This window comes from Ramlibacter sp. P4_H7 (genome assembly GCF_056400765.1).
Window position 1 is genome coordinate 218,704 of sequence record NZ_JBFUKP010000005.1, and the last position, 54,520, is coordinate 273,223.

At 70.4% G+C, this 54,520-nt stretch carries 57 protein-coding genes and 1 pseudogene (2 of these 58 running past the window's edge); 37 read left to right on the forward strand and 21 right to left on the reverse strand.

The window, feature by feature from the left end:
• On the forward strand, window positions 1-316 hold the 3' portion of the coding sequence (locus AC1DSA_RS09660) for a TMEM175 family protein (RefSeq protein WP_477888456.1). The gene continues 290 nt to the left of window position 1, outside the view; the window shows 316 of its 606 coding nt (coding positions 291-606); its start codon lies beyond the left edge, outside the window; its stop codon occupies window positions 314-316.
• Window positions 317-339: 23 nt separating this feature from the next.
• On the opposite strand, the gene AC1DSA_RS09665 is transcribed toward AC1DSA_RS09660, so the two are convergent.
• Window positions 340-753 (reverse strand): cupin domain-containing protein, encoded by a 414-nt coding sequence (locus AC1DSA_RS09665; RefSeq protein WP_477888458.1) that lies wholly within the window; start codon window positions 751-753, stop codon window positions 340-342.
• 101 nt (window positions 754-854) lie between these two features.
• On the opposite strand from AC1DSA_RS09665, the gene AC1DSA_RS09670 reads away from it, so the two are divergent.
• Complete coding sequence (locus AC1DSA_RS09670; RefSeq protein ID WP_477888460.1) at window positions 855-1,748, forward strand: LysR family transcriptional regulator; 894 nt, start codon at window positions 855-857, stop codon at window positions 1,746-1,748.
• 69 nt (window positions 1,749-1,817) lie between these two features.
• On the forward strand, window positions 1,818-2,699 hold the full coding sequence (locus tag AC1DSA_RS09675) for a DMT family transporter (RefSeq protein WP_477888462.1): 882 nt from the start codon (window positions 1,818-1,820) through the stop codon (window positions 2,697-2,699).
• Here AC1DSA_RS09675 and ydiK read toward each other — a convergent pair.
• The 5 genes from ydiK to AC1DSA_RS09700 all read right to left on the reverse strand — a co-directional run bounded on the left by ydiK (window position 2,655) and on the right by AC1DSA_RS09700 (window position 6,058).
• Window positions 2,655-3,815 (reverse strand): AI-2E family transporter YdiK, encoded by a 1,161-nt coding sequence (gene ydiK, locus AC1DSA_RS09680; protein WP_477888464.1) that lies wholly within the window; start codon window positions 3,813-3,815, stop codon window positions 2,655-2,657. The two genes, AC1DSA_RS09675 and ydiK, sit on opposite strands and share 45 nt — an antisense overlap.
• Window positions 3,816-3,888: 73 nt before the next feature.
• Complete coding sequence (locus tag AC1DSA_RS09685) at window positions 3,889-4,122, reverse strand: DUF3820 family protein (protein ID WP_477888466.1); 234 nt, start codon at window positions 4,120-4,122, stop codon at window positions 3,889-3,891.
• A gap of 26 nt (window positions 4,123-4,148) precedes the next feature.
• A complete protein-coding gene (locus AC1DSA_RS09690; RefSeq protein ID WP_477888468.1) occupies window positions 4,149-4,916 on the reverse strand; it encodes a PIG-L deacetylase family protein in 768 nt (255 codons plus the stop codon).
• A 122-nt stretch (window positions 4,917-5,038) separates the two neighbouring features.
• Window positions 5,039-5,635 (reverse strand): DUF937 domain-containing protein, encoded by a 597-nt coding sequence (locus AC1DSA_RS09695; RefSeq protein ID WP_477888470.1) that lies wholly within the window; start codon window positions 5,633-5,635, stop codon window positions 5,039-5,041.
• A 9-nt stretch (window positions 5,636-5,644) separates the two neighbouring features.
• On the reverse strand, window positions 5,645-6,058 hold the full coding sequence (locus tag AC1DSA_RS09700) for a DUF3597 domain-containing protein (protein WP_477888472.1): 414 nt from the start codon (window positions 6,056-6,058) through the stop codon (window positions 5,645-5,647).
• A 172-nt stretch (window positions 6,059-6,230) separates the two neighbouring features.
• Here AC1DSA_RS09700 and AC1DSA_RS09705 point away from each other — a divergent pair, with 172 nt between their 5' ends.
• Complete coding sequence (locus AC1DSA_RS09705) at window positions 6,231-6,542, forward strand: GNAT family N-acetyltransferase (protein ID WP_477888474.1); 312 nt, start codon at window positions 6,231-6,233, stop codon at window positions 6,540-6,542.
• Between the two features lie 77 nt (window positions 6,543-6,619).
• Here AC1DSA_RS09705 and AC1DSA_RS09710 read toward each other — a convergent pair whose 3' ends face one another.
• Entirely contained in the window at window positions 6,620-6,976 is a 357-nt protein-coding gene (locus AC1DSA_RS09710; RefSeq protein ID WP_477888476.1) for a DUF1304 domain-containing protein, read from the reverse strand.
• A gap of 113 nt (window positions 6,977-7,089) precedes the next feature.
• Here AC1DSA_RS09710 and AC1DSA_RS09715 point away from each other — a divergent pair, with 113 nt between their 5' ends.
• The 8 genes from AC1DSA_RS09715 (at window position 7,090) to AC1DSA_RS09750 (ending at window position 14,346) form a co-directional block, all read left to right on the forward strand.
• Window positions 7,090-7,773 (forward strand): aspartate/glutamate racemase family protein, encoded by a 684-nt coding sequence (locus AC1DSA_RS09715; RefSeq protein WP_477888478.1) that lies wholly within the window; start codon window positions 7,090-7,092, stop codon window positions 7,771-7,773.
• A 73-nt stretch (window positions 7,774-7,846) separates the two neighbouring features.
• Window positions 7,847-9,028, forward strand: a complete 1,182-nt coding sequence (locus AC1DSA_RS09720) for a CaiB/BaiF CoA transferase family protein (protein WP_477888480.1) — start codon at window positions 7,847-7,849, stop codon at window positions 9,026-9,028.
• Between the two features lie 51 nt (window positions 9,029-9,079).
• Window positions 9,080-10,096 (forward strand): AraC family transcriptional regulator, encoded by a 1,017-nt coding sequence (locus AC1DSA_RS09725; RefSeq protein ID WP_477888482.1) that lies wholly within the window; start codon window positions 9,080-9,082, stop codon window positions 10,094-10,096.
• 96 nt (window positions 10,097-10,192) lie between these two features.
• Window positions 10,193-11,695, forward strand: a complete 1,503-nt coding sequence (locus AC1DSA_RS09730; protein WP_477888484.1) for a class I adenylate-forming enzyme family protein — start codon at window positions 10,193-10,195, stop codon at window positions 11,693-11,695.
• Window positions 11,692-12,135 (forward strand): PaaI family thioesterase, encoded by a 444-nt coding sequence (locus tag AC1DSA_RS09735; protein WP_477888486.1) that lies wholly within the window; start codon window positions 11,692-11,694, stop codon window positions 12,133-12,135. Before AC1DSA_RS09730 ends, AC1DSA_RS09735 begins: the two co-directional genes overlap by 4 nt.
• A complete protein-coding gene (locus AC1DSA_RS09740; protein ID WP_477888488.1) occupies window positions 12,132-13,094 on the forward strand; it encodes a tripartite tricarboxylate transporter substrate binding protein in 963 nt (320 codons plus the stop codon). Before AC1DSA_RS09735 ends, AC1DSA_RS09740 begins: the two co-directional genes overlap by 4 nt.
• A 5-nt stretch (window positions 13,095-13,099) precedes the next feature.
• The gene (locus tag AC1DSA_RS09745; RefSeq protein ID WP_477888490.1) at window positions 13,100-13,915 is read left to right on the forward strand and encodes an SDR family oxidoreductase; all 816 of its coding nucleotides are present in this window, start codon (window positions 13,100-13,102) and stop codon (window positions 13,913-13,915) included.
• Window positions 13,912-14,346 (forward strand): PaaI family thioesterase, encoded by a 435-nt coding sequence (locus AC1DSA_RS09750; protein ID WP_477888492.1) that lies wholly within the window; start codon window positions 13,912-13,914, stop codon window positions 14,344-14,346. Before AC1DSA_RS09745 ends, AC1DSA_RS09750 begins: the two co-directional genes overlap by 4 nt.
• Before the next feature lie 4 nt (window positions 14,347-14,350).
• Here the strand turns inward: AC1DSA_RS09750 and AC1DSA_RS09755 are convergent, their stop codons facing one another.
• From AC1DSA_RS09755 to AC1DSA_RS09775, 5 genes are read right to left on the reverse strand one after another with little or no spacing between them, the layout of a single operon-like run.
• Window positions 14,351-15,235, reverse strand: a complete 885-nt coding sequence (locus AC1DSA_RS09755) for a phosphatidylglycerol lysyltransferase domain-containing protein (RefSeq protein WP_477888494.1) — start codon at window positions 15,233-15,235, stop codon at window positions 14,351-14,353.
• The gene (locus tag AC1DSA_RS09760; RefSeq protein WP_477888496.1) at window positions 15,217-16,032 is read right to left on the reverse strand and encodes a TIGR03084 family metal-binding protein; all 816 of its coding nucleotides are present in this window, start codon (window positions 16,030-16,032) and stop codon (window positions 15,217-15,219) included. Before AC1DSA_RS09760 ends, AC1DSA_RS09755 begins: the two co-directional genes overlap by 19 nt.
• Window positions 16,033-16,042: 10 nt before the next feature.
• The gene (locus AC1DSA_RS09765) at window positions 16,043-17,224 is read right to left on the reverse strand and encodes a CaiB/BaiF CoA transferase family protein (RefSeq protein WP_477888498.1); all 1,182 of its coding nucleotides are present in this window, start codon (window positions 17,222-17,224) and stop codon (window positions 16,043-16,045) included.
• A 35-nt stretch (window positions 17,225-17,259) separates the two neighbouring features.
• Window positions 17,260-18,384 (reverse strand): acyl-CoA dehydrogenase family protein, encoded by a 1,125-nt coding sequence (locus tag AC1DSA_RS09770; RefSeq protein ID WP_477888500.1) that lies wholly within the window; start codon window positions 18,382-18,384, stop codon window positions 17,260-17,262.
• A 6-nt stretch (window positions 18,385-18,390) separates the two neighbouring features.
• Window positions 18,391-19,383 carry a Bug family tripartite tricarboxylate transporter substrate binding protein gene (locus AC1DSA_RS09775; RefSeq protein WP_477888502.1) on the reverse strand — a complete coding sequence of 331 codons (993 nt, stop codon included), beginning with the start codon at window positions 19,381-19,383 and terminating at the stop codon, window positions 18,391-18,393.
• A gap of 183 nt (window positions 19,384-19,566) precedes the next feature.
• On the opposite strand from AC1DSA_RS09775, the gene AC1DSA_RS09780 reads away from it, so the two are divergent.
• The 17 genes from AC1DSA_RS09780 to AC1DSA_RS09860 all read left to right on the forward strand — a co-directional run bounded on the left by AC1DSA_RS09780 (window position 19,567) and on the right by AC1DSA_RS09860 (window position 36,382).
• Window positions 19,567-20,547, forward strand: a complete 981-nt coding sequence (locus tag AC1DSA_RS09780; protein ID WP_477888504.1) for an NAD(P)H-dependent flavin oxidoreductase — start codon at window positions 19,567-19,569, stop codon at window positions 20,545-20,547.
• Window positions 20,548-20,716: 169 nt separating this feature from the next.
• A complete protein-coding gene (locus tag AC1DSA_RS09785) occupies window positions 20,717-21,901 on the forward strand; it encodes a lipid-transfer protein (protein WP_477888715.1) in 1,185 nt (394 codons plus the stop codon).
• Between the two features lie 7 nt (window positions 21,902-21,908).
• Window positions 21,909-22,352, forward strand: coding sequence for a MaoC family dehydratase N-terminal domain-containing protein (locus AC1DSA_RS09790; RefSeq protein ID WP_477888506.1), 444 nt, complete (start codon window positions 21,909-21,911; stop codon window positions 22,350-22,352).
• A gap of 10 nt (window positions 22,353-22,362) precedes the next feature.
• The gene (locus AC1DSA_RS09795) at window positions 22,363-22,791 is read left to right on the forward strand and encodes a MaoC family dehydratase (RefSeq protein WP_477888508.1); all 429 of its coding nucleotides are present in this window, start codon (window positions 22,363-22,365) and stop codon (window positions 22,789-22,791) included.
• Window positions 22,792-22,811: 20 nt separating this feature from the next.
• The gene (locus tag AC1DSA_RS09800; RefSeq protein WP_477888510.1) at window positions 22,812-23,639 is read left to right on the forward strand and encodes an SDR family NAD(P)-dependent oxidoreductase; all 828 of its coding nucleotides are present in this window, start codon (window positions 22,812-22,814) and stop codon (window positions 23,637-23,639) included.
• A 52-nt stretch (window positions 23,640-23,691) separates the two neighbouring features.
• Window positions 23,692-24,840: an acyl-CoA dehydrogenase family protein gene (locus AC1DSA_RS09805; RefSeq protein WP_477888512.1), complete on the forward strand. Its 1,149-nt coding sequence runs from the start codon at window positions 23,692-23,694 to the stop codon at window positions 24,838-24,840.
• Window positions 24,840-26,510, forward strand: a complete 1,671-nt coding sequence (locus AC1DSA_RS09810) for a long-chain-fatty-acid--CoA ligase (RefSeq protein ID WP_477888514.1) — start codon at window positions 24,840-24,842, stop codon at window positions 26,508-26,510. Before AC1DSA_RS09805 ends, AC1DSA_RS09810 begins: the two co-directional genes overlap by 1 nt.
• Complete coding sequence (locus AC1DSA_RS09815; protein WP_477888516.1) at window positions 26,507-27,307, forward strand: enoyl-CoA hydratase/isomerase family protein; 801 nt, start codon at window positions 26,507-26,509, stop codon at window positions 27,305-27,307. Before AC1DSA_RS09810 ends, AC1DSA_RS09815 begins: the two co-directional genes overlap by 4 nt.
• A 19-nt stretch (window positions 27,308-27,326) precedes the next feature.
• Window positions 27,327-28,232, forward strand: a complete 906-nt coding sequence (locus AC1DSA_RS09820) for an SDR family NAD(P)-dependent oxidoreductase (RefSeq protein ID WP_477888717.1) — start codon at window positions 27,327-27,329, stop codon at window positions 28,230-28,232.
• Window positions 28,233-28,341: 109 nt separating this feature from the next.
• Window positions 28,342-28,722: a Zn-ribbon domain-containing OB-fold protein gene (locus AC1DSA_RS09825; protein WP_477888518.1), complete on the forward strand. Its 381-nt coding sequence runs from the start codon at window positions 28,342-28,344 to the stop codon at window positions 28,720-28,722.
• A 2-nt stretch (window positions 28,723-28,724) separates the two neighbouring features.
• The gene (locus tag AC1DSA_RS09830; protein WP_477888520.1) at window positions 28,725-29,903 is read left to right on the forward strand and encodes a thiolase; all 1,179 of its coding nucleotides are present in this window, start codon (window positions 28,725-28,727) and stop codon (window positions 29,901-29,903) included.
• 10 nt (window positions 29,904-29,913) lie between these two features.
• Window positions 29,914-31,068, forward strand: coding sequence for an acyl-CoA dehydrogenase family protein (locus AC1DSA_RS09835; RefSeq protein WP_477888522.1), 1,155 nt, complete (start codon window positions 29,914-29,916; stop codon window positions 31,066-31,068).
• Between the two features lie 35 nt (window positions 31,069-31,103).
• Window positions 31,104-32,078: a Bug family tripartite tricarboxylate transporter substrate binding protein gene (locus AC1DSA_RS09840; protein ID WP_477888524.1), complete on the forward strand. Its 975-nt coding sequence runs from the start codon at window positions 31,104-31,106 to the stop codon at window positions 32,076-32,078.
• Between the two features lie 18 nt (window positions 32,079-32,096).
• Complete coding sequence (locus tag AC1DSA_RS09845) at window positions 32,097-33,446, forward strand: MmgE/PrpD family protein (protein WP_477888526.1); 1,350 nt, start codon at window positions 32,097-32,099, stop codon at window positions 33,444-33,446.
• Window positions 33,447-33,511: 65 nt separating this feature from the next.
• Complete coding sequence (locus AC1DSA_RS09850; RefSeq protein ID WP_477888528.1) at window positions 33,512-34,480, forward strand: Bug family tripartite tricarboxylate transporter substrate binding protein; 969 nt, start codon at window positions 33,512-33,514, stop codon at window positions 34,478-34,480.
• Window positions 34,481-34,482: 2 nt separating this feature from the next.
• Window positions 34,483-36,006 (forward strand): class I adenylate-forming enzyme family protein, encoded by a 1,524-nt coding sequence (locus AC1DSA_RS09855; RefSeq protein WP_477888530.1) that lies wholly within the window; start codon window positions 34,483-34,485, stop codon window positions 36,004-36,006.
• 7 nt (window positions 36,007-36,013) lie between these two features.
• Window positions 36,014-36,382, forward strand: coding sequence for a hypothetical protein (locus AC1DSA_RS09860; protein ID WP_477888532.1), 369 nt, complete (start codon window positions 36,014-36,016; stop codon window positions 36,380-36,382).
• Between the two features lie 31 nt (window positions 36,383-36,413).
• Here the strand turns inward: AC1DSA_RS09860 and AC1DSA_RS09865 are convergent, their stop codons facing one another.
• Both AC1DSA_RS09865 and AC1DSA_RS09870 read right to left on the reverse strand, forming a co-directional pair.
• The gene (locus tag AC1DSA_RS09865; protein WP_477888534.1) at window positions 36,414-37,154 is read right to left on the reverse strand and encodes a hypothetical protein; all 741 of its coding nucleotides are present in this window, start codon (window positions 37,152-37,154) and stop codon (window positions 36,414-36,416) included.
• 149 nt (window positions 37,155-37,303) lie between these two features.
• Window positions 37,304-38,293 (reverse strand): VTT domain-containing protein, encoded by a 990-nt coding sequence (locus tag AC1DSA_RS09870; protein ID WP_477888536.1) that lies wholly within the window; start codon window positions 38,291-38,293, stop codon window positions 37,304-37,306.
• Between the two features lie 233 nt (window positions 38,294-38,526).
• Here AC1DSA_RS09870 and AC1DSA_RS09875 point away from each other — a divergent pair, with 233 nt between their 5' ends.
• Window positions 38,527-39,462: a glutathione S-transferase family protein gene (locus AC1DSA_RS09875; RefSeq protein ID WP_477888538.1), complete on the forward strand. Its 936-nt coding sequence runs from the start codon at window positions 38,527-38,529 to the stop codon at window positions 39,460-39,462.
• A gap of 5 nt (window positions 39,463-39,467) precedes the next feature.
• On the opposite strand, the gene AC1DSA_RS09880 is transcribed toward AC1DSA_RS09875, so the two are convergent.
• Window positions 39,468-40,169, reverse strand: a complete 702-nt coding sequence (locus AC1DSA_RS09880) for a pirin family protein (RefSeq protein ID WP_477888540.1) — start codon at window positions 40,167-40,169, stop codon at window positions 39,468-39,470.
• 314 nt (window positions 40,170-40,483) lie between these two features.
• Here AC1DSA_RS09880 and AC1DSA_RS09885 point away from each other — a divergent pair, with 314 nt between their 5' ends.
• Window positions 40,484-42,598: an alpha/beta hydrolase domain-containing protein gene (locus AC1DSA_RS09885; RefSeq protein WP_477888542.1), complete on the forward strand. Its 2,115-nt coding sequence runs from the start codon at window positions 40,484-40,486 to the stop codon at window positions 42,596-42,598.
• Between the two features lie 64 nt (window positions 42,599-42,662).
• Window positions 42,663-44,177, forward strand: a pseudogene (locus AC1DSA_RS09890) (MDR family MFS transporter); the annotation flags it as partial.
• A 526-nt stretch (window positions 44,178-44,703) separates the two neighbouring features.
• Here the strand turns inward: AC1DSA_RS09890 and AC1DSA_RS09895 are convergent.
• Window positions 44,704-45,684 carry a helix-turn-helix transcriptional regulator gene (locus AC1DSA_RS09895; protein WP_477888543.1) on the reverse strand — a complete coding sequence of 327 codons (981 nt, stop codon included), beginning with the start codon at window positions 45,682-45,684 and terminating at the stop codon, window positions 44,704-44,706.
• A 129-nt stretch (window positions 45,685-45,813) separates the two neighbouring features.
• Complete coding sequence (locus AC1DSA_RS09900; protein ID WP_477888545.1) at window positions 45,814-47,922, reverse strand: hypothetical protein; 2,109 nt, start codon at window positions 47,920-47,922, stop codon at window positions 45,814-45,816.
• 268 nt (window positions 47,923-48,190) lie between these two features.
• Between AC1DSA_RS09900 and AC1DSA_RS09905 the strand changes: the two genes are divergently transcribed.
• Window positions 48,191-49,162 (forward strand): Bug family tripartite tricarboxylate transporter substrate binding protein, encoded by a 972-nt coding sequence (locus tag AC1DSA_RS09905; RefSeq protein WP_477888547.1) that lies wholly within the window; start codon window positions 48,191-48,193, stop codon window positions 49,160-49,162.
• A gap of 105 nt (window positions 49,163-49,267) precedes the next feature.
• On the opposite strand, the gene AC1DSA_RS09910 is transcribed toward AC1DSA_RS09905, so the two are convergent.
• Complete coding sequence (locus AC1DSA_RS09910) at window positions 49,268-49,837, reverse strand: lipid-binding SYLF domain-containing protein (RefSeq protein ID WP_477888549.1); 570 nt, start codon at window positions 49,835-49,837, stop codon at window positions 49,268-49,270.
• Window positions 49,838-50,029: 192 nt separating this feature from the next.
• Here AC1DSA_RS09910 and AC1DSA_RS09915 point away from each other — a divergent pair, with 192 nt between their 5' ends.
• The 3 genes from AC1DSA_RS09915 (at window position 50,030) to AC1DSA_RS09925 (ending at window position 52,120) form a co-directional block, all read left to right on the forward strand.
• Window positions 50,030-50,986: a glycosyltransferase gene (locus tag AC1DSA_RS09915; RefSeq protein WP_477888551.1), complete on the forward strand. Its 957-nt coding sequence runs from the start codon at window positions 50,030-50,032 to the stop codon at window positions 50,984-50,986.
• Window positions 50,987-51,244: 258 nt separating this feature from the next.
• A complete protein-coding gene (locus tag AC1DSA_RS09920; protein WP_477888552.1) occupies window positions 51,245-51,829 on the forward strand; it encodes a hypothetical protein in 585 nt (194 codons plus the stop codon).
• Between the two features lie 9 nt (window positions 51,830-51,838).
• Window positions 51,839-52,120 (forward strand): GIY-YIG nuclease family protein, encoded by a 282-nt coding sequence (locus tag AC1DSA_RS09925; protein ID WP_477888553.1) that lies wholly within the window; start codon window positions 51,839-51,841, stop codon window positions 52,118-52,120.
• Window positions 52,121-52,287: 167 nt separating this feature from the next.
• Here AC1DSA_RS09925 and AC1DSA_RS09930 read toward each other — a convergent pair whose 3' ends face one another.
• Window positions 52,288-52,743, reverse strand: coding sequence for a hypothetical protein (locus AC1DSA_RS09930; RefSeq protein ID WP_477888554.1), 456 nt, complete (start codon window positions 52,741-52,743; stop codon window positions 52,288-52,290).
• A 183-nt stretch (window positions 52,744-52,926) separates the two neighbouring features.
• Between AC1DSA_RS09930 and AC1DSA_RS09935 the strand changes: the two genes are divergently transcribed.
• Window positions 52,927-53,703: a YdcF family protein gene (locus tag AC1DSA_RS09935; protein WP_477888556.1), complete on the forward strand. Its 777-nt coding sequence runs from the start codon at window positions 52,927-52,929 to the stop codon at window positions 53,701-53,703.
• 45 nt (window positions 53,704-53,748) lie between these two features.
• Here AC1DSA_RS09935 and AC1DSA_RS09940 read toward each other — a convergent pair whose 3' ends face one another.
• Window positions 53,749-54,129 carry a glyoxalase superfamily protein gene (locus AC1DSA_RS09940; RefSeq protein ID WP_477888558.1) on the reverse strand — a complete coding sequence of 127 codons (381 nt, stop codon included), beginning with the start codon at window positions 54,127-54,129 and terminating at the stop codon, window positions 53,749-53,751.
• Between the two features lie 51 nt (window positions 54,130-54,180).
• A protein-coding gene (locus AC1DSA_RS09945; RefSeq protein WP_477888559.1) for a CaiB/BaiF CoA transferase family protein crosses the window boundary here: on the reverse strand, window positions 54,181-54,520 show its 3' portion. Its footprint extends 842 nt past the window's final position; the window shows 340 of its 1,182 coding nt (coding positions 843-1,182); the start codon falls outside the window, past its right edge; the stop codon is at window positions 54,181-54,183.

Below are 54,520 nucleotides of genomic sequence, written 5' to 3' on the forward strand. Positions count from 1 at the left end.
CATGGGCGAGAACCACCTGGCGCCGCTGGCGGTGGCGCTGTACGGGCTGGTGCTGGCCCTCTGCGGCGTCGCCTTCGACCTGCTGCGCCGCGAGATCGCGCGCCAGCAGCTGGACGACGCGGCGCTGTCCGCGGTCCACCGCCGCTCCAACCGGCGCAACGCCCTGAGCGTCCTGCTCTACCTGGCGGCGGTGCCGCTGGCCTGGGTGTCGGTGTGGCTGTCGGTGGCCATCTACGTGCTGGTGCCGCTGGTGTATTTCATGCCCGGCCGCACCATCGAGCGGCTCGCGACCGAGCAGGCGCCGGCGGCGGGCTGAGGGTGCGGGCCCCTGGCGAGAGGCTACTTCGCTTCGTCCAGGAAGGGCGTTCCCGGTTCGCTCACGTAGAAGATCACCACGCGCAACGGCTGCGTCGTGCTGCGGTTGTAGCCGGTCATGCGCACCTGCGGCGGTTCCACGTACGACTGTCCGGCGGCGACGGTCACCGGCGCGCGTCCTTCCAGCTCGAGCGTGAACTGGCCTTCCAGCACGTACACGGTCACCGGGGAACGGTGCGTGTGGAACACCGTGCGGTCGCCCGGCTGGAAGGTGGCGGCGAGCACCCGCACCTCCTGGGTCTCGCCGCGCGGCATGCCCTGCACCGCTTCGCGCAACAGCATCTGCGGACGGGCCAGGCCTCCCTCGTGCGCTGCGGCCGGGAAGGCGGCGGACAGCGAAAGCACGGCGAGTGCGGCGGCGATCAGGTGGCTTTGCATGGGCAACTCCGGTGCGGGGATGCAGCGGACTCTACGCAGCATGCAGTCCGGCGAACAGCCGCCGCTTTGCATAATGGGGCCGCAGGAATGCGGGAGGTGCGATGTTCGAATGGGACGATTTGAAGCCCTTCCTGGCGGTCGCCCGGCAGGGCAGCACCACTGCCGCCGCGCGACTGCTGCAGGTGGACCAGTCCACGGTACAGCGGCGCGTCGCCGAGCTGGAGCGCCGCATCGGCCAGGCGCTGGTCGAGCGGCACCCCGCGGGCTACCGTCTCACGGCGTACGGGCGGGAGTTGCTGCCCCTGGCCGAGGCGGTGGAGCGGGAAGTGGCGGCGCTGGAGCTGCACATCCGCGGCTCGGCGCGTGAGCTCAATGGGGTGGTGCGCCTCACCTGCCCGGAGCCGCTGGTGCAGCGCATCACCCGGTCGCCTTTGCTGGAACGCCTGAAGCTCGCGCATCCGCGCCTGCGGGTGGAGTTCGTGATCAGCGACCGCTGCATGGACCTCGGCCGGGGTGATGCGGACGTCGCGCTACGCTCCGGCGACACCGTGGACGCCAACCTGGTGGGGCGCAAGGTGGCCGATTCGCTCTGGGCCGTCTATGCCTCGCGCGACTACGTGGCGCAGCACGGCGCTCCCCGTTCGCTGGAGGAAGCCATCGCCCATCCCTGGGTCGCCTTCGATGCCTCCATGGCCGACCACAGACTGAGCGCATGGCTGCGGCAGTCGCTGCCCTCGGCGACCGTGGCGGCCACCAGCAGCAGCGTGCTGGGACTGGTGCAGTCGGTGAAGGCGGGTGTCGCCATCGGCGCGCTGCCCACGGCGCTCGGGGACGCGGAGTCCGACCTGCAGCGGCTGTTCGGGCCGGTGCCCGAACTCACGCGCGTCTGGCGCATCCTCACCACGCCCGCGTTGCGCAAGACGCCGCGGGTCGCCGCCTTCTTCACCTTCATGGAGCAGGAAGCGGCCACGCTGCGGCCCATCCTGGGCGGCTGATGGCGCGGGGCGCGCGCCGCCGCATGCGGGCCGCGAAGGCCCGGGCCCGCGTGCACAATCGCGCAGCCCATGCGAGCCCGCCACTTCGCCCAACTGGTCTTCCTGTCCGCCGTCTGGGGCGCGTCCTTCCCGCTGATCCGCATCGCCGCGCCGGCCTTCGGGCCGCTGCCCATGGCGTGCCTGCGCTGCGTGCTGGCGGCCATGGTGCTTTCGGTGCTGATGCGCTTCACGCGCCAGCACTGGCCGGCGCGCGCGCACTGGCGCGCCATCGCGCTGCTGAGTCTGCTCACGGTGGCCGCGCCCTTCGTGCTGTTCAACGGCGCCGGGCTGGTGCTGCCTGCCGGCTATTCCGCGGTGCTCAATGCGACCGCACCACTGTTCGGCGTGCTGGCGGGCGCGCTGTTCGGCGAGGAGCGCCTGACTGGCCGCAAGCTGGCCGGCTGCGCTGCGGGACTGGCGGGGGTCGCGCTGCTGGTGCGGCTCGGGCCGGTGGCGGTGGCACCGCCAGTGGTGCTGGCCGTGCTGGCCTGCGTGCTGGCCTCGGGCTGCTACGGCTTCGGCGCCGTGCTGATGAAGCGGGCGACGCTGGCGCACGACCCGCTGCCGGCATCGGCGGCGGTGCACGTGGCGGCCGCGCTGCTGCTCCTGCTGCCGGCCGCGGCGACGGCGCCGGCGATCCAGCTGCGCACCGATGCCGTGATCGCGCTGGCGGTGCTCGGGGGGATCACTTCCGGCTTCATGTACTGGATCAGCATGCGGCTGATGCGCGAGATCCCGGCGAGCGCGGCGACCTCGTCGGCCTTCATGATCCCGCTGTTCGGCGTCACCTGGGGCGGCCTGTTCCTGGGCGAGCCCTTCACGCCGGGCATGGTGCCGGGCGTGGCGCTGGTGCTGGTGGCCTGCGCGCTAGTGACCGGCTTCAATCCCCTGCGGCTGGTCTTCCAGCGCTAGCGGGCTGGCCGCGACCCGGGGCGGCGCGCCCGCGACGGGCACGGCAGCGGTCAGCGCCCCGCGCTCGTCGGCGCGGTTGACCCAGGCGTCCAGCAGCGTGTGCGTCACGGCCAGCACCACGGGGCCGATGAAGATGCCGATGAGGCCGAAGGAGATCAGGCCGCCGATCACGCCGACGAAGATCAGCACCAGCGGCAGGTCGGCGGCGCCCTTCTTGATCAGCACGGGCCGCAGCACGTTGTCCATGGTGGCGACGAAGATGCCCACCACCAGCAGGAACGTGCCCATGCCGGGCGAGCCGGTCCAGTACATCCAGAAGGCGGGCACCAGGATCACCAGGGCGGCCCCCACCTGCGCCACCGCCGCCAGGAACATCAGCAGGGTCAGCACCGCGGTGAAGGGCACGCGCGCGATCGCCAGCCCGAGTGCGCCGACGATCGTCTGCGCGATCGCGGTCACGACCACACCCAGCGCGACGCCGCGGATGGCCTGGCCCGAGAGCCGGATCACGTGTTCGCCCTGCGCGCCGCCCAGGCGGGCACCGAAGCGCAAGGCCCAGTCGGCCATGCCTTCGCCGCGCGCATAGAGCGCCGCGCAGGTGATCACGGTCAGCACGAACTGCAGCATCAGGGAGCCGAGGCCGCCGGCCTGAGAGACCAGCCACTTGGTGACGACGCCGAGGTAAGGCGTCACCAGCACCACGATGGCCTGGACCCCGCCAGTGGCCAGGTTCTGCCAGAAGGCGGCAAGGCGCTCGCCCACCAGCGGCAGGCCCTGCAGCCATGCAGGAGGCGGCGGCAGCTGCACGTCCTTCAGGTGGCGGGCACCGTCGGCGATCTCGTCGGCGTGCGAGAACAGCGTGGCAACCGCGGCCGACAAGGGCCCGATCAGCACCAGCAGCAGCAGCAGCGACATCACCGTGACGGCCACCCAGCGCCGGCCGCCGGCCCAGCGCTCCAGCGCCAGCATCGCCGGCCAGGTAGCGACCACGATCATGATCGCCCAGACCAGCGCGCCCAGGAAGGGCCGCAGGATCCAGAAGGACGACGCCATCAGCCCACCGATGAACAGCACGGTGAGGACGATGCGCGTGAGGTCGTTGCGTGGTTGGGTCAAGGCGCGACCATGGTGGCAAGGGCGGGGCGGCCGCGCCATTGGACCTTGGTCCATCCGCCGTTCCGCGGGCGGCTCAATCCTGGCGCGGACCGCCCCGCGCCTGGGCGCGCAGCGGCGCCAGCAGGTGCTTCAACCCGTTGTGGTCGATCTCGTGCATCAGGGCCAGCAGGCGCCCGATCTCGCCGGGCGGGAAGCCCTCGCGCGCGAACCAGTTGAGGTAGTTTCCCGGCAGGTCGGCGATCAGCGTGCCCTTGTGCTTGCCATAGGGCATCTCGGTCCGCAGCAGGCGCAACAAGGCTTCCGACATGCCGGCATTGTGCGTCGGGCGCGCCTTCACCGCGGCCCGAGCCGCGCCAGCTCGAACGCCTCGACATAGGGCAGCGGCGTTGCCAGCGCGGCGGCCGCCTGCCGGTTCACCTCCAGCACCCGTGCATCGAAGCCGCTGCCGCGCGTGCGCAGGTTGCGTGCCTGCTGGGAACGATGCAGGCGCAACAGTTCGGCCTTCCACTGCGCATCGTCCTCGCCGAAGTCCAGGAACACGTCCACGCGCATCTGCAGCGTCTTGGCGTCCTGGTTCAGCAGCGCCCAGGCTTCCCGGCCCAGGGCCGCAAGGGAGGCGCGCACCGCCTCGTAGGTGCGACGGTGCGTGCGGTTGCTGTCGTTGCCGTGCGGCAGGAACAGCAGGTCGGCCGGACGTTGCGCCAGCCAGTCCTGCAATCGCGCCGCGTCGGCGGCATCGTCCGCGGCGCCTTCCCACAGCCGCAGGAACTGCAGGCGCTGCGGCGCCAGGCCGAAGAAGGCGCAGCTCGCGCGCTGTTCTTCTTCGCGCAGCGAGGCCTTGGCCCGGGCGTCGGCCGCCCCGGCGAATCCGTCGTCCACGCCGCTGGCGCCGCCGGTGAGCACGGCGACGTGGACCTCGTGCTGCTGCCGGTGCAGGTGGCGCAGCGCCAGGCCGATCGCGTCGAAGTCGTCCGGATGCGGCGCCAGCACCAGGACCTGCATGCGCGCGGGGAAGTCCAGGTCGCGCAGCGAGCGCGGCGCGCGCCCGGGCTGCAGCAAAGCGTCCAGGGCGGCCTGGTGGGAGCCCACGGGAACGCTCACGGGCCCAGGTGCCGCAGGCACAGCAGGGCCGCGTCCAGCTCGCTCAGCTCGCCACTGCGCACCAGGTCTTCCAGCTCCTCGCGCGTGGCCAGCGTCACCTGCATCAGTTCGTGCGGTTCGCGCTAGCCCCTGGCCTTGCCGGCCATGCGCAGGATGTCGTCGAGCGCGTTGCCGTCGCCGTTGGCATCCAGCATGCCCACCAGCCCGCCCAGCCCGCCGCCTGTGCCGGCAGCCTGGCCGCCGCCGAGCACGCTGCCGAGCATGCCGCCCAGGCCACCGAGTTCGCCTGACGGCGTTTCGCCGGCGCTGCGCTTGGCCATGAAGCCGGTCACCAGCATGGCCAGCATCGGCAGCATCTTCTTGAGCAGCGCGGGATCCAGTCCCGACTGGGCCGAGGCATTCTGCGCGACGGTCCGGCTGACATCCCGGGAACCGAAGATCTCGCCCAGCACCGCATCGCCCTTGCTGGTGTCGGTCGGCTCCGGTGCCAGCACTTCGTCCATCAGTCCGCCGCCGCCGAGCTTGCCCAGCAGGTCGCCCAAACCCCCAAGTCCGCCCGATGCGCCCGATCCACCTGCCTGGGCCTGTTTCTGGAAGCCGCCCAGGATGGCCGGCAGCAAGGCTGCCGCGCCGCTGGAAGCCTGCTCCGGCTCGATGTTCAGTTCGCGGGCGATGGATTCCAGCCCGCCCGCCTGGGCGAGCATGTCGGTGAGGTTCATGGCATCTCCTCAGTCCAGCAGTTCGGCGGGCACCTTGCCGCCATTGGCCGCGAGCTTCTGCATCACGGCCTTGTGCAGCCACATGTTCATCTGCGCGGAGTCGGCCATCAGGTTGGCCGGACAGCCCAGTTCGGTGGCCAGCTCCTTGCGCGCCTGCAGGCTGCTGTCGATGTCCAGCAGCTTGAGCAGGTCGACGATCGAGGTGCGCCAATTGAGCTTCTGCGCATTGGCCGCCGCCTTCTGTTCGAGCTGCGCCGCGACGTCGACCGTCGCCATCGGGGCGGCCTTCGCGGGTGCGGCGCCGGCGCCGGCCGTGGCGGTGCCGGGCTGGGCCGGCGGCACCGGCGTGCGCAGCATGTCTTCCACCTTGCTGGCGCCGGCGTCGAAGCCGAGTTTGTCCAGGATCTTGCTGAAAAAGCCCATGGGGAATTCCTCCGGTGGATGGCAATGCGCGCGCCTGCCGGATGGCAGGCGTCGTGCAATCGCGACCCGAGCATCTGGCCACAAGCGCCCGGCGCGGACTGTTTCCGAGTGTTGCGCGAGGCAATCACGATGCCGGGCAAGCAGCACCGCGGCCGGTCCCGATAATGGTGCGATGGACGACCCCCGCCTTGCCGACCACCCCGAGATCAACCGCTTCGAGCTGCGCGCCGGCGACGACCAGGTGGCGGCCTATTCCGAATACAACGTGCTCAAGGGCGCGCTGCTGTTCACGCACACCGAAGTGCTGCCCGAGTACGAAGGCCGCGGCCTGGGTTCGAAGCTGGCCGCCTTTGCGCTCGACGAGGCGCGCCGCCGCGGCGTGCACGTGATCCCGGTGTGCCCCTTCATCGCCGCCTTCCTGCGCAAGCATCCCGAGTACCACGACCTCGTCACGGAGGAAAGCCGGCGGGCGTTCCACGTCTGAGGCGGCGGGCGCCGCGATCGCGCTCGAGCCGGGGCGTTCGCTCGATGCCCCACATTCGCGCGACTCCGCGCGACGGGTCAGGACAGCAAGACGAGCGCCAGCGCAATCGCTGCCGGCACCGCCTGCACGAACAGGATCTTGCGGCTGGCGGTGAGGGCCCCGAAGATCCCGGCCACGATCACGCAGCCCAGGAAGAAGACCTTCACGCTCGTGCCCGCGGCGCCGAGGGCCAGGCCCCAGAACAGCCCGGCGGCGAGGAAGCCGTTGTACAGGCCCTGGTTCGCGGCCAGCACCCTGGTGCCCTGGGCGGCCTCCAGCGTCTGGCCGAAGGCCTTGAGCCCGGCCGGCTTGTCCCACAGGAACATCTCCAGCACGAGGAACCAGACGTGCAGCAGGGCGACCAGGCCCACGGCGATGGCGGCAACAGTGGACAAGGCGCCTCCTGGCGGAATGGGCAACGAAGGCGACGGTAACCGGGGGCCCCCACGGAAGCAAGCGGATGGCGATGGCCGCGACCTCGTGCGCGCGCGGACAATGCGGCCCTGCCATGGCCATCCCGAACGGCTTCCTGGGCATCCTGATGCTCGACACGCGATTTCCCCGGCCGCCCGGCGACGTGGGGAATCCGCAGACCTATGCCCGCGCCGGCATCCCGGTCCGCTTCCTCACCGTGGAAGGCGCCTCGCCGCAACGGGTCGTGCAGCAAGCGGATCCGGCGCTGCTGCCGCCCTTCCTCGAGGCCGCCCGCGTGCTGGAACGCGCAGGCGCCTGCATGCTCTCCACCAGCTGCGGCTTCCTCGCCGCGCACCACGCGGCCCTGGCGCGCGCCGTCGCGGTGCCGGTGCTCACGTCCAGCCTGCTGCAGGTGGCGCGCTTGCGTCGTCCCGGCATCGTGACCATCGACGCGGCGTCCTTGACGCCCGCCGTGCTGGAAGGCGCGGGGGTTCCCGCCGGGACGCCCGTGCAGGGCGTGGCGCCCGGCTGCGAATTCCAGCGCTGCATCCTGGGCAACGAGACGGCGATGGACCTGGCGCAGGCGGAGGACGACGTCGTGACTGCGGCGTTGCAGCTCGTGCGCAAGCATCCCGACCTCGGCGACATCGTGCTGGAGTGCACCAACATGCCGCCGTACCGCGACGCGGTGGCACGGGCGACGGGGCGGCCCGTGCACGACATCGAAACGCTGCTGCTGGCGCAATGGGCCGCGCTTGCGCCCGCCGCCCGCTCCTGACGCTTTTCGCCAATCGCCGCGAGCACGCCTGCCATTGCCGCACCGCGGCGCAGGCCGCAAGATCCGCGGCACCATGAACGATCCCCGCGCCGCCACGGCGTCCTCCGCGCGCGGCGCGCCCCTCGCGGGCGTGCGCGTGCTCGACCTCACCCGCCTCTTGCCCGGCCCCATGGGCACCCTGCATCTCGCCGACCTGGGCGCCGACGTCATCAAGATCGAGGACACCGGCGCCGGCGACTACGCGAGCCCGCCCGTGCGCGCGCTCGTCAACCGCAACAAGCGCGGCCTGCGCATCGACCTGAAGCAACCGCAGGGAGTGGCCACGCTGCTGCGCCTGGCGCGCGACGCCGACGTGCTGGTCGAAAGTTTCCGTCCCGGCGTGATGCAGCGCCTGGGCGTGGGCTACGAAGCGCTCGCCGAAGCGAACCCGCGCATCGTCTACTGCAGCATCACCGGCTATGGCCAGACCGGGCCGCTGAGCGAGCATCCCGGGCACGACCTGAACTACGAAGCCATGGCCGGCGTGGCCGACCAGATGGGCAACGCGGCGGGCCCCGCGCTGACCAACCTGCCGATCGCCGACCTGCTGGGCGGCACGATGACCGCGGTGATGGGCATCCTCGCCGCGCTGTTCGATGCGGCGCGCACCGGCCGCGGCCGCCACGTGGACATCGCGATGGCCGATGGCGTGCTCGCGCACGGCGTACTGCCGCTGGCGGGACTGCACCAGCACGGGCGCGTGCCGATGGTGGGCGAGAGCCCGCTCACGGGAAGCCTCGCCTGCTACGGCTTCTACCGCACGGCGGACGGCCGCCAGCTGGCCGTGGGCGCGCTGGAGCCCAAGTTCTGGCAGGCACTGTGCCAGCGACTCGAGCGGCCCGACCTCACGCCACTGCACCGCACCGGCGATGCGGCGACCGAGGAGCAGCTGCGCGCCGACCTCGCCCGCATCTTCGCGGCGCGGCCGCTCGCGCACTGGACGGAGCTGTTCCGCGACGGCCAGGCCTGCGTGACGCCGGTGCTGCGCCTGGACGAGACGCTCGCCCATCCGCACTTCGTCGCGCGCGGCATGCGCGTCGACGGAACGGACGGTGCGCCGGCGCAGTTCGGCTGCCCGGTGAAGATGACCGGCTTCGATCCCGGCGTGCCGCGACCGGCGCCGCGCGCGGGCGAACACACGCAGGAGATCCTGCGCCAGGCCGGCTTGGGCGACGGCGAGATCGCCGCCTTGCGCGGCACCGGCGCCGTCGCCTGAGCGCGCGGATGCGCTGCCTACAATGAGCGGGCCGCCCGCGGCAGCGCCTCCATGAATCTCACGCACCACACCGTCGCCATCCAGCAGGTGCACAGCATCGTGCTCGGTGCGCGGGCCCGGGGCATGGACGTGGCGCCGCTGCTCGCGCGCGCCGGCATCGCCCCGGCGCTGCTGGAGTCGCCGCTGGCGCGCATCTCGCAAGGGCAGTACGCACTGCTGATCCGCGTGTTGCGGCGCGCGCTGCGCGACGAGATGTGGGGCCTGCTGTCGCGGCCGCTGCCACCGGGCAGCTTCGGCCAGTGCATGCGCCAGCTGGTGCGCTGCGCCACGTTGCAGGAGGCGCTGCGCGACGGCTTCGCCTTCTACCACCTGCTGGTGCCGGACTTCGTGCCGCGGCTGACGGTGCGCGAGGAGACGGCCCACGTGCAGTTCGTGCTGCGCCGCCCGCCCGACCCGCGCCTGGACTACGCGGTCAAGGCCTTCATGCTGTTCTCCTTCCACGCCGCTTCCTGGCTGGTGGCGCGCCGCATCCCGCTGCTGGGCGTGGACTACACCAGCGGCGTCACCAGCAGCGACACCTCGCGCGTCTACCAGGTACCGCTGCGGCAGGCGCAGCAGCACGTGGGGCTGTCGTTCGACGCGCGCTGGCTGGACCTGCCGGTGGTGCAGTCGCCGCAGAGCCTGCGCGAATTCCTGGCGGGCTCGCCGGCCAACCTGATCGTCAAGTACCGCGACACCAGCAGCGTCACCGACCGCATCCGCCGGCTGCTGCGCAAGCGCCTGGGCGGCGAGCTGCCCTCGCTGGACGAAGTGGGCGAGGCGCTTGCCGTGACGCCGCAGACGCTGCGGCGGCGCCTGCGCGACGAGGGCCGCGGCTTCCAGCAGATCAAGGACGAGCTGCGGCGCGACGCCGCCATCGAGTTCCTGCTGCACACGCCGCTGCCGCTGCTGGACATCGCCAACCGCGTGGGCTTCTCCGAAGCCAGCACCTTCCACCGCGCCTTCAAGCAGTGGACCGGCGTCGCCCCCGGCGAATACCGCCTCGCGCACGGCCCGGCCGAGCGCTGACCGGTTTCGCCAAGTCCTTTGGCGCTTCCGGCCATTGGTCCCGCGGGCGCCGCGGCCTAACCTTGGCCGCTTCTTCCATCCGCCGGGGACCGCACCGTGTATCTCACCCAGGGCCTGCACCGCGCGCTGCAGCGCCACCCCGACCAGACGGCACTCACCCATCTCGCCGACGAGGGCACGCGGCGGCACACGCACGCGCAGCTGGCCGACGGCATCGCCCGCCACGCCGCCGCCTTCGCGCGAAGGGGCATCGCGCGCGGTGACCGCGTCGCCCTGTTGGCGCCCAACAGCGACCAGCTGGTGCGCGCGATCCTGGCGTGCTGGTGGCTGGGCGCGGTGGCCTGCCCGCTCAACGTCCGATGGAGCAAGCCGGAACTCGCCTTCGCGCTGCAGGACAGCCAGGCCTCGCTGCTGGTGATCGACGAGAGCCTGGCCGCACTCGCGCCGGAAGAGGCGTGCCCGGTGCTGCGTTTCGCCCCGCTGCAGGACGAAGCCGCGGCGCTGGCGCCGCTGCCCGACTCGCGCACCGGCGGCGATGCGCTCGCGGCGCTGCTCTACACCGGCGGCACGACCGGCCGATCCAAGGGCGTGATGCTGAGCCACGCCAACTTCTGGACCGCGTCGATGACGCGCGGCGCCGAGCTGAACAACGCCCCTGATTCGGTGTCGCTGCTGGTCGCGCCGCTATTCCACGTCGCCGGCCTGGGCCGGCTGGTCGGCCAGCTGATCGTCGGCGGCACTTGCGTGACGCTGGCGCAGTTCCGGCCCGCCGGCGTCATCGCCGCGATCGAGGAACACCGCATCAGCGACATCATCGTGGTGCCCACCATGCTGCAGGCGCTGCTGGACGAGCCGTCGTTCACGCCGCAGCGCGTGAAGAGCCTGGACCGCATCGCCTTCGGCGCCGCGCCCATGCCGCCCGATTTGCTGGACCGCGCGCTGGCCGCGTGGCCGCATGCGGAGTTCTTCCAGGCGTACGGGCTGACCGAGACCGCGGGCGCCGTGTGCATCAACCTGCCCGCCAACCACCGGCCGGAGGCGCGCGCGCGTGGCCTGCTCACCTCCGTGGGCCGCGCTGGCCTGGGCGCCGAGATCATCGTCGCCGACGAAAGCGGGCGCGAGCTGCCGCGCGGCGAAGTGGGCGAGATCCTCGCGCGCGGGCCGATGGTGATGCAAGGCTACTGGCGCAACCCGGAAGCAAGCGCCACGGCGCTGCGCGACGGCTGGCTGCACACGGGCGACGCGGGCCGCATGCTGGAGGACGGCCACCTGTTCATCGTCGACCGGCTGAAGGACATGATCATCACCGGCGGCGAGAACGTGTACTGCGCCGAGGTGGAAGCCGCCCTGCGCAGCCACCCGCAGGTGGCGCACGCGGCCGTGGTCGGCGTGCCCGACGCGCGCTGGGGCGAGGCGGTCCATGCCGTGGTGGTGACCACGGCCGAAGGCGGCACCAGCGCCGATGAACTGCGCGCCTGGTGCCGCGAGCGGCTGGCCGGCTACAAGTGCCCGCGCCACATCACTTTCGTGCGCGAGCTGCCGCTGTCGGCGGCCGGCAAGGTGCTCAAGAACGTGCTGCGCGAGCAGGTGCGCGTGTGAAGCCGGTCGCAGGCGACCACGGCCGCAACATCTTCGGCCAGGTGCCGTTCACGCGCCTGCTGGGCGCGCGCCGCGAATTCTCCGAAGGCGGCCGCGCCCGCCTGCTGGTCGACCCGCGGCCGGACCTCGGCAACGTGATCGGCGCGATGCACGGCGGCGTGATGCTGACGCTGATGGACGTGGCCATGGCCAGCGCCGCCGTCTCGCTGTTCGACTTCACGCGCACCGCCGTCACGCTCAACATGAACAGCAGCTTCCTCGAACCCGGCCGGGGCACGCTGGCCACCGACGCCGAGGTCGTGCAACACGACGACAGCGTGGCCTGGTGCCGCGCCTCCGTCACCGACGCCGGGGGCCGCGTGGTCGCGCGGGCCCAGGGATCCTTCCGCTACCTGCCGCTGCCGCAGGCCGCTTCCAACTCACCGGAGACGACACCATGATTCCCCTTCCCCGCCGCGCCGCGCTGGCCCTGCTCGCCGCCTGCGCCCTGGCCGCGCCGCTTGCGCAAGCCGCCGATCCCTACCCCAGCCGGCCGATCCAGCTGGTGCTGCCCTTCCCGCCGGGCGGCTCCTTCGATCCCATCTTCCGCACGCTGGCCGAAGCCGCATCGAAGGACCTGGGCCAGCCGATCGTGATGATGCACAAGCCGGGCGCCGGCGGCGTGATGGGCACCGCCACGCTGGCGACCATGGAAGCCGACGGCTACACGATCTCCGTGATGCACAACTCGGTGATCCGCGCGCCGCTGGTACAGAAGGTGAGCTGGGACCCGCTCAAGGACTTCACCTACCTGATCGGACTGGCGGGACTGAGCACCGGCATCCTGGTCGCCGCCGACGCGCCCTGGAAGTCGCTGTCCGAGCTGCTGGCGGATGCGAAGAAGCGTCCCGGTGCCGTGAGCTGGGGCAACGTCGGCGCGATCAGCATCAACCGCATCTACGCGGAGCGGCTGGCCAAGCTGGCGGGCACCTCCTTCAACACCGTTCCCTACAAGGGCGGCAGCGAAGCCTTCCAGGCCGTGATCGGACGCCACCTCGACGTGTACGGCGACCCCGGCTTCGGCGCGCAGGTGCAGGGCGGCAAGGTGCGGCTGCTGGCGACCTTCACCGCCGAACGCCTGAAGCGCTACGACGTGCCGACGGTGAAGGAGCTGGGCTACGACCTGGTGATCGAATCGCCGGTGGGCCTGGTGGCGCCGAAGAACCTCGATCCGAAGATCGCGGCGCGCCTGCAGGCGGCCTTCCGCAAGGCGGCGAGCGACCCGGCCTACCTGAACCAGCTGGAGCAGTTCGACATGCAGCCCAAGCTCACCAGCGGCGAGGACTACCACGCCTATGCGAAGGCGCAGTACCAGCGGGAAGCGAAGATGCTGCAGGACATCGGGTTCAAGCCGGAATGAACGCGATGGACTTCTCCGCCTTCGATTTCAGCGGCCGCCACGTGTTCGTGGCCGGCGGTTCCAGCGGCATCAACTTCGGCATCGCGCAGGCCTTCGCCCGTGCCGGCGCCAGGCTCACCGTGATCAGCCGTTCCGCCGACAAGGTGGCCAGCGCTGCGCAGCAGCTGGAGGCCCTGGGCACGCAGGCGCTGGGCCTGTCCGCCGATGTGCGCCAGCCGCAAGCGCTGGAGCGCGCATTCGCCACGGCCGCGGAACGCTTCGGTCCCATCGACGTGCTGGTGTCCGGCGCCGCCGGCAACTTCCTCGCCGCTGCGACCGACATGTCGCCCAACGCCTTCAAGACGGTGGTGGACATCGACCTGCTGGGCAGCTTCAACGTGGCGCGGCTCGCGCACGCGCACCTGCGCAAGCCGGGGGCCTGCGTGATCCAGATCTCCGCCGGCCAGGCCTTCATCCCCACGCCCTTCCAGGCACACGTGTGCGCGGCGAAGGCCGGCGTCGACATGTTGACGCAGGTGCTGGCGCTCGAATGGGGCGCGCAAGGCATCCGCATCAACTCCATCGTGCCGGGACCGATCGCCGACACCGAGGGGCTCAAGCGCCTGGCACCGACCGATGCCACCATGGCCGCGATGGCGCAGCGGGTGCCGCTCAAGCGCCTGGGCCGCATCGAGGACATCGCCCGCATGGCCATGCTGCTGGCGAGCGACTGGGGCAGCTACATCACGGGCGCGATCATCCCGGTGGACGGCGGGCTCGCCCTCACCGGACCGCGCGACTTCACGGCGGCCGCGGCGGCGTCGAAGCGGGAGCAGGCATGAGCCTGCACCTGGTCGACCCGAACGAGCGCGAGCTTCAACCGGAACGCCCGCGCAGCGGGCCGGACCGCTACGTGCCGTTCTCGGAGCACCTGGGCCTGCGCGTGGAGCACGCTGAAGCGGGCGTGTCGCGCGTGGCGCTGGAGCTGCGCGCCGAGCACCTGAACAACCACGACGGCGGCCACGGGGGCGTCGTGATGACCTTGCTCGACAGCGCAATGGCGCATGCGGCCCTGTCCCGGGTCGCCTACGGGCGCGAGGTCGTCACGGTGGACATGCACATCGCTTTCATGCGCCCGGCGGCGGGCCGCCTGCTGGCCGAAGGCCGCGCCACTGGCGGCGGCCGCTCCGTGTGCTTCTGCGAGGCGACCATCACCGACGCCAGCGGCGAAGTGACGGCGCGCGCCATGGGCACCTTTCGCTACCGGGACTGAGGACTCACCGCGCCGGACCGGATTCTCCGAGCAGGCGCACCCGGTACTTCGGCAGTTGTTCCCAGGGCGCGTACGCCCGCTTGGCCTGGCGGAAGTTGGCCAGGCCCAGGTCCTGCTCGAAGTTGAGCCACTGCAGGCCGGGGTCCGCCATGCCCTGGTCGTGGAACATGAAGGGGTACACGCCGGGATGCTCGTCGAGCCCCTTGGCGAAGCGGACCACGCGCACGCCCGGGACTAGCGCCTCGGTGATGACGAAGCCGACGGCGCGCCCGCGCTGCCGGTACAGCGTGCCTTCCAGGCCGAGCTGCGCCAGCAGGAGCAGCGCCTCGCGGCAGGGCGCCGCATCCGCTTCGTCCGCGCTCTTCCCTCGGCTGGCGCGCCACGCGGCCAGGACCTCCAGCGCCTGCGGCTCTTCGGCCGGGGTCAGGCGACAGCGCGAGGGCGCTCCCACCGCCAGGAACTGGTTCATCTGCGCGCGCTTCTTGCGAAGCGCGGCGCCGCGGTAGTGGCGGAAGTTGTCCGCCGGAAAGAGGTAGTCGGCGTCCCGTGCGTGGGCTTCGCACTGGAACACGGCGGGCGGCAGCGCCGCCACGTCCGCCTCGGCCAAGGGGAAGAAGCAGTCGGCCTGCGCCAGCAAGTCCGCGATCACGGCCTGCGGCGCAGCGCACAGGTCGAAGAGAGGGAAGACGTGGCCCGTGCCGTCGTAGGTGACGCCGCGCAGCGCCGGCCACGCACCGCCCCGCCACCGATATTGGTGGGCGGCGCGGAACAGGTACAGGTTCGCGAAGCTGAAGTCCGACAGGGCCCGCGCGCCGAGCCGCGCGCGCCGGCTCGCCAGCAGCGGCTCGATCGCGGGAGCCAGCTCCGGCGTCAGGGGCTGCCAGGGCACCGCGTTTGCATCCGTCGCGCGCCCGGCGCGGGCCCATCCGCCGGCGGTCCGGCGAAGCACTGGGCGATGCGCATCCAGCGCGCGCCGTGCCCGCCACAGTCGAGGCCCGTGTCCTCCGGGTGCCGGCGCTGCGTCACCACCAGGCAGAAGTCCTCGGCGCGGCCGCACACCCGGTGCTCACGCGAGGGCGCGTTCCAGGTCCAGGCTTCCTCGCCCTCCAGCGTCAGCTGCACGTGCGGCGCGGGCTCGGGCACCTCCAGGCCACGGTTGCGGAAGCTCCAGCCGTAGGTGTTCACACCCAGGTGCGCGATGTGGCGCAGGCGCTGCGTGGCCGGGCGCTGCAGGCCCAGCGCATCGAAGACGTCCTGCCCGTGGGCCCAGGTTTCCATCAGGCGGGCCGCGGCGAAGGAACGCGCGCTCATGGCGGGGCCGAACCAGGGCAGCCGGTCCCGCGGGTCGCGCCGGCCCAGCGCCTGCACCAGCCGCGGATAGACGCCGCGCCAGTGCGCCAGCAGCCCGGCCCCGTCGAGATGGCCCAGCTCCGCTCGGGCGATGGCGCTGATCTCCAGCCCCGCGGCGCGCCGCGCCCGCAGCGCCCCGGCCTGCGCATCGAAGGCAGCCGCGTCGCCGGCGGCCGCGAGGCCCACGCCATCCAGCAGGCAAAGGTGCGCCACCTCGTCCCAGGCGGACCAGCCGAAGAAGTGCGTGGGCTGCCGCCACTGGGCCGCGCCGAGGCCGGCGGCAAAGTCCGCCAGTGCGTCGTATTCCGCGAGCAGGTCCGCGCAGAAAGCCTGCATCGTTCGAGCCTCAGCGCACCGCGCCGCTGGCGAACAGCGCATCGGCCTGCGCGCCCGTGCGGCCGGTCTCGGCCAGGATGGCCCGCGAATGCTCGCCCAGGTGCGGAGCGCGCGCCTCGGTGCCCAGCGTGCTGCCCCGGAAGATCGCCGCCGGGCGCGGGGCACGGATGCGCCCGAGGCCGGGGTACTCGGTCTCCAGCAGGCTTGCGTTGTGCCGCACCTGCGGATCGTCGGCCAGCGTGCCCTTGAAGTTCACCTGCCCCACGGGCACGCCCGCCGCCGCGAGGGCCGCGACGAAGGGGCGGACTTCCTGGTCCGCCGCGATCGGCTCCAGGATTTCGCGCAGCACGGCCTGCTGGTCGCGCCGCGAGGTGATGGTGGCGAAGCGCGGGTCCTGCAGCAGCTCGGGAACGCCGAAGACGCGGCACATGGCGGCGAACTCGTCGTCCTGCGGCGTGACCATGGCGAACCAGCCGTCGCGGCAGCGCCAGAGCTTCTGCCTGGCGCCGAACTCCACCACGGGGGGCGGCGGCTCGTCCAGGAAGCTGTGGTTATACAGCGCCTCCGGCCACAGGAACGACAGCGCGGCGTCCAGCATCGACAGCTCCACACGCCGGCCGCGGCCGGTTCCGTGGCGCTCGTGCAGCGCGGCCGTCACGGCCTGGGCCGCCACCAGCGAGGTGATCTTGTCGCACAGCAGGGTCTGCAGCAGCTGCGGCTGCTTGCTCTGGGGATCCGGGTGCGCATCGGCGAAGCCGGAGACCGCCTGGATCACCGGGTCGTACACCCGCTGCTGGGCGTACGGGCCGCTCTGGCCGAAGCCGCTGATGGACAGGTAGACGATCCGCGGGTTGGCCGCCGCCACCGCGTCGTAGTCGAAGCCCAGGCGCGCCAGCGCACCGGGCCGGAAGTTCTCCACCAGCACGTCGGCGGTCTGCAGCAGGTCGCGCAGCACCGCCTTGGCGGCCTCCTGCTTCAGGTCCAGCACGATGGAGCGCTTGCCCCGGTTGATGGCGGCGAACAGCGGCGTGATGTCGCCCTTGGCCGGGCCGATCACGCGCGTGAGGTCGCCGCCGCCGGCTTCCACCTTGATGACGTCGGCGCCCTGGTCGGCGAGGATGCCGGCGGCCATGGGCCCGGACACCACGGCGGACAGGTCGATGATGCGGACACCCGAGAGAGGACCTTGCATGGCTACGTTCCTTTGCGTGCAGGTCGTGGCTCCGCTCACAGGCCGCGGGCCACGATTTCCTTCATGATTTCGTTGCTGCCGCCGTAGATGCGCGCCACCCGCGCGTCCACCCAGGCGCTGCCGATACCTTCGGCCATGAAGCCGGCGCCACCGTGCATCTGCAGGAAGTCGTCGAGCAGCCGGTTCTGCATCTCCGAGCCATTGAGCTTGGCCATCGCGGCGCGCTCCGCGTCAAGCTCGCCGCGCAGGTGGCGCGCCAGGCAGTCGTCGACGAAGACGCGCAGCATGACCGCCTGCGCCTTGGCCTCGGCCAGCCGGAAGCGCGTGTGCTGGAAATCGAACACGGACTGCCCGAAGGCCTTGCGCTGGCGCGTCCAGTCGACGGTGCGCGCCAGGAAGGCCTCGATCGAGGCGGCGGCACGCAGCGCGATCACCAGCCGCTCCTGCGCGAGCTGTCGCATGAGGTAGTGGAGGCCGCGATGCTCCTCGCCCAGGAGGTTGGCCACCGGCACGCGCACCTGGTCGAAGAACAGTTCCGCGGTGTCCTGTGCGCGCAGGCCGATCTTGCGCATGGCCTTGCCGCGCGCGAAGCCCTCCATGCCGTCTTCCACCACCAGCAGCGACACGCCGCGACCGCCCGCGGCGGTGTCGGTGCGGGCCGCCACGATCACGAGGCCGGCGTTCAGGCCGTTGGAGATGTAGGTCTTCTGCCCGCTCAGCAGGTAATGCTCGCCCTCGCGGGGGGCGCAAGTGCGGATGGCCCTGAGGTCGCTGCCGGTGCCCGGCTCGGTCATGGCGATGGCGCCCACCAGCGTGCCCGCCGCCATCGCGGGCAGCCAGCGTTCCCGTTGTCCGGGCGTGCCGTAGGCATGCAGGTACGGGGCCACCACCTCGGAGTGCAGGCTGAAGCCCACGCCGGTGGCGTTGGCGCGCGCAAGCTCCTCGATGAGGACGGCGGCGTGGCCGAAGTCGCCCCCCATGCCGAAGGGCGGAGGCAGCGTCGTGTTGAGCAGGCCCGCCTGCCCAGCCGCGAGCCACAGCGTCAGCGGGACCCGGCCTTCGTCTTCCCAGCCGGCATGGAAGGGCGCGATCTCCCGCTCGACGAAGCGGCGCACCTGGGAGCGGAACTGCTCATGGTCCTCGCGCAGCACGGTCCGCATGGCGGATCAGTTCTCGACCTTGATGTTCGCGGCCTTGATGGTGCGATCCATCGTGTCGGCCAGGGTCCTGATTTCAGCGGCCAGCGTCTCTGGCGTGCTGCCCACGGGCTCCAGTCCCATCTCGCGCAGGCGGCGGTTGACGTCCGGCGCCTTGATCGCGGCGGCGATGCCGTCGGAGAGCTTGCGCACCACGTCCTTGGGCGTGCGCGCCGGCGCCAGCACCAGGAAGAAGCCCACCGGTTCGAAACCCTTGATCCCCAGTTCGAGGAAGGTGGGCACATTGGGCAGCGAAGGCGCGCGCTGCGTGCCGGTCATGGCCAGGGCCTTGACCTTGCCGGACTGCACCAGCGGCGCCAGCGTGGCCGTGTCCAGCCAGGCCGCGCCCACCTGGCCCCCCAGCAAGTCCTGCACCAGCGGCGCGGCGCCCTTGTAGGCCGCATGCACCAGGTCCAGCTTTGCTGCGAGGTTGAGCGACTCGCCGAAGATGTGCGCGGTGGTGCCCTGGCCGAAGGAGCCGTAGCCCAGCTTGCCCGGGTTCTTGCGCGCATGGGCGATGAATTCCTCCAGCGTGTTGGCCGGGAAGTTCGCATTGACCGCCACGCCGATGGCGGACTGCGACAGCATCGACACCGGCTCGAAGTCGGCGTCGATGTCCGCCGGAAGCTTCGCGTACAGCGACTTGGCGTAGACGGCGTTCGAGATGGTCAGGCCCAGCGTGTAGCCGTCCGCCGGCGACTTGGCCACCGCCGCCAGTCCCAGCCAGCCGCTCGCGCCGGGGCGGTTGTCGATGATGACGGGCTGACCCCAAGCTTCCGACAGCTTCTGGCCGATGGCGCGCGCCATGATGTCGGTGGTGCCGCCCGGCGTGTACGGGACGATGATGCGGATCGTCTTGTTCGGGAAGGCCTGGGCGCCCTGCGCCAGCGCAGGCAGCTGAATGCCCAGCAGGCCGGCGGCGGCGAGCCCCAGCAGGGCACGGCGGGTGTTGGATGGGGTCAAGGTTGTCTCCTCTTGGTGGCCAGCGCGATGGTCTGCGCGGTGCGCGGCCGGCGCAATGACATTTGCGTTCATCCGGATTGGCCGAAACGTCGAGGGCGCGCCGGCAAGGTCACGCACCTGGCCAATCGCTCTGAACTTTTTTGTCATTGCCGCGAGGGGGCACGGCGCCTAGAGTGCGCACGCATGAACTTCCGAAACCCCGCACTTCCCTCCGTGTTCTCGCGCCTGCGGCTGCCGGTGATGGCCGCCCCGCTGTTCATCATCAGCACGCCGCAGCTGGTGATCGCGCAGTGCAAGGCCGGCATCGTGGGTTCGATGCCGGCGCTCAACGCGAGGCCGGCAGCGCAGCTGGACGAATGGCTGGCCGAGATCACCGAGACTCTGGCGGCGCATGACCGGCAGCATCCCGAGCAACCGGCCGCGCCCTTCGCGATCAACCAGATCGCCCACAAGAGCAACGACCGCCTCGACCACGACATGTCCATGTGCGAGAAGTACCGGGTGCCCATCGTCATCACCTCGCTGGGCGCGCGCAAGGAGCTGAACGACGCGGTGCATGGCTGGGGCGGCGTGGTGTTCCACGACGTGATCAACGACCGCTTCGCCCGCAAGGCGGTCGAGAAGGGCGCCGACGGCCTGGTCGCCGTCGCGGCCGGTGCCGGCGGCCACGCGGGGACCACCAGCCCCTTCGCGCTGGTGCACGAGATCCGGCGCTGGTTCGAGGGGCCGCTGGCCTTGAGCGGCGCCATCGGCAGCGGCGAGGCGGTGCTGGCGGCGCTCGCGGCCGGGGCCGACCTCGCCTATATCGGCTCGGCCTTCATCGCGACGGAGGAAGCGCGGGCAAGCCAGGGCTACAAGGACATGATCGTGGCCAGCAGCAGTCAGGATATCGTCTACAGCAACCTGTTCACCGGCGTGCACGGCAACTACCTGCGCGGCTCCATCGCCGCCGCGGGGCTCGACCCCGAGGCGCTGCCGGTCAGCGACCCGAGCAAGATGAGCTTCGGCTCCGACCGGGTCAAGGCCTGGAAGGACATCTGGGGCTGCGGCCAGGGCATCGGCGCCGTGACCGGCGTCGCCCCGGCCGGCGCCGTGGTGGCGCGCCTGCGCGGGGAGTTCGCGGCCGCGCGCCAGAGGCTGGCAAKCGTGGCGGCCTTCGCGTGACCCGTTCCCCGCGGCGGGCGGCGCCGCGCGTTGAACGTTTTCGCCAACGCTTTTGACGCCTTCGGCGATTGAGGGAACAGGGCCCGTGCGCGAGACTTCACGCCAGTCCTGCCTTCCAGCGCCCGCAGGCGCAAGAGGCTGACATTCACAAGGAGTTTCCATGACGCGCATGCAGCGCCCCGTCCACGTCGTCGGCGTGGGCATGATCCCCTTCACCAAGCCGGGCCAGAGCGATCCCTACACCGTGATGGGTGCGCGCGCGGCCAAGCTCGCGCTGGAAGATGCCGGCGTGCCCTACGAGGCGGTCGAGCAGGCCTACGTGGGCTACGTCTACGGCGACTCCACCGCCGGGCAGGCCGCGATCTACGGCGTGGGCCTCAGCGGCATCCCCGTCTTCAACCTCAACAACAACTGCTCCACCGGCTCCAGCGCGCTGTTCCTGGCGCGCCAGGCGGTCGAAAGCGGCATGGTCGAGTGCGCGATCGCGCTGGGCTTCGAGCAGATGCAGCCCGGTGCGCTCAAGGGCGCCTGGGACGACCGGCCCTCCCCCATGGCGCACTTCGCCGAAGTGATGACCGAGAAGCAGGGCTACAGCACCGAGGCGCCGCGCGCCGCGCAGTTCTTCGGCGGTGCCGGCCGCGACTACATGGCGCAGTACGGCATCCGCCGCGACACCTTCGGCCGCATCTCCGTGAAGGCGCGCCAGCACGCCGCGCGCAATCCGCTGGCCGTGTTCCGCCAGACGCTGACGCTGGACGAGGTGATGGCCTCGGCGCCGGTGTTCGATCCGCTCACTCGCTTCCAGTGCTGCCCGCCCACCTGCGGCGCCGCTGCCGCCATCGTCTGCTCCGCCGAATTCGCGAAGAAGCACAACCTGGACATGCGCGTGGTGATCGCTGCGCAGGCCATGACCACCGACACGCCATCGACCTTCGAGAGCAAGGACATGCGCAAGCTGGTCGGCTACGACATGAGCGCTGCGGCCGCGAAGCAGGTGTACGAGGACGCCGGCATCGGCCCCGAGGAACTGGACGTGGTGGAACTGCACGACTGCTTCACCGCCAACGAGCTGATCACCTACGAGGCGCTGGGCCTCACGCCCGAGGGCACGGCGGAGAAGTTCATCGTCGAAGGCGACAACACCTACGGCGGCCGCATCGTCACCAACCCCTCCGGCGGCCTGCTGTCCAAGGGCCACCCGCTGGGCGCCACCGGCCTGGCGCAGTGCTACGAGCTGGTTTCGCAGCTGCGCGGCCGCGCCGAGCAGCGCCAGGTGGAAGGTGCGCGCCTCGCGCTGCAGCACAACCTGGGCCTGGGCGGCGCCTGCGTCGTCACGCTCTACCAGGCCGCGTGAGCCCGCGATGATCGACCGTCGCCACATCGGCCACGAACTGCCGCCCTACCAGGTCGAGGTGGAGAAGGGGCGCCTGCGCTTCTTCGCCAAGGCCACCGGCCAGGACGACCCGGTCTACACCGACGAAGCCGCCGCGCGCGCGGCCGGCCATCCCGGCCTGCCGGTGCCGCCCACCTTCTTCTTCTGCCTGGAGATGGAGTCGCCCAACCCGGCCGCCGTGCGCGAGCTGCTGGGCATCGACTACCGCCGACTGCTGCACGGCGAGCAGGGCTTCACCTTCCACCGCATGGCCTATGCCGGCGACACGCTCAGCTTCCGCCAGCGGATCGAGGACATCTACGACAAGAAGGGCGGCGCGCTGGAGTTCGTGGTGCGCAAGACCAGCGTCACCAACCAGCGCGGCGAACCGGTGGCGGACCTGCGCTGCGTCAGCGTGATCCGCAACGGCTGAGGGCAGGACCATGACCATCACGAAGCTTCCCGACTGGACCTCCCTGCAGCCGGGCGACGCGCTGCCGGCACTCGAATTGCCGCCGATCAGCCGCCTGACGCTCGCGCTGTACTGCGGCGCTTCGGGCGACCACAACCCCATCCACGTGGACAGCGACTTCGCGAAGAGCGCGGGCATGCCCGACGTGTTCGCGCACGGCATGCTGTCCGCCGCCTGGCTTGCGCGCGTGCTCACGAACTGGGTGCCGCAAAGTGCCATCCGTTCGTTCGACGTGCGCTTTGCCGCCATCACCCACGTGGGCGAGCGCATCACCTGCACCGCGACCGTCACCGAGAAGTTCGAGCACGACGGCCAGCGCTGCGTGAAGCTGCAGCTGGCCACGGCCAGCCAGGACGGAATCACCAAGCTGACCGGCGAAGCGCTGCTCGCCTGGAACTGAACCCCACCAAGGAACCCACCATGACCCGCACCCTCGAAGGCAAGGTTGCCCTCGTCTCCGGCTCCGGCCGCGGCATCGGCCGCGAGATCGCCCTGAAGCTCGCCAGCGAAGGCGCCCGCGTCGTCATCAACGACCTCGACGCCGAGCCGGCCCAGCAGACCGTCGCCGACATCGTCGCGGCCGGCGGCGTCGCCACCGCCTGCGTCGGCAGCGTCACCGACGCCGGCTTCGCCGACCGCTTCGTGCGCACCGCCACCGACAGCTACGGCGGCGTGGACATCATCGTCAACAACGCCGGCTACACCTGGGACAACGTGGTGCAGAAGATGACCGACGAGCAGTGGGACGCCATGCTCGCGGTGCACCTGACCGCGCCCTTCCGCATCCTGCGGGCCGCCTCCAACTTCATCCGCGACGCCGCCAAGAAGGAAGCCGAGGAAGGCCGCGAGGTGTTCCGCAAGGTGGTCAACGTCTCCTCCACCTCCGGCGTCTACGGCAACGCGGGCCAGGCGAACTACGCAGCGGCCAAGGCCGGCATCAACGGCCTGACCAAGGCGATGGCCAAGGAGTGGGGCCGCTACAAGGTCAACGTCAACAGCGTCGCCTTCGGCCTGATCAAGACGCGGCTGACGGAGGCCGACGCCACCGCCGGCGCCAGCATCGACATCGCCGGCCAGCAGATCAAGGTGGGCGTCAACCCGCAGATCCTGAAGAACGCGGAAGCGCTGATCCCGCTGGGCCGCGGCGGCACGCCGCAGGAAGCGGCCGGCGCGGTCTACCTGTTCTGCATTCCCGAATCCAACTACGTCAGCGGCCAGGTGCTGGTCGTGGGCGGCGGACGGCCCTGATGGACCGCGCCGCACGGTCGTCCGAAGGCGTCGGCATCGCACAGGTGGGCGCATGAAGCGGCCCTGGATGAACGAGGAGCTGGAGATGCTGCGCGACAGCGCGCGCCGCTTCTTCGAGCGAGAGTGCGTGCCGCACGAGGCGCGCTGGCGCGCCCAGCACCACGCCGACCGGGGCATCTGGAACCAGGCCGGCGCGGCCGGCCTGCTGTGCGCCAGCATCCCGGAGGAATACGGCGGCGGCGGCGGCAGCTTCCTGCACGAGGCGGTGATCTGCGAGGAGCAGATGCGCGCCATGGCGCAGGGCTTCAGCAACAACGTGCACAGCGGCATCGTCGCGCACTACATCCTGGCCTACGGCACCGAGGCGCAGAAGCGCCGCTGGCTGCCGCGCATGGCCACCGGCGAGCTGGTCGCGGCGATTGCCATGACCGAGCCGGGCGCGGGCACCGACCTGCAGCGCATCAAGACCCAGGCGAAGCGCGACGGCGACGCCTGGCGCATCACCGGCAACAAGACCTTCATCACCAACGGCATGCATGCCGGCCTGGTGGTGGTGGCCTGCAAGACCGGCGCGGACGCCGGCGCCAAGGGCATCTCGCTGCTGGTGGTGGAGACCGAGGGCACGGCCGGCTTCCGCCGCGGGCCGCTGCTGGACAAGATGGGCCAGAAGACGCTGGACACCACCGAGCTGTACTTCGACGACGTGCGCGTTCCGGCCGACAACCTGCTGGGCGGCGAGGAAGGCAAAGGCTTCGCGCAGCTGATGCAACAGCTGCCGCGCGAGCGCATGCTGATCGCCGTCGGCACGGTGGCCACCATGCAGCGCGCCATCGCCGAGACGCTGGAATACGTGCGCGACCGCAACGTGTTCGGCGCGCCGCTCCTGAAGATGCAGAACACCCGCTTCAAGCTGGCCGAGTGCGAGACCCAGGCGCAGGTGGCACGCGCCTTCGTCGACGACTGCATCGCCCGGCTGATGCAGGGCGAACTCGATGTGCCCACCGCGGCCATGGCCAAGTGGTGGACCACCGACACCTGCTGCCGCATCGTCGACGAGTGCCTGCAGCTGCACGGCGGCTACGGCTTCATGAACGAGTACCCGATCGCGCGCCTGTACGCCGACGTGCGCGTCGGCCGCATCTACGGCGGCGCCAACGAGGTGATGAAGGAAATCATCGCCCGGGCGCTGGAGAAGCAGTGATGGCGCACCGGGAAAGTCCGCACTTCAGGTTCTGGCCCAAGGGCGTGGCCCGCGAACTGGTCGTTCCGCAAACCACGCTGCCGGAGTGCCTGGAACTCGCCGCGCGGCGCTACCCCGGCAAGCCGGCCATCGTGTACTGCGGCTCCGTGCTGCGCTATGCCCAGTTGCAGGAGCGCGTGGCCGCCCTCGCGGCCTACCTGCGCGAGGACCTGAAGCTGCAACGCGGCGACCGCGTGCTGGTGGCCAGCCAGAACTGCCCGCAGTTCGTGATCGCCGCCTATGCGATCCTGCGCGCCGGCGGCGTCGTCGTGCCGGTCAACCCGATGAGCAAGGCGCAGGAAGTGCGTTACTACGGCGAGAACAGCGGTGCGCGCATCGCCTTCGTCGCGCAGGAACTGCTGGAACATTTCGAGGAAGACCTGTTCGATCGCATCATCGTGCACGCCTACAGCGAGGCGGTGGGCGACACCACGAACGAGATTCCCGACTGGGTGCTGGAACCGCTGCGCCCGCTGACGCGCCCCGACTGCACGGGATGGGCCGACGTGCCGGCCGGGCGCGATGGTGTCGATGCCGGCATCCGTCCCGAAGACCTGGCCGTGCTGCCCTACACCTCGGGCACCACCGGCCACCCCAAGGGCTGCATGCACACCCACCAGACGGTGATCGCCTCGCTGGCCGCGTCGCACGTCTGGAAGGGCCTGCATTGCGAAACGGTGGTGCTGGCGGTCGCGCCGCTGTTCCACATGCTGGGCCTGCAGAACGGCATGAACATGCCGATCTTCCTGGGCGGCACCTCGGTGATGCTGCCGCGCTGGAGCCCGGCGCTGGCCGCCCGCCTGATCGAGCGCCACCGCGTCACCGCCTGGACCGCGCCGCCGGCCATGATCCTGGACTTCTTCGCCCACCCCGAGGTGGAACGACGCGACATCTCCAGCCTGAGCCTGCTGTCCGGCGGCGCCGCGGCGATGCCGGAAGCGGTGGCGACCATGATGCAGCAGCGCCACGGCATCACCTACAACGAAGGCTATGGCCTCACCGAGACCGCCTCCTTCCTGCAGGCCAACCCGCTCGCGCGCGGCAAGCGCCAGTGCCTGGGCATCCCGGCGCAGGGCGTGGATACGCGCATCGTCGATCCCGCCACGTTGCAGGAACTGCCGCAGGGCGAGGTGGGCGAACTCGTCACCCACGCGCCGCAGGTCATGACCGGCTACTGGCGCAACCCCGAGGCGGACCGCCAGGCCTTCTTCGAGCTCGACGGCAAGCGCTTCTTCCGCACCGGCGATCTCGCCTCGGTCGACGAGGAGGGTTACTTCTTCATGCGCGACCGCCTGAAGCGGATGATCAACACCTCGGGCTACAAGGTCTGGCCGGCCGAGGTGGAGAACATGATGTACGAGCATCCCGCCATCCACGAGGCCTGCGTCATCGGCGTGCCGGACGCCAAGCAGGGCGAGGCGGTGATGGCGCTGGTCGCGCTCAAGCCGGGCATGCGCGGCGAGGTGCGCGAGCAGGACATCGTCGCCTGGGCCCGCGAGCGCATGGCCGTCTACAAGGCGCCGCGCATCGTGGAATTCATCGACGCCCTGCCCAAGTCGGGCACCGGCAAGATCCTCTGGCGCGAATTGCAGGAGCAGCGCCGCGCCGCCGCCCAGGAGACCAAGCCATGAGCACTTCCACCCCGGCCGTCCACTTCGAGCGCCGCGGCACCACCGCCCTCGTCACGCTGGACAGCCCCGCCGCGCGCAACGCGCTCACCGCCCCGGTCAAGGACGGGCTGGCGCAGGCCATCGCGCAGGTCAGGGCCGATGCGGGCATCCGCGCCGTCGTGCTCACGGGTGCCAACGGTGCGTTCTGCGCCGGCGGTGACCTGCGCGGCATGGCGGCCGCCGGCCAGCTGCAAAGCGACGGCCTGCGCGAGCGCATGCACGGCACGCACGCGATCCTGCGCGAGCTGATGACGCTGGACCGGCCGGTGATCGCGGCGGTCGACGGCGCCGCATACGGCGCGGGCTTCAGCCTCGCGCTGTCGGCGGACTTCGTGCTGGTGACGCCGCGCGCCCGCTTCTGCATGGTCTTCATGCGCGTCGGGCTGGTTCCCGACTGCGGCGCCACCTACACCCTCCCCCGCGTGGTGGGCGCGCAGCGTGCCCGCGAGCTGTTCCTGTCGGCGCGCGAAGTGGACGCCCAGGAGGCGCTCACGCTCGGCATCGCCATGGAACGGCACGAGCCCGCGCAGCTGTTGCCGCGCGCCCTGGCCCTGGCGGACAGTTTCGCCGGCGCGTCGACGCTGGCGGTGGGCCTGGTCAAGCGCATGGGCCAGGACCCCGGCGCCATGGAAGCGGCCTTCGAGGCCGAGGCGAATGCGCAGGCGCTGTGCTTCCAGACCACGCCGCACCGCGAGGCGGTGCAGCGTTTCCTCGACAAGCAGCCGCTGGCGTTCCAGTGGCCCACGAACCAGGAGTGATTTCATGAGTGCATCCAACATGGTCGCAGGCAAGGTGGTCGTCGTCACCGGCGCCGGCGGCGGCATCGGTCGCGACATCGCACTGGCGATGGCGCGCGAAGGCGCCAAGGTCGTCGTCAACGACATCGGCGCCTCGGTCGCGGGCGAAGGCAAGGACACCGGCCCCGCGCAGGCGGTGGTCAACGAGATCAAGGCGCTGGGCGGCGAGGCGGTCGCCAACACCGACAGCGTGTCCGAGCAGGCCGCGGCCGCACGCATCGTCGGCACGGCGGTCGAAGCCTTCGGCCGGCTCGACGTGGTGGTCAACAACGCGGGCATCCTGCGTGACCGCTTCTTCCACAAGATGAGCGCCGAGGAATGGGACGCCGTCATCAAGGTGCACCTGTACGGCAGCTTCTACGTCAGCCGCGCCGCCGCCCCGCACTTCAAGGAGCAGGAAAGCGGCTGCTACGTGCACATGACCTCCACCTCGGGACTGATCGGCAACTTCGGCCAGGCCAACTACAGCGCCGCCAAGCTGGGCATCGCGGCGCTGTCCAAGTCGATCGCGCTGGACATGCAGAAATTCAACGTGCGCTCCAACTGCATCTCGCCCTTCGCCTGGAGCCGCATGATCGGCTCCATCCCGACCGAGACGCCGGAAGAGCAGGCGCGGGTGGACCGGCTCAAGCAGATGACGCCGGCCAAGATCGCGCCGCTGGCCGTGTGCCTGGCGAGCGAAGCAGCGAAAGACGTCAACGGCCAGATCTTCGCGGTGCGCAACAACGAGATCTTCCTGATGTCGCAGCCGCGCCCGGTGCGCTCGGTGCACCGCAGCGAAGGCTGGAGCCCCGCCACCGTGGCCAGCCACGCGCTGCCCGCGCTCAAGGCGAGCTTCTTCGACCTGGAGCGCTCCGGCGACGTCTTCTCCTGGGACCCGATCTGAATTCACGCTGGGGTTCGGCTTCGCCTCACCGCCAGCCTACGAGGCATGCCAAAGGCCATTCGTAGGCTGGCGGTGAACGCAGTGAACCCCAGCACAACCGAGATCACACATGACTGACCCTCAAGGCGTGCAGGCCTTCCACCAAGTGGAACTCGATGCCGGCCGCTTCCTGATCCAGCGCTGCACCGATTGCAGCAAGCACGTGTACTACCCGCGCGAGAGCTGCCCGCACTGCGGCAGCGCCGCGCTGGAATGGAAAGCGCCCAGCGGCATGGGCACCGTGCACGCGGTGACCACCGTCCGGCGCAAGCCCACCGAGGGCGGCGACCTCAACGTGAGCCTGGTCGACCTCGACGAAGGCGTGCGGCTGATGAGCCGCGTGGACAACCTGCCGCCGGCGGCCGTGCGCATCGGCCAGCGCGTCAAGGCGCGGGTGCAGGTCAGGGACGGCCACGGCCTGGTCGTGTTCGACGCCGCGCAAGGACTGTGACCATGAGCGACACCCTCCAATCCCTGCGCGGCAGCGCCGCCATCGCCGGCGTCGCCACCTTCGGCAACGGCGAGTCGCCCGGCTTCACCGACATGGAACTGCTGGCGCGCTCGGCGCGCGCCGCGGTCGCCGACGCCGGCCTGAAGATGAGCGACATCGACGGGCTGTGCACCGCGAGCGCCGGCGCATCGATGTGGACCCTGCCGGTCATCGAGTACCTGGGCCTGAATCCCACCTACATCGACGGCACCATGCTCGGCGGCTCCAGCTTCATCGCGCACCTGCTGCCCGCGATGCAGGCGATCCGCTCCGGGCAGTGCAGCGCGGTGCTCGTGTGCTACGGAAGCGCACAGCGCACCAGCACCGTCGGCCGGCGCGAGATCGGGCAGCTGCGCCGCTTCGTCGATCCGCAGCCCTACGAGCATCCCTACGAACCCATGCTGCCGGCGTCCGCCTACGCTCTCGCCGCCTCGCGCCACATGCACCAGTACGGCACGACGCGCGAGCAGCTGGCCGACGTCGCCGTGGCCGCGCGCGCCTGGGCCCGGCTGAACCCGGAAGCCTTCATGCGCGATCCGCTGTCCCGCGAGGACGTGCTGAAGTCCCGGATGGTGTCGGACCCGCTCACGGTCCGCGACTGCTGCCTCGTCACCGACGGCGGCGGCGCCTACGTGCTGGTGAGCGCCGAGCGCGCGAAGTCGCTGCCGAGAAAGCCCGTGTACGTGCTGGGCAACGCCACGGCCGTGTGGAATCGCCAGATCTCGGCGATGCGGGACCTGACCGTCACGTCCGCCCTGCAATCCGGTGCGCAGGCATTCGCGATGGCCGGCCTGCAGCCGGCGGACATCGACGTGCTGCAGCTCTACGACGCTTTCACGATCAACACCATCCTGTTCCTGGAAGACCTGGGCTTCTGCCCCAAGGGCGAAGGCGGACGCTTCGTCGAGAACGGCACGATCGCGCCTGGCGGCAAGCTGCCCGTCAACACCAATGGCGGCGGCTTGTCCTGCACGCACCCCGGCATGTACGGCATCTTCGCCCTGATCGAGGCGGTGCGACAACTGCGCGGCGAAGCAGGCGAGCGCCAGGTGCAAGGCGTGCGCACCGCCCTGGCGCACGGCAACGGCGGCACCTTGTCCAGCCAGTCCACCGCCATCCTCGGCACGGCCGAAACCCTGTGAGGAGACAGCCATGATCCGAGATCCGCAAACCCTGGCCGCCTTGCTCGCCGCCGTCGACCGCTTCGTGCGCGAGCGCCTGGTGCCCGCCGAGGCCATCGTCGCCGAAACCGACGAGATCCCCGAGGACCTCCAGCGCGAGATGAAGGAGCTGGGCCTGTTCGGCCTGACCATCCCCGAGGAGTACGGCGGCTTCGGCGCCACCATGGAAGAAGAGGTGATGGTGATGCTGGCCATGGGCCAGACCTCGCCCTGCTTCCGGTCCCTGTTCGGCACCACGGTGGGCATCGGCTCGCAGGGCATCCTGCTCGATGGCAGCGAGGCTCAGAAGCAGAAATACCTGCCTCGACTGGCGACCGGCGAGCTGATCGCGTCGTTCGCGCTCACCGAGCCGGAGGCCGGCTCCGACGCCGCCTCGCTGCGCACCACCGCCATCCGCGACGGCGACCACTACATCGTCAACGGCACCAAGCGCTTCATCACCAACGCGCCGCATGCCGGCCTGTTCACGCTGATGGCGCGCACCAATCCCGAGGACAAGGGCGCCGGCGGCGTGTCGGCCTTCATCGTCGATGCGGACATCAAGGGCATCACGATCGGCAAGAAGGACAAGAAGATGGGCCAGCGCGGCGCGCACACCGCCGACGTGATCTTCGAGAACGTGAAGGTGCCGGCCGGCCAGCTGATCGGCGGCCGCGAAGGCCAGGGCTTCAAGACCGCCATGAAGGTGCTGGAGAAGGGCCGCATCCACATCGCCGCCATCTGCGTGGGCGTGGCCGAGCGCATGCTGCGCGACGCCCTGAACTACGCGGTGCAGCGCAAGCAGTTCGGCCAGCCCATCGCCGAGTTCCAGCTGGTGCAGGCCATGCTGGCCGACAGCCAGGCCGAGATCTACGCCGCCCGCTGCATGGTGATCGACGCGGCACGCAAGCGCGACGAAGGACGCAACGTGTCCACCGAGGCCTCGTGCAGCAAGATGTTCGCCTCCGAGATGTGCGGCCGCGTGGCGGACCGAGCGGTGCAGATCTTCGGCGGCTCCGGCTACGTGTCGGACCACGGCATCGAACGCTTCTACCGCGACGTGCGCCTGTTCCGGCTGTACGAAGGCACGACGCAGATTCAGCAGATCGTGATCGCCCGCAACATGGTGCGCGAGGCGACGCGCTGACTTCCCTTCCCCCGATCCCCGAGGAGACAAGACCGATGAAGACATCGATACTGCGCAGGCTGTGCCTGGCCGCCGGCGTGGCGTTCGCCGTGAGTGCCCCCGCCTTCGCGCAGGGAACCTACCCGAGCCAGCCCCTGAAGCTGGTCGTGCCCTACCCCGCGGGCGGCGCCACGGACACGCTGGCGCGCACGGTCGCGCAGAAGCTGGGCGAGGCCTGGGGGCAGACCGCCATCGTCGAGAACAAGACGGGCGCGGGCGGCACCATCGGCAACCAGTTCGTGGTCAAGGCGCCAGCCGACGGCTACACCCTGCTGATCGCCATCACGGCGCTGATCCAGCAGCCCTCGCTGATGGACAAGCTGCCCTACGACCCGCTGGTGGACCTGGCGCCGGTGACGCAGATCGCGCGCAGCCCCAGCCTGTTCGCCGTGCCGCTGGATTCCCCCGCGAAGTCGCTCAAGGAATTCGTCACCCTGGTGAAGGCGAACCCGGGCAAGTACAACTTCGGCACCTACGGCGCCGGCACCTCCGCGCACATCCAGGGCTCGCTGCTGAACATGCAGGCCGGCATGGACCTGGTGCACGTTCCCTTCGCCGGCTCCGCGCCGCTGGTGACCAATCTCGTCGGCAGCCAGGTCACCTCGGCCTTCGTCGACAGCGCCAGTGCCCGCCCGCACTTCAAGTCGATGCGCGCGCTGGCCGTCACCGGCACGCAGCGCATGCGCGGCCTGCCCGACGTGCCGACCTTTGCCGAGCTGGGCTACCACTCTTTCGATCCCTATGGATGGTTCGGCGTGTTCGTGCCGGCGAAAACCCCACCCGCAGTGGTGCAAAAGCTTTCCGCCGAGATCAACCGGATCCTTCGCCTGCCCGATGTCACGGCCAAGATCGAGGCCCTGGGGCTCGAGGTGGGTGGCGGCAAGCCGGAAGAGTTCCAGAAGATCGTTCGCGACGACGCGGCCATCTACGCCAGGATCATCAAGGATGCGAACATACGCCTGACGCCCTGAGCGCTACGGGAGCCCTGCATGAACCCCTCCGCCCAACTCGCCGCATTCGCCGCGGCCCTGCGCTTCGAGGACCTGCCGGAAGCGGTCGTCCGCAAGACCGAGGACCTGCTGGTCGACTGGCTCGCCTCCGCCGTCGCCGGCAAGGGCGCCCGCCCGGTCGAAAGCATCGTGCGCTTCACGCAGGCGATGGGGCCGGCCGAAGGCCCCAGCGAGGTGATCGTCACGCGCAGCCGCACGACGCCTTATCTCGCGGCCATGGCGAACGCCGCCGCCTCGCACTTCGCCGAGCAGGACGACGTGCACAACGGGTCTGTGTTCCATCCGGCCACCGTGGTGTTCCCCGCCGCGGTCGCCGTCGCCCAGGCGCTGGGCGCCAGCGGCCGGCAGCTGCTGGCGGCGAGCGTCGCTGGCTACGAGGTCGGCATCCGCGTCGGCGAGTTCCTCGGACGCTCGCACTACAAGGTGTTCCACACCACGGGGACGGCCGGCACGCTGGCCGCGGCCGCCGCGGTCGGCAACCTGCTCGGGCTGGACGCGCAGCAGATGCGCCATGCCTTCGGTTCCGCCGGGACGCAGTCCGCGGGCCTGTGGGAGTTCCTGCGCACGGCCGCCGACTCCAAGCAGCTGCACACGGCGCACGCAGCGGCTGCGGGCCTGATGTCCGCGTACCTGGCCAAGGACGGCTTCACCGGCGCGGAGCGCATCTTCGAGGGCGCGCAAGGCATGGCGGCCGGGATGTCGGACGACGCCGATGCCATGAACCTGACCGATCGCCTGGGCACCCGCTGGGCCACGATCGAGACCTCCTTCAAGTACCACGCCTCCTGCCGCCACACGCATCCTGCCGCCGACGCCCTGGCGCAGGTCCTGCGCGAATGCCGCGTGCAGCCCGATGCGGTCGCGCGCGTGGTGACGCACGTGCACCAGGGCGCGATCGACGTGCTGGGGCCGGTGGTCGATCCCGTCACCGTGCACCAGAGCAAGTTTTCCATGGGCACCGTGCTGGCCCTGGTGGCGCGCTTCGGCCACGCGGGACTGCAGGAGTTCGACCAGCACTTCCGCGACCCCGAGACCCTGCGCTTTCGCGACAAGGTGGAAATGGTGCTCGACCCCGAAGTGGACGCGGCCTACCCGCGCCGCTGGATCGGCAAGGTCACCGTGCAGACGGTGGACGGCCGCGTGCTGCACGGGCGCGTGGACGAGCCGCGCGGCGATCCGGGCAACACGCTCAGCCGCGACCAGCTCACGGCCAAGGCGCTGCAGCTCGCCGCGTTCAGCGGCGGTGCGACCGAGGCCGCGATGCGCTCGGCGGTGGAACGGCTCTGGCACGTGGCGCACTGGCCGCGTGTGGGCGACCTGCTGCCCTGAGGTTCTTTCATGGCCCGGCAACCTCGTGCTGCCCGGCGATCCGGATATTCCAAAGAGGAGACGACATGCAGCGCATCGATCGGTTGAAGCGTTCCCTGGCCCTGGCGGGACTGGCCATCGCGCTGGGCGCCGCCCAGGCGCAGCAGGTGCCACCCACGGTGCGCCTACTGGTCGGCTACGCGGCCGGGGGTCCCGTGGACCAGGCGGCGCGCACGATCGCGCCGGTGCTCGCGCGCGAGCTGGGCACGACGGTGCTGGTGGAGAACAAGCCCGGCGCCAATGCCACGACCGCCGGCGACACGGTGGCCAAGGCCACGCCGGACGGGTCGCTGCTGTGGTTCGCGGCCAGCCCCACGGTCACCATCAGCCCGAACGTGATGGCCAAGATGCCCTTCGATCCGGGCAAGGACCTGCTGGCCGTCGCGCCCGTCCTCAGCTACTACAACGTGCTGGTGATCAACAAGGACCTGCCGTTCAAGAACCTGCGCGACCTGGTCGACTACGCCAGGGCCAACCCCGGCAAGGTGAGCTACGGCTCCGCGGGCGTGGGCGGCTCCAACCATCTTTCCGGTGAGCTGCTCGCTGCGCGCACGGGCACGAAGATGCTGCACGTGCCCTACAAGGGCAACGCGCCGGCGATGACCGACGTGATCGGCGGCCAGCTCACCATGATGTTCGACATCGTCAGCACCGCACGCAGCTACATCGCCGGCGACAAGGTGCGCGCGATCGCGGTCACCTCGCCCGCGCGCAATCCCTCGCTGCCGCAGGTGCCGACGATGACCGAATCCGGCATCCCCGATTACGAGGTGGGCGGCTGGTACGCCGTGTACGCGCCGCCGCACCTGCCGAAGCCGCTGGCCACGCGCTACGGCCAGGCCTTCGCCAACGCGCTGAAGGACCCCGACCTCAAGGCCAAGCTGGAAGCGGCCGGCTACGAGCTGTGGAGCGGCGGCCCCGACACGGTCGATGCCCGCGCGAAGAAGGAGCGGGCGATGTGGGCCGCGGTGACCAAGGACATCAAGGTCGAGTGAGCATGGACGCCACGCGCATCCACGCGCTGTTCGACGGCTGGCTGCGGCGCAGCCCCGACCGCGTGTTCCTGCACCTGCGCGACGGCGAAGGGGAGCCGGCCACGATGACCTACGCGCAGGTCGGCGCGCTGGTCGACACGCTGGAGGCGGAGCTGCGAACGGACGGCGTGCGCGCCGGCGATCGCGTGATGGTGGTGGCGGAGAACTGCCCGCAGCACCTGGCGTTGATCCTGGCCTGCAGCCGCGCGGGCGCATGGTCGTGCGGCGTCAACGCGCGGATGGCGCCGGGCGAGATCGCGGGCTTCTCGGCCAAGGCCGATGCGCGGGTGCACTACTTCACCACCGGCGTGTCCAAGGCGGCAGCGGCCCACGCGCACCGCTTCACCTCGCGCCCTTCGGCGGTGCCGGGCCTGGAACGCAGCGCCGTGCGGCAGGAGGCGATCGCCGAGACCGGCCCGCTGGGCGAACGCGTCGCCGCGATCATCTTCACCTCCGGCACCACCGGCGCGTCCAAGGGCGTGCTGATGACGCACGAGGGCGTCACGCACTTCGGCCGGGTGTCCGCGGCCTCGCGCAACCTGGCGGAGGACGACCGCTCGTACGCCTACCTGCCGATGACGCACATCTTCGGGCTGGGCACGGTGCTGGTGGCCTCGCTGGTGGCGGGCGCGACGCTGCTGATGCGCGCGTCCTTCGACCCCGCCGATGCGCTGGACGACCTGGCCAACCACGGTCTCACGCAGCTGCAGGGACCGCCCACGCTGTTCTCGCGCCTGCTCGCGCACCTGGAGCAGATCGGCGTCGCGCATCCGCCCGCGCCGCGGCTGCGCTACGTCTACACCGGCGCCGGCCCGCTGGACATGGCGCTGAAGCAGCGCGTGGAGGCGGCCTTCGGCAAGCCGCTGCACCACGGCTACGGCCTGTCGGAATACGCGGGATCGGTGCACCTCACGCGGCTGGGCGAGTGGCGCCAGGACACCTCGGCGGGCTACCGTGTCGACGGCGCGGAGCTGTGCATCGTCGATCCGCAGACCGGGCGCGAGCTGCCCACCGGCGAGCGCGGCGAGATCTGGATGCGCGGCGTCGGGCTGATGCCCGGCTACTTCCGCGATCCGGAGGCCACGGCCGCCGTGATCCGCGAAGGCGGCTGGTACGCGAGCGGCGACCTGGGCGAGCTGCATGCGGACGGCGCGCTGTTCGTCGTCGGACGGCTCAAGGAGATGATCATCCGCTCGGGCTTCAACGTGTACCCGGCCGAGGTGGAGGCGGTGCTCAATGCGTTTCCCGCCATCGAGCGCTCGGCGGTGGTGGGCCGGCCGGAGCGGGATGGCAACGAGGACGTGGTGGCCTACGTGGAACTGCGCCACGGCGCCGCGCTGGACGAAGCCGCGCTGCGCCGCTACCTGCGGGAGCACCTGGCGCCGTACAAGCAGCCCTCGGTGATCCGCACGGTCACGTCCTTTCCGATGACGGGCAGCGGCAAGGTGCTCAAGCGCCGGCTGCTCGAGCTGCATCCGGTGGAGTGAGCCGACCATGCTGCACGAAGCGACCGAGGCCTACCGACCGGCGACGCGCTGGTGCCAGCCGCATCCCTTCGGGCAGGAAGCTTGGCGGCCAGAGCCCGAGGCGCAGTGCGAGCGCCGCACCGCGACCGGCTGGGCGACGACGGGTTCGTGCGCCGAGCCCAGCCGCGACGAAGTGCTGCTGCACCTGCTGGACCAAAGCCTGGCCCGCGGCCACTGGAAGCTGGCGCTGCGCCGCTACCTGATGCTGCTGGCGTGTGGCTGCGAGGTGCCCGCTGCGCAGCGCGAGGCCTGCGAGCGCCACCTTCACCGGTGCGAGCCGCGAGGCTTGCGCAAGATGGAGGAGGACGTGCGAGCGTGGAGCCGGTGCATCGCGTGAGGGCGATGCACCGATCGAAACCGCGCGAGCGCTAGTTCTTGAGGCCCGCGAAGGCGATCGCCTGCGTGCGGGAAGCGTGCACCACCGCGGCGTCCAGCCGACGCTGGTCGGGGCGGTAGACCGCGACGCCGCTGAACTGGGCAAACGGGAAGACACAGGGTGCGCCACCGAAGACGATGGTCAGGTCGTAGGCGTTGGCGTCGTTGCGCGGCACCACGCGTCCGGTGATCGGGCAGCCGTTGATGCTGGTGCTGACGTCGCCGGAGGCCGTGACGTTGAACACCGCGGGGCGGGTGCCGAGGATGAACGTGACCGTGCCGGCGTAGGACCCCACCAGGATCGGCAGCCGCGCGATGTCGTCGAACTCGCGCTGGTAGCTCACGGTGAAATTCTGCGCGCCCGGCCTTTCGTTGACCGTGCCGCTCACCGCCATCTTGGGGCTGATCTTCGCGGACACGGTCGCGGCCTGCGTGCCCCGACCGTCCCAGCTGAAGTCGCGCGCATCCGCCGACGTGAACTGGGCGCCGTGGAAATCACCGGTCCCCTGGATGAGGCCCGCGATGGCGTTGGGCGCGCCCGGCACCGAATAGAGCATGTAGTAGGTGCCGTCGTCCAGCACCACGGCGGTGGCGTTGCGGTTGCCGCTCACCGTTCCCAGCCAGAGGCCTGCGTAGGGGTCGCCGCCGCCGCACGACGCAAGCAGCAGCCCCGCCGCGAGGGCGGACGCGCAGAGCCTGGACATGCGCGCCGGAAGGACAGGGTGGGAGCTCATGAAGACACCTTTAGTCACACACAGGCGCTAAGGGTTACAAGCTCGGCAGGAGTCGTCAAAGCCTTTCATCCGGACCTGCTCGCCGGAAACGGCACTAATTCCCGTTCGGCGGGGCCACCCGCCCGGTCGCGAGGCTTAGGGGAATTCCTTCACGCTTGCGCGGCCACGGTGGCGGTCCCGTCGTGGCCGGCAACGGCCGCAGGCGCCCCCGTTTCCACCGGAAAGCCCGCCGCCACCCAGGCCGGAAAGCCCCCCGCCAGCACGCGGGCGGGGACCCCGCGCTTGCGCAGCCTCAGCGCGGCGCGGGCCGCGGAGATGTCGTTCGGGCAGTCGCAGTAGGTCACCAGGTCCATGCCTTCAGGCAGGACGGGCAGTCCGTCGAACATGGCGCTGTCCAGGAAAGCGTGCAGCGCTCCCGGAATGCGCGGGCCCACGTCGGCGCCGGCTCCGCGCACGTCGACCAGCATCACCTGGTCGCCCCGCGCGAGCTTGTCGGCCAGTTCGTGCGGGTGCAGCCGCGGCGCCTTGGCCGCGGCCTTGTTGATCAGCAGGCGGCGCACGGCCAGCCAGCCGATGTACGCGGCCACGGCCAGCAGCAGCCAGGGCACCGCGGCCGCGCCCATCTCCTGCAGCGTCCGCACCGCCTGCATCAGCTGGCGATGGAACACCAGGCCAGCCGCCATGCCGCTGCCCACCCACAGCACGGTGCCGGCGCCGTTGAGCGCGGTGAAGCTGGAGGAACGCATGCCCAATGCGCCGGCGAGCGGCGGCGCCAGCCCGGCGACGCCCGGGATGAACTTGGCCAGCAGCACCGTCAAGGCGCCGCGCCGCTCGAAGGCCAGCTCGCTCTTGCGGATGCAGCTGCCGGGCGAGACGGAGATCCGGCACATCAGCGCCAGCACGCTGCGCCCGTGGCGCCGGCCGGCGAAGTACCAGATCGAGTCGGCGAGCACGGCGGCCAGCGAGGCGGCCAGCAGTACGCTCAACGCATACACGCCATCGGCAGCGCCGCGCGCGCCGGCCAGCAGCAGGAAGGGAAGCGCCGGCACCGGAATGCCCATGCGCTTGGCGAACACGAGCAAGGACAGGGCGAGTACGCCGTCCGCCGGGAAATATCCGGCCACCTGGTTCAGATCCATCGCAGCGCCTTGCGTGAGATGCGGCCGGTGATCGGTCCGCGAAAGCCAGCATAACGGCCGCCCCTGACGGACGCCGCGCACGGCCACAATGCCCACGGTGGCCGGGATGGAACGCGCCGCGCGAACCCTGCCCCATGGCCGCGCCCGCAACGATGCAGCGGCCGACTGCCCTTAGGATGGACCCACGGCCGCGCAGCATGCAGGTGCGCGATCGCAGAACCCTGGAGGTGCCCGTGAGCGGATTCCTGGAGAACGGCCAGTGGCGGGACGGCTGGTACGACACGCGCGCCAGCCACGGCGAGTTCCTGCGCACGACTTCCGTGTTCCGCAATGCGGTCACCGAGGACGGCGCCAGCGGCTTTCGGGCCGAGGCGGGCCGCTACCGCCTGTACGTCTCCCTCGCCTGCCCCTGGGCGCACCGCACGCTGGTCGCGCGCAAGCTCAAGGGCCTGGAGGACGTGGTCCCGGTGACGGTGCTCGAGCCGGTGATGTCGCAGGGCTGGGCCTTCAGCGACGCCCTGCCCGACCCGCTGCACGGCTTTCGCTACCTGCACCAGCTCTACGCCGCAGCCGACCCGCACTACACCGGCCGGGTGCTGGTGCCGATGCTGTGGGACCAGCAGACGGGCACGATCGTCAGCAACGAGTCGAGCGAGATCCTGCGCATGTTCAACGAAGGCTTCGGCGCGCTGGCCAAGGGCGACGTGGACCTGTACCCGGCGCCGCTGCGCGCGGAAATCGATCGCATCAACGCCTTCGTGTACGACAACATCAACAACGGCGTCTACCGCTGCGGCTTCGCCACCGAGCAGGCAGCCTACGAGCGCGCGTTCGATCGGCTGTTCTCGGCGCTCGACGCGGTCGAAGCGCGGCTCGCGCAGCAACCCTGGCTGGTGGGCGCAGCGCCGACCGAAGCGGACTGGCGCCTGTTCACCACGCTGGCCCGCTTCGATGCGGTGTACTTCGGCCACTTCAAGTGCAACCGCAACCGGCTGGAGGACTTCCCTCGGCTCTCGCGCTACCTGCGCGCGCTGTACCTGGTGCCGGGCATCGCCGACACGGTGAACATCGACCACATCAAGCGGCACTACTACATGAGCCATCCGCACATCAACCCGACGCGCATCGTGCCGGGGGGCCCGCGCCTGAAATTCTGCGAGCCCGCCTGAGCCGCTCATGGCTGCAGGTCGAACACCAGCACTTCGGCGTCGACGCCGTTGCCCAGTTCCAGCCGCGACTCGTGCTGCAGCTTGGCCGCGTCGCCCGTGCGCAGCGCCTGGCCGTTGACGGTCAGCGCCCCGCGCACCAGGTGCACGTAGTACTTGCGCGCCGGATCCAGCGCCAGCGTCGCCTGCTCGGTTCCGTCGAACAGGCCGGCGTACAGGCGCGCATCAGCATGCATGCTCACGGAGCCGTCGGCGCCGTCGGGCGAGGCGACCAGGCGCAGCCGGCCGCGCTTTTCCGCGTCGGCGAAACGCTTCTGCTCGTAGCCGGGCTGGATGCCGCGCGCGTTCGGCAGGATCCAGATCTGCAGGAAGTGCGTGGTCTTGTCCTGGGCATGGTTGAACTCGCTGTGCATCACGCCGCGGCCCGCGCTCATGCGCTGCACGTCGCCCGGCGGGATGGTCTCCACGTTGCCCAGCGTGTCGCGGTGCGCCAGTTCGCCATCGAGCACGTAGCTGATGATCTCCATGTCGCGGTGCCCGTGCGTGCCGAAGCCCTGGCCCGCGGCGACGCGATCCTCGTTGATCACGCGCAGGTTGCCGAAGCCCATGTGCTCGGCATCGTGGTAATCGGCGAACGAAAAGCTGTGGAAGGACTTCAGCCAGCCGTGGTCGGCCAGCCCCCGCTCTTCGGACCTGCGCAAAGTGATCATGGGTTCTCCTGGGTCGGGTTGTTCCAGTTCCCATCTGGGGACGCCGGTGCCTTTCACCAACCATGCCGCCGTCACTGGTGCATTGCGCTCGGGTCACGAATCGTCCGCGAAGACTGTCGAGGTGCCCATGGATCGGCCGCATTCGTGCGGCCCGGTCCCCTGCGGCTGCCCGACCCCGGCGCGGTGACCGCGTGCGGGAGCTTGCCGTGACACAGCCCTGACCGCCGCCCCGGCGCAGGGATTACCCCCGCACGCCGACGGCCGGGCCGCGGGGAAACTCGCAGCGCTCAGCCGCATCGCTTCGAGGACTTTCCATGCCCGCATCCCACCGCCTGCCCCCGCTGCACCGCGCGCTTGCCGTGGCCGCCCTGGCCCTGCTCGCCGCGAGCGCTGCGCAGGCCCGCGTCACGCGCATCGTGATCGACCAGACGCTGCCGATGCCGGCGGCCGAGTCCGGCGGCGTGCCCTTCGAGCAGGTCGCGGGGCGCGCGTTCGGTGAACTGGATCCGTCCGCGGCGGGCAATGCGCTCATCAACGACATCCAGCTCACGAAGGATGCGGACGGCAAGGTGCGCTACGTCGCCACCTTCGTGCTCACCAAGCCGGTCGACCTGGCGCGGGCGAGCGGCCTGCTGTGGCACGAGGTGCCCAACCGCGGGCTGCGCCGCCCCAACGTCGTGGCCGAGCGCGCCAATGGCGACATCGACCTGACCTCGGCCTGGCAGGGCGACAACGCGGGCGCCACCGCCGTGCGCCCGACCGCCGCGGTCGCGCAGCCGCACTGGCTGCAGCTGCCGATCGCGCGCAATGCCAACGGCTCGCCGGTCACGGGCCAGGTGTTCGGCCGCATCGTCAACCGCGGGGGCGCGGGCTCGCAGCCGCTGATCGTGCAGACCAACCCGGTGCCCTACAAGCCAGTGAGCCTGGACCCGCGCCAATCGCGCCTGGTGATGCGCACCGCGGAATCCACCCGCGGAGAAGTGATCGGCGAGACGGAGATCGCGCCCGCCGACTGGGCCTGGGCACGCTGCGACGCCGGCAGTCCCTTTCCCGGCACGCCGGACGCCACGCAGATCTGCCTGCGCAACGGCTTCGACGCGAGCAAGCTGTACCAGGTGGTCTACACCTCGAGCGAGGCCTATGCGCTGGGGATCGGCTTCGCGGCCTGGCGCGACGTGGGCATGTTCTTCAAGACGGCCCGCGCGGACGACACGGGCACGCCGAATCCCGTGGCCGGCGCGGTGACGCACAGCATCGGCCGCGGCGTATCGCAGTCGGGCAACTTCCTGCGCGGCTGGCTGCACCTGGGCTTCAACCGCGACGAAGCGGGCAAGCAGGTGCACGACGGCCTGTGGCCCATCATCGCGGGCCGCCGCATCGCGCTGAACTTCCGCTGGGCGCAACCCGATGGCGTGCTGGAGCTGTACCAGGCCGGCAGCGAAGGCCCGCAGTGGTGGCTGCCGCAGGCCGACCCGGTGCGCGGCCTGCCCGCGATCGGGCTGCTGGATCGCTGCACCGCCACGCGCACCTGCCCCAAGATCATCGAGCACTTCGGTTCGGCCGAGGTGTGGGCGCTCAAGCTCACACCGGAGTGGGTCGGCACCGATGCGCGGCAGGACCTGCCCCTGCCGCCCAACGTGCGTCGCTACTACATCGCCTCGTCCACGCACGGCGGCGGCGCCGGTAGCTTCGACAGCAGCGTGCCGGGGGCGGCCCTGCCCACCGCGGGCCCCACCTGCCCCGGCAACAACTACGGCACCGGCCTGTTGCCCGCCAATCCCGTGCCGCACACCGAAACCGTGAACGCGCTGCGCGTGCACTTCCGCAACTGGGTGATGAAGGACATCGCGCCGCCGCCCAGCCGCTGGCCGACGCTGGCCGAAGGCACGCTGGCGGCCGCGCACAAGGACGCGCTCGGCTTCCCCACGCTGCCGCAGCTGCGGCCGACGGTGCCCGAGCCCGACTTCATCATGCCGGTGCTCGATTACGACTGGGGCACGGGCTTCCAGCCCGCCGACGGATCCGGCGTGGCGTCGAAGGCGCCGCCGCCGATCCGCCAGGTGCTGCCCATGCTCGCGCCCAAGGTGGATGCCGACGGCAACGAGCTCGGTGGCGTGCCGGTGGTGCTGCTCGGCGCACCGCTGGGCACCTACCTCGGCTGGAACATCACCGCCAGCGGCGCGCGGCCTTTCCACCAAGGCCAGATCTGCAACTACGTGGGCGGCATGGTCCCGTTCGCGCGCACCGCGGCGCAGCGCCAGGCCAGCGGCGATCCGCGTCCCTCGCTGGAAGAGCGCTACCGCAGCCACGACGGCTACGTCGAGGCGGTGCGCCAGGCTGCAGATCGCGCACGGCAAGCCGGCTTCCTGCTGAAGGACGACGCGGAACGGCTGGTGCGCGAAGCCGCGGCCAGCCAGGTCCTGCGCTGATCCGGGGCCAGCTTCCGGCCCCGTCCTACCGCGCGAGGAGCACGCCTGCGCTACGGTGGGCGCAGTGAACGCGCGAGATCCGAGAGCACCGCCAGCGCCGCCCGCCGCGGCGGACCCCGACCGTAAACCACCGCAAGCGCCGCTGCCGGCGCGCAGCGTGCTTGCGGCCATCAGCGGCCTGCTGATCTCCATGCTGCTGGCCTCGCTCGACCAGACCATCGTCGGCACCGCCCTGCCCGTGATCGTCGGCGAGCTCGGCGGTCTGGAACGGCTGTCCTGGGTCGTCACCGCCTACCTGCTCGCGCAGACCGTTGCCACGCCCGTTTACGGCAAGCTCGGCGACCTGTACGGCCGCAAGAAGATGCTGCAGATCGCCGTCGTTCTGTTCCTGGCCGGCTCGGTGCTGTGCGGCCTCAGCCGCAGCATGCTGCAGCTGGTCGCGTTCCGCGCGCTGCAGGGCCTGGGCGGCGGCGGCCTCATGGTGACGGCGATGGCGGTGATCGCCGACCTGCTGCCGCCGCGCGAACGCGGGCGATACCAGGGGCTGTTCGGCGCGGTGTTCGGGCTCTCGAGCGCGGCCGGCCCGGTGATCGGCGGCTACTTCGCGACCCACCTGTCCTGGCGCTGGATCTTCTACATCAACCTGCCGCTGGGTGCGGTGGCGCTGGCGCTGATCGCGGCCACGCTGCCTGTATCGCAACGCAGCGGCCATCCGCGCATCGATTACGCGGGCGCCGTGCTGCTGGCGCTCGGCCTGTCGGCGGTCGTGCTGGTGACGGACCTGGGCGGCAGCGGCGCCACGTGGGCGCCTTGGCTGGTGGCACTCGCCGTCGCCGGCGTGCTGGCGCTGGTCGCCTTTCCCTTCGTCGAGCGGCGCGCGGCCGAGCCCATCCTGCCCCTGCACCTGTTTCGCCAGCGCGCCTTCCTGGCCGCGTCCGGCGTCGGCCTGGTGGTCGGCTTCGCGATGTTCGGGTCGGTGACCTACATCCCCATCTACCTGCAGGTGGCCAAGGGCGAGACACCCACCGCCGCCGGCCTGCAGATGCTGCCGCTGATCGCGGGCATGCTGGTCTCCTCCATCGCTTCGGGACAGATCATCAGCCGCACGGGCCGCTACCGGCTGTTCCCCATCGTCGGCACCGCCCTGATGACGGTGGCGTTGTTCGCGCTGTCCACGGTGCACGCCGGCAGCGGCCTGGTCTTCATCCTGGCGATGGCCCTGCTGCTCGGCATGGGCATCGGCCTGGTGATGCAGGTGCTGGTGATCGCCGTGCAGAACGCGGTCGGCTACCAGGACCTCGGCGTCGCCACCGCCGGCACCACCCTGTTCCGCTCGGTGGGTGGCGCCGTCGGCACCGCGGCGCTGGGCGCCGTGTTCGTCGCGGCCGTGGCGAGCGCCCTGCCGGCGTCGTCGCACATCCCGAACCTGCAGGACCTCGCGCACCTGCCCCCGGAGGCCCGGGCGGCGTATGCCGGCGTGTTCGCGCACGCGATGGCCACGGTGTTCCGGGTGGCGGCCGTCGTGTCGCTCGCGGGCTTCGCCCTGAGCTGGCTGCTGCCGGAAAGCCCGCTGCGCGAGACTCTGGCGGCCAGCAGCGGCGACGTCGGCGAGGAAGTGGGCCAGGCGATGGCAATGCCGCTCGCGCCGGCGTCGGACGACGAACTGGTGCGCGGGCTGGCGGCGGTGATGGACCGGGACCTGCGCCGCCAGCACATCGGCCTCGTCGTGCAGGCCGCGGGGCTGTCGCTGGCTCCGGCCTCCGCTTGGCTGCTGCTGCGCCTGAACGAGGCGCCGCACGCGCAGCTGCCCGCACTCGCGCCGCTGTCGCCCTTCGACCTCGACGAACTGGAACGCGCCGCGGCCGACCTCGCCGCCCAGGGCCTCGTGGTGCAGGAGCCGGCCGATGCGTGGGAACCGACGAAGAGCGGATGCGCCAGCCTCGCGCGCCTCGTGCAGGCCCGGGAGAAGCACCTGGAAGTGCTGTTCGCGCAGTGGACCACCGAGCAGCGTTCGGATCTCGCGCAGTTGCTGCGCCGGCTCGCGCCGCAGCTCGTGCCCGCGGCGCGCCAGGTCGCTTCCTGATCGCGCGGCGGCGCGCCGCTCCTTACTGCCGCGGCGCCAGCAGCGGCGCCAGCAAGGCCACGTTGTTGATGTTCATCTTGCTGAAGATCGCCTTCACCTGGCTGCGGATCGTCTCCGGGGAGCGCGACACACGGAGGGCGATCTGCTTTTGCGTCATGCCGCCGGCCAGCAGTTCGGCCACCATGAATTCGCGGGGACTCAGGCTGTCGACCGGCTGGCGCATGCGCGCCTTCAGGAAGAACAGGCCCTGCTCCAGTGTTCGCTGCACCACCACCTGGTTGCCGAGCACGCGCGCCTCGTCGCCGTTCAGTTGCTCCAGCAGCGCCGCATGCAGGCGGCCGTCGCCTTGCAGCGGCCACTCGCACTCCATCAGTTCCTTGAAGCGCGGGTCGGCGTGGTACAGCACGCCGCGCGAATCCGCGATGGCGACGGCCCAGCTCTCGCGCGCCACGTCCCCCACCAGCCGGTCCAGGTGGACCAGGCGGTTGATCGCCAGCGACTGCATCAGGTGCGGCGCCAGCGCATCGAGGAACGCGATCTCGCCGTCGGTGCAGCGGCGCTCGGGGTCGGAGCGGAACAGCGACACCCACTGCGCGAAGCGCGTGAGCGGATGGATGTCCGAGGTGATGAGGCAGTGGTGCTGCGAGTAGTCGCGCGCGAACTGGCGGATCTCGGCCTGGTCCTCGCGGATGAACTCCTCCTCGGCGCTGAAGCCGATCGTCATGCGCGGCTGGCTGGTGACGCGCACCGCCGCCGAGTCCTGGTGCTTCACGCGGTCGAAGGCCGCGAACATGGCGTCGTCGAAGTTGTGCCGGTGCAGGCTGTGGATGTCCACGCCCACCGGCGTCATGGTGGCCGTGCCCCAGGTCGAGGCGTCGAAAGGCAGCGTGGGTTTCAGCGCGTGAAGGACCGCATCCTGGAATTCGTGGACGGGAAGTTCCTGTGCGTGGCGGTAGAGAGTGAGAAGGAGTCGGCTGAATTCAGGCAGGTTCGATTGCAACATCTTGGTCCCTGGGCCACACCGCGTGGACGCCCTTGTTCTGGCTTGGTTACAAGATGATACACGGCTGATCCCAAGAGAAGAAGCCCCGCTGGCCAGGCCAGCGGGGCTCCGAACGGGAGAGGACGGGCGTCAGTTGTAGGTGTAGACGGCCGATCGGTTGCTGCTGTCCGTGGACCGGTAGGCAATGAGGATGGCGCGGATCCCCGAGGGTGCGGCGAACGCGGGGACGGTCGCGATGTCGTAGACCATCGAGGTCGCGCCGAGCGCCACGAACTTGTTCACCCCGAAGTTGCCCGCCGCATCGACGGAAGCCAGCGCGCTGCCGATCTGCGGCGCCGCCGGGTTCTGCACCCAGTCGATCGGCAGGGCGGCCTGCGCACCAGCCAGGGCGCCATTGGGATCGAGCGCGGCCCGCGTGGAGGAACCGGCGGTGTTCCACGGCAGGTTGACCGCCATCGTCGCCGGCACCAGGTCGGTCAGCAGCGTCTTGTTGACCACCAGGTCCGCCGTCGTCGTGTTGGTGCCGTAGAACAGCTCCACCTGGTAGCGGGCGCCCTTCACGAACCTGGTCGGGTCGTAGCCGTCGGCCGGCTGCGCCCAGATCAGGTTGTTGGGATTCGTCCCCAGCGTGGTGGCGGCGCTGCCCGTGAGGCCGGCGGTGCGGGAGAACCACACGTTGGGGCAGTTGAAGGTGGCTCCGTTGTTGCCGCACTGGCTGCCCACGGTCAGGCTGCCGGTCTTGTTCCACAGGTCCATGTACGACTGGGCGGTGGAATTGGACACCTTGTAGACCAGGCCGCCGGCCGTCAGGCCCGGGCCGGTGACACGCGCCATGGTCAGGTTGCCGCCAGTGCCGACGGAGCCCGGGCCCTTGACGTTGATGTTGAACACGGCGCCGGTCTGGAAGGCGCTGAACTTGCCGGTGTTGGCCGGGTTGAACTGCTCCACGCGACGCAGGTTCACCCGCACGGTGACGTCGACGGCCTGCTGGTTGCCCACCAGCCACCACTCGGTCGGTCGCGCGGTGGTGGCGCTGCCGGGAATGCGGGCGGCCACGGTGATCGTGTTGCCGGGGTTGCCCACGTTGTCGATGTAGCGGATGTTCACGATCGCGCGGTCATAGGAGTCCGGCGCGCCAGCGGTGGCGGTGGCGGACTTCGGATAGAACGCGACGATCTCGGGCACGCTGAACTGGGCGCCGGTCATGCGGTCGGAGGTCAGGATGCCGTAGAAGAACTGGCCGGCGTAGTAGCCGTTGTGGATGAAGTCGATGCCCCCGCCGTTGGTGGCGTCAGACACGAAGTCCTGGCAGGCCGCGCCCACGTCGGTCACTTCCGGGCCGCCCTGCGACTGTGGCACGGTGGTGTCCCTGGCCAGGACACGGTTGGCCGTGGTCAGCGCGAAACAGCTGGTCATCTTCTGCGCCACCAGCTGGGCGGCCTGCGACAGAGAGCTCACGGCGGCATCCGGCTGCGCCAGGGTCGAGCCGCTGGTCGTCGCCGTGGCCAGCGCGATCGGCGTCGGATTGTCGACGGTGGTCAGCGCCAGCTGGCCGGTGGCCGGGTCGGTGACCACCTTGACGATGTCGAGCACCATGTCGGCGGTGTTGCCGGTGTTGCCCGCGGTGGCCGCGGTGATGCTGGTGGTGAAGGGGTTGTAGTCGCTCGGAGCGCCGATGGACGACAGCACCTGCGACAGCTGCGCGACCACGTTGGCCGTGATCGTCGCGAGCGCGGCGGCATCGACGCTCTTGCCGCTGACGACGCTCAGTGCGTTGCCGTCGCTGGACAGCTGGGCGACGATCGCGGTGGTCAGGGGCGTGGCGTTCACCGTCAGCGGAGTGCCGGCCGCCGGCGTGGTGGTGGCGATGCTGACCAGCGCGCCGTTGTTGCCGGTCGGGTCGGTCACGACGATGAAGAACGGCGCCGTCTCACCGGCCTTGAGCGTGCAGGTGTAGCTGCCGAGCGCGTCGGTGGTGATCGGTGCCTCCACGCACGGGGACGCCCCCGCGCTGTTGGTGATGGTCACCGGTGCATTGGCCATCGCCGCGCCGGTGGCGGCAGTCCCCTTGATGAGGCTGGCAATGACGGGGCTCTGCTGGCCCGTGGAGCCCGTGCTCCCGGTGGTGGTGGTGGACGTCGACGTATCGGAGGCGGCGGAGCCGCCACCGCCGCACGCGGTGAGTACCAGGGCAGTGGCCACGCAGGTGGCCGCCAGCCTAAACGAGACAAACTTCATCGGATTCCCCTCGAAACGTTGAGTTGCGCGGGGTGCCGACCCCGTCGAGGGGCATTAAAGAGATCACCCTCGGGAGGGCCCATCCCATGAACGGGTGAAAGTAACCAAGTGTTGCAGGAATGTCTCTCCCATTCGGGAGAGGGTGCACCGCGCGTCCAGCGCAGGCCGCTGCCGGCGCGCACCCATGTTTACCCCTAGGCGAATGACAGGGGATCGACAGCGCCGGGGCCTAACTTCGTGGCTCCCGTTTCGCCCGGAGACCCACGCCATGCAACGCCGCCATTTCCTGCAGTCCACCGCCGCCGCCAGCCTGATTCCGGGCTGGGCCTGGGCGCAGGACAACTACCCGTCCAAGCCGATCATGCTGGTGTGCCCGTACGCCGCGGGCGGCAATGCCGACCAGCGCTCGCGCCAGATCGGCCGCTTCCTCTCCAGCGCGCTGGGACAGCCCGTGCTGGTGGACAACAAGGCCGGCGCCGGCGGCAACATCGGCACCGACCAGATCGCCAAGGCCAAGCCGGACGGCTACACCATCGGCATGGGCAACTTCGCGCCGCTGGCGGTCAACCCGGCCATGTTCGACAAGATGCCCTTCGATCCCGCGAAGGACCTCACGCCGATCTGCCTGATCGAGAAGGGCCCGCTGATCCTGATGGTGAAGCCTGATTCGCCCTTCAAGTCGGTGCAGGACGTGATCGCCGCCGCAAAGGCCAAGCCGGGCAAGGTCACCTTCGCCTCCGGCGGGCTGGGCGGCTCGCACCACCTTTCCGGCGAACTGTTCAAGCAGATCGCGGGCATCGACATGACGCACGTGCCCTACAAGGGCGGCGCGCCGGCCACCACCGACCTGATGGGGGGCCAGGTGGACATGATGTTCGAGCAGATGTACGCGGCGGCGCCCTCGCTGCGCGCGGGCAAGCTGCGCCCGCTGGCCATCACGAGCAAGACGCGTTCGCCGCTGTTTCCCGACGTGCCCACCATGGCCCAGGCGGGCGTGCCCGGCTTCGAGGTGCAGAACTGGCAAGGCCTGGTCGGCCCCGCCAACCTGCCGCCGGCCGTGGTCAAGCTGCTGAACGACACCTGCAACAAGGCGCTGGCCGATCCCGCGATCCGCCAGCAGATGCTGGGCCAGGGCAACGAGATCGGCGGCGGTACGCCGGAGCAGTTCGCCGCCTTCGTCCGCTCGGAAGCTGCGCGCTGGTCCAAGGTCGTCAAGACGGGCCACATCCGGCCCGAGTAAGGACGCGGTGGCGGGCGGGGACGCGCCGAGATGCGCGATCTCGCGCGCCCGGCCTCGCGGCACTCCGCGTTGTGCTGCCCGTCCGCCCTTCCTGCGGTCGACCTTTTAATTGAGGTCCGAATCCTTGTAGTACTTGGTGCCCTTGGCGGTGAGTTCGAGCGCGAGGCTGTCCCCGGTGACCTGGTACAGCCACACGCCGGGCGACACGGCCACTGCGCCCTGGTAGCCCGCACCCTTGTCCCCCGTCTTGGCCGAGGCCGTGGCCTGGCCACCGATCTCCCAGCCGGAGTTCACGAACTTGTTGAGCGCGTCCTCGGTTTCGAACACCCACACGAGCTGGAATTTCTTGACGCCGAAGCCGATGCCGGCCTGGAGCTCCGCCATCTTCATGTAGGTGACCGCCTTGGTCTTGTTGCTCACCGCGACGCCCTTGCCGGTGCCGCTGCCGGCGACCAGGATCTTCATGCCGAAGTTGCTGAAAGCGGCATAGCCGGCGGCGGACTCGACGGCCTTGCGGGCACTCGGCTGCACCTTGTAGACCGCGGCCAGGGCCTGGTCGGCGGCCTGGCGCACCTCGGCCTGTTCCTTGCCCTTGTCCTTTTCCTTGGCGGCAAACACGATGCCCGGAACTGCGGCGGCAGCTCCTGCGGCGAGAACGACGGCACGACGCTTCATGGGAACCCCTCCACGCCCTGCAAGGACGCATGGTTCCAATCTAGCGTGCCGTCGAGCCAGGAGCTTGCGGTGCGTCAACTTCGCCAAAGCGCGGCTGGCAGGCGACGTGGCGCTTCCCGAGCGGGTGGAGCCTCTAGAATCGATTCAAAGCTTTGAACAGGTCGTCGGATGCCGTTGAAGATATCGATTGCAATGTGCACTTACAACGGAGTGGCGCACCTGCCGGAGCAGCTGGACAGCCTGTTGGGGCAGCACCGGATGCCGGACGAAATCGTCATCCACGACGACGGCTCCAGGGACGGCACCTGGGAGCTTCTCGAGCGTTACGCAGCCAGGCACCCCCAGCTCATCCGCATCCATCGCCACGAGACCAACCAGGGTTTTTCGAAGAATTTCGTGGGCTGCATAGCCGCCACCCATGGCGACGTGATCCTGCCTTGCGACCAGGACGACATCTGGCTGCCTGAAAAACTGTCGGCTTTCGAACAGGTGTTCCTGCGTGAACCCGACGTGGGCCTGGCGTTCTGCGACGCGGCCCTGATGAACGCGCAAGGTGAAGATCTTGGGCAATCGTGGTGGCAGGCCCAGGGCTTCGACCGGCGTGCGCAAGACATGCTCGAATCCGAACAGGGCGGCGAACTGATGATCCGCAACCCGGCCTGGATGGCGGCGGGCGCGACGATGGCGTTCCGGGCTTCCTTCAAACCGGCGATTTTCCCCATCGAGCCCGGATGGACGCACGACACCTGGATCGCCACCCGCATCGCTGTTGCGAGCCGGGTGCGGCTGCTGCATCAGCAACTGAACCGCTACCGGCAACACGCCCAGCAGGTGTACGGGGTGGCCATGACCACCTCCAGAAAATGGGACCTGGCGCAGGGCCGCGGCCGGGATCCACGCCATTTCGTCGAAACACGCCTGCGCTACGAGGCGCTGCGCAGGCGTCTGAACGAGCCGAGCGACTTTCCTCCGAGACCGGACTGCCTCAGGTCCCTCGAGCAGAAACTCACGCACTGGAACAACCGGGCCCGCATGCGTTCGGTGCCACGGCTGTATCGGTTCGCATTGATCCTGCGTGAACTGGTGACCGGTCGCTACTTTCGCGCTTCGCAGGGGGTGAGGAGCCTGGCCATGGACTTGCTGATCTAGACGCTTCGGGCGGCTCGGAAACGGGACGCACCGAGGGCTGCCCCAGTCGCTCCCCGTCGGGTCGCTCAACGGGAACGCACCCAGCGCCGCGCCAGAAAAGAGCGGCCGCACAAGGCGGCCGGGAAATGCCCACCACCACCGGGACGGGCGGGCAAGGAGATGCGGGAGATCCCGCTCACAGTGTCCGCGCCAGGGACTGACCGCAGTCTGACTTCCGCCGCGCAACCCCGAAGGGCTGGGGCTTGGCACAATTCCCGAATGCGCATGCGTGTGGCCTCCTGGCCGGTGCTGTTCTTCGCCTGGCTCGTTCTGCTGACGGGTTGCGCCAGCGTGCCCGGCACGGTCGAGATCTCGCGGGAGCAGATCCAGGCGGCGCTGGAGCGGCGCTTCCCGTTCGAGGCCAGGCCGGTAGCCGGGCTGTTCGTGGTGCGGGTGGCCAGCCCGCGCCTGCAACTGCTGCCGGCCGACAACCGCCTGCGCGTGGACTTCACGGTGGATGCCTCCGAACGGATCACGCGCGCATCGGGTCGCGGCGCGCTGGCTCTCAGCTTCGGCCTGCGCTATGAGCCCTCCGACACGACCCTGCGCGCAACCAGCGTGCGGGCCGAGAACGTCGAGATGGAGGGACTGGCGCCCGAGTGGCGTGCCCCGCTGCAACTGGCCGGCGGCCTGGTGGCCGAGAACCTGCTCGAAGGCGCGGTACTGCACACCTTGCGTCCCGAAGATCTCGAGCGCTCACGCCGCTGGACCCCGGGCGAGATCCGGGTGACGTCCCGGGGCGTGCACATCGAGCTGGTGCCGCCGTCCGCGGCGCTCCCGGCCAACGGGGCGCCGGCGCTCTGAAGGTCGGCGTTGGCACGAGACCCTCTGGACGCGCCCTACTGGCTGTACCTGCTCGAATGCGAAGGCGGCCGCTACTACGCCGGCATCGCCCTCGACGTCGAACAGCGCTTCTACCGGCACGTGCTGGGCGTGGGTGCGAAGTACACACGCGCGTTCCAGCCCTTGCGGGTGCTGGCCTTGCGCCGCTACGCCTCCAAGTCCGCGGCACTGCGCGCGGAACTCCAGCTGAAGAAATTGCCGCGCGCGCAAAAGCTCGCCTTCTTCGGCGGACGGGCGCCGCAAGCGGTGTAACGCGGCGGGCGTGCGCGGTTGGCCCCGGCGAACGAGGCAGCGGCCCCTCGTTGGCGCGAGAGAAGGCGCCGGCCCGCCCCGGACGAAGCAACGCCCCCGGGGCGAAGTGCTCCGGGGGCGTTGGTGCGAGGTCCGTGTCGGCAGGCGCCCTTCAACGGCGCCACGCATCAGCGGCGGTACGGGTTGGCAGGCGCGTGGTCGTAGCGGTTCGGCACGCCGTCCCGGTCGGCATCGCCCCAGCCGCCGTGGCGGTGGGCGGCACGCGGGTCGTAGAAGCGCGAGTCGCGGTCGTACACGTTCGGCACGCCGTCCCGGTCGGCGTCACCCCACACGCCCCAGCGATGGGACGTGCGGTAGCCGCCGTAGTAGACCGGCTGCGGCTGCACGTACGCCGGGCGGGGCTGCACGTACACCGGCTGCGGCTCCACGTAGACCGGGCGAGGCTGCACATACACCGGTTGCGGCTCCACATACACCGGCTGCGGCTGGGCATAGCCATAGGGAGCCGGCACGCCGATCGAGAAAACCACGTCGGTGCGCGCGTGGGCCGCGGAAGCTGCGGCGAAGGCGCCGACGACGAGGGCGGCGGCGAACAGGGGCTTGGCGGAAATCAGGTTCTTCATGACAACTCCTGGTTGGGATGCCTGCATGGTGCGCCGGTGGGGATGAACCGAAGCTGAACGGATGCGATTTGGTGGAATGATCCAGTCCCGACGCTGCGCCATCGCCCTTTCGCCTTGCATTCCGACGTTCCCACCTCCTCCCGCCGATCCGCCGCCGGTCCTGTGCCACCCTTGCCGCAGCGCATGCTGCGCGGGCTGTGCTTCGTGGCGGCGCTGGCCTTGGGGGCGGACGCGCTGTTCCTCATGGCGCGGCGGGCCTTCAGCCTCGGGGTGACGCTGCCCTTGGCCATCGCGTTCGCGTTGATGCTGCTCGGGCTGCGCTGGAACGCGGTCCATGCCTGGATCACCGCGAGTCCGCGGCGCCAGCGCCTGTGGCGCTGGGGCTGGGCCGCCTTCTGGCTGTGGATCGCCAGCGTCGCCGCGTTCTGGGTGGTGCTCGCGCAGGCCGCTTCCGGCGCCGCAGGAGCGCCCTCGGAGCCAGCAGCCGCCATCGTGGTGCTCGGTTCGGGAACGCCCGGCGGCAAGGTGTCGCCCGTACTGGCCGCCAGGCTGGACCTCGCCCTGGAGCGTGCCCAGGCGCATCCCGGGGCGGTGGTCGTCGTCAGCGGCGGCCTCGATTTCAACACGACCCGCAGCGAGGCCGCGGTGATGGGCGACTACCTGCGGGCCCAGGGACTGCCGGCCGCGCGGATCACGCAGGAAGAACGCAGCACGAGCACGGAACAGAACCTCGTGTTCTCGCGCGGCCTGCTGGAACGCCAGGGCATCCTGGTCGCGCGCGACCCCGTCGAACTGGTGACCAGCGACTTCCATGCGCCGCGGGCGCGCTGGATCGCCGAGCGGGCCGGCTACGCGCGGCCGCGCACCGTCGGTGCGGCCACGCCCCTCTACGTGCGCTACAACGCCTGGCTGCGCGAATACTTCGCCGTCCTCAGCGGTTTCCTGTTGCGCGAATACTGAGCCGGTCCGGGCGGATGCGGTCCGTGCGCATGCAGCCCCCAGCGGTCACGCCTCAGCGGCTGGCGCCCCTTCCGCCGACGTGAAGATCAGCCGGTTGCCGAACGGGTCGGCGATCGCCATGTCCCTGCCCCAGGGCTGTTCGGTGATCGCCGGACGGGCATGCTTGTAGTTCTTCGCAAGCAGCTCGACGCGCAGTTCCTCCAGCGCGTCCACGCGAATGCGCAAGGCCGAGCCGGGGCTGCAGTCGCCGTGGTGTTCGGAGAGGTGCAGGACGCAGCCGTTCCTGGACACCTGCAGGTACAGCGGCAGGTCCTGCTGGAACCGGTGCTCCCAATCGCAGTGGAAGCCGAGGAAGCCGACGTAGAACTCCCGCGCCTTCCCTTCGTCGAAGATGCGCAGGATGGGGATCGGGCTGTCGAGACGCATGGGCATTCTCCTCGCGGAGATCGTGCCATGCGCGGCTTTCCGCCGGCAAGCTCAGATCGCGCCGGCGTCGCGCAAGGCGGCGATCTCCTCGCTGCCGCGGCCGAGTTCGCGCAGGATGGCCTCGCTGTGCTCACCCACCGCGGGCACCGGGTCCATTCGGTAGTCGAAGCTGCTGTTCGCACCGGGTGGCAGCAAAGCCTCGACCGGCCCGGTCGGCGAGCCGACGGTGCGGAAGCGCTCGCGGGCCTTCAGCTGGGGATGGTTCCAGAGATCGCCGACGTCGTTGACGTGCGCGTTGGCGATCTGCGCCTCCTCCAGGCGTTCGATCACCTGTTCCGCGGTGAGGCTGCGGAAGGTCGCGAGGATGATCGCCTCCAGCACGGAGGAGTTC

Bases quoted from the DNA above. Each gene is read 5' to 3' on its own strand.
- AC1DSA_RS09920 (WP_477888552.1), top strand. From the start codon at position 51,245: ATGCGCATGCGTGTGGCCTCCTGGCCGGTGCTGTTCTTCGCCTGGCTC.
- AC1DSA_RS09760 (WP_477888496.1), bottom strand. From the start codon at position 16,032: ATGCAGGCTTTCTGCGCGGACCTGCTCGCGGAATACGACGCACTGGCG.
- AC1DSA_RS09815 (WP_477888516.1), top strand. From the start codon at position 26,507: ATGAGCACTTCCACCCCGGCCGTCCACTTCGAGCGCCGCGGCACCACC.
- AC1DSA_RS09830 (WP_477888520.1), top strand. From the start codon at position 28,725: ATGAGCGACACCCTCCAATCCCTGCGCGGCAGCGCCGCCATCGCCGGC.
- AC1DSA_RS09900 (WP_477888545.1), bottom strand. From the start codon at position 47,922: ATGAAGTTTGTCTCGTTTAGGCTGGCGGCCACCTGCGTGGCCACTGCC.
- AC1DSA_RS09840 (WP_477888524.1), top strand. From the start codon at position 31,104: ATGAAGACATCGATACTGCGCAGGCTGTGCCTGGCCGCCGGCGTGGCG.
- AC1DSA_RS09855 (WP_477888530.1), top strand. From the start codon at position 34,483: ATGGACGCCACGCGCATCCACGCGCTGTTCGACGGCTGGCTGCGGCGC.
- AC1DSA_RS09785 (WP_477888715.1), top strand. From the start codon at position 20,717: ATGCAGCGCCCCGTCCACGTCGTCGGCGTGGGCATGATCCCCTTCACC.
- AC1DSA_RS09765 (WP_477888498.1), bottom strand. From the start codon at position 17,224: ATGCAAGGTCCTCTCTCGGGTGTCCGCATCATCGACCTGTCCGCCGTG.
- AC1DSA_RS09910 (WP_477888549.1), bottom strand. From the start codon at position 49,837: ATGAAGCGTCGTGCCGTCGTTCTCGCCGCAGGAGCTGCCGCCGCAGTT.
- AC1DSA_RS09665 (WP_477888458.1), bottom strand. From the start codon at position 753: ATGCAAAGCCACCTGATCGCCGCCGCACTCGCCGTGCTTTCGCTGTCC.
- AC1DSA_RS09675 (WP_477888462.1), top strand. From the start codon at position 1,818: ATGCGAGCCCGCCACTTCGCCCAACTGGTCTTCCTGTCCGCCGTCTGG.
- AC1DSA_RS09835 (WP_477888522.1), top strand. From the start codon at position 29,914: ATGATCCGAGATCCGCAAACCCTGGCCGCCTTGCTCGCCGCCGTCGAC.
- AC1DSA_RS09805 (WP_477888512.1), top strand. From the start codon at position 23,692: ATGAAGCGGCCCTGGATGAACGAGGAGCTGGAGATGCTGCGCGACAGC.
- AC1DSA_RS09695 (WP_477888470.1), bottom strand. From the start codon at position 5,635: ATGAACCTCACCGACATGCTCGCCCAGGCGGGCGGGCTGGAATCCATC.
- AC1DSA_RS09820 (WP_477888717.1), top strand. From the start codon at position 27,327: ATGGTCGCAGGCAAGGTGGTCGTCGTCACCGGCGCCGGCGGCGGCATC.
- AC1DSA_RS09725 (WP_477888482.1), top strand. From the start codon at position 9,080: ATGAATCTCACGCACCACACCGTCGCCATCCAGCAGGTGCACAGCATC.
- AC1DSA_RS09850 (WP_477888528.1), top strand. From the start codon at position 33,512: ATGCAGCGCATCGATCGGTTGAAGCGTTCCCTGGCCCTGGCGGGACTG.
- AC1DSA_RS09810 (WP_477888514.1), top strand. From the start codon at position 24,840: ATGGCGCACCGGGAAAGTCCGCACTTCAGGTTCTGGCCCAAGGGCGTG.
- AC1DSA_RS09715 (WP_477888478.1), top strand. From the start codon at position 7,090: ATGGCCATCCCGAACGGCTTCCTGGGCATCCTGATGCTCGACACGCGA.
- AC1DSA_RS09905 (WP_477888547.1), top strand. From the start codon at position 48,191: ATGCAACGCCGCCATTTCCTGCAGTCCACCGCCGCCGCCAGCCTGATT.
- AC1DSA_RS09750 (WP_477888492.1), top strand. From the start codon at position 13,912: ATGAGCCTGCACCTGGTCGACCCGAACGAGCGCGAGCTTCAACCGGAA.
- AC1DSA_RS09930 (WP_477888554.1), bottom strand. From the start codon at position 52,743: ATGAAGAACCTGATTTCCGCCAAGCCCCTGTTCGCCGCCGCCCTCGTC.
- AC1DSA_RS09935 (WP_477888556.1), top strand. From the start codon at position 52,927: ATGCTGCGCGGGCTGTGCTTCGTGGCGGCGCTGGCCTTGGGGGCGGAC.
- AC1DSA_RS09790 (WP_477888506.1), top strand. From the start codon at position 21,909: ATGATCGACCGTCGCCACATCGGCCACGAACTGCCGCCCTACCAGGTC.
- AC1DSA_RS09770 (WP_477888500.1), bottom strand. From the start codon at position 18,384: ATGCGGACCGTGCTGCGCGAGGACCATGAGCAGTTCCGCTCCCAGGTG.
- AC1DSA_RS09720 (WP_477888480.1), top strand. From the start codon at position 7,847: ATGAACGATCCCCGCGCCGCCACGGCGTCCTCCGCGCGCGGCGCGCCC.
- AC1DSA_RS09845 (WP_477888526.1), top strand. From the start codon at position 32,097: ATGAACCCCTCCGCCCAACTCGCCGCATTCGCCGCGGCCCTGCGCTTC.
- AC1DSA_RS09800 (WP_477888510.1), top strand. From the start codon at position 22,812: ATGACCCGCACCCTCGAAGGCAAGGTTGCCCTCGTCTCCGGCTCCGGC.
- AC1DSA_RS09880 (WP_477888540.1), bottom strand. From the start codon at position 40,169: ATGATCACTTTGCGCAGGTCCGAAGAGCGGGGGCTGGCCGACCACGGC.
- AC1DSA_RS09825 (WP_477888518.1), top strand. From the start codon at position 28,342: ATGACTGACCCTCAAGGCGTGCAGGCCTTCCACCAAGTGGAACTCGAT.
- AC1DSA_RS09705 (WP_477888474.1), top strand. From the start codon at position 6,231: ATGGACGACCCCCGCCTTGCCGACCACCCCGAGATCAACCGCTTCGAG.
- AC1DSA_RS09685 (WP_477888466.1), bottom strand. From the start codon at position 4,122: ATGTCGGAAGCCTTGTTGCGCCTGCTGCGGACCGAGATGCCCTATGGC.
- AC1DSA_RS09740 (WP_477888488.1), top strand. From the start codon at position 12,132: ATGATTCCCCTTCCCCGCCGCGCCGCGCTGGCCCTGCTCGCCGCCTGC.
- AC1DSA_RS09745 (WP_477888490.1), top strand. From the start codon at position 13,100: ATGGACTTCTCCGCCTTCGATTTCAGCGGCCGCCACGTGTTCGTGGCC.
- AC1DSA_RS09885 (WP_477888542.1), top strand. From the start codon at position 40,484: ATGCCCGCATCCCACCGCCTGCCCCCGCTGCACCGCGCGCTTGCCGTG.
- AC1DSA_RS09860 (WP_477888532.1), top strand. From the start codon at position 36,014: ATGCTGCACGAAGCGACCGAGGCCTACCGACCGGCGACGCGCTGGTGC.
- AC1DSA_RS09895 (WP_477888543.1), bottom strand. From the start codon at position 45,684: ATGTTGCAATCGAACCTGCCTGAATTCAGCCGACTCCTTCTCACTCTC.
- AC1DSA_RS09795 (WP_477888508.1), top strand. From the start codon at position 22,363: ATGACCATCACGAAGCTTCCCGACTGGACCTCCCTGCAGCCGGGCGAC.
- AC1DSA_RS09940 (WP_477888558.1), bottom strand. From the start codon at position 54,129: ATGCGTCTCGACAGCCCGATCCCCATCCTGCGCATCTTCGACGAAGGG.
- AC1DSA_RS09870 (WP_477888536.1), bottom strand. From the start codon at position 38,293: ATGGATCTGAACCAGGTGGCCGGATATTTCCCGGCGGACGGCGTACTC.
- AC1DSA_RS09670 (WP_477888460.1), top strand. From the start codon at position 855: ATGTTCGAATGGGACGATTTGAAGCCCTTCCTGGCGGTCGCCCGGCAG.
- AC1DSA_RS09700 (WP_477888472.1), bottom strand. From the start codon at position 6,058: ATGGGCTTTTTCAGCAAGATCCTGGACAAACTCGGCTTCGACGCCGGC.
- AC1DSA_RS09865 (WP_477888534.1), bottom strand. From the start codon at position 37,154: ATGAGCTCCCACCCTGTCCTTCCGGCGCGCATGTCCAGGCTCTGCGCG.
- AC1DSA_RS09915 (WP_477888551.1), top strand. From the start codon at position 50,030: ATGTGCACTTACAACGGAGTGGCGCACCTGCCGGAGCAGCTGGACAGC.